The sequence below is a fragment of the Serratia sp. Ae19-1 genome, from assembly GCF_059801225.1.
Genome location: NZ_JBCHWD010000004.1, coordinates 172,725 through 230,041, shown reverse-complemented (window position 1 = coordinate 230,041; position 57,317 = coordinate 172,725). Strand labels below are relative to the sequence as shown.

Sequence of the window (57,317 nt, the reverse complement as noted above, 5' to 3'; positions counted from 1 at the left end):
ATGCGGATTCCAGGGGGATTGATCATTCGGCCCCATGCCAAAATAGTGGGATTTGAGGGCGGAGAAATGGTGCTGCTGCGCGGCGGCATCCATCACGGGCACCTGCCGTTGCGGGCCATAGGGGATCCATTTATCGACAGATTGCGAGTAGTTACCCAGCGGGAATAGCGATTTGGTCGGATCGATAGGGATTGTCGCTACGGCGTCTTGAGGTGGCTCTCTGACCGGCGCACTATGGCAGGCCGACAACAACAGAAGCATCATCAATACAAAGGGTTTTATTCCATTAGGCATTTTTTATCATCTCCGTGACAGGTGAAAATTTCTTCTTCATCCTGACCAGAAGTGATTGCAAATGATACTCAATAACACTATCGATTGACGCCCGGTTGAGGAACAAAACGCAAAAGCAAGCCCGCCCGCTTGCTCCTGCGCCCTCACATTCTCACCACGCCAACAGACGTTCCAGCGCCGCCGCCGGCCCTTTACGGCCGATAAGCGCCGCCCGATGCCAGATAGAGCCGCTGTCGCTCACCCACTGCTCGCTTACCCACTGGCGCCGGGCCAGGCTGCGCAGCGCCTGGATGCTGTCGAGGGTGTTATACACCAGCCAGGCGCCGAACAATACGCCGGCCAAGGCGATCCACAGATTAACCGTTGCCGCCAGCTGCGTGATCAACAACAGCAACAGTGCCATCTGCAGTAAGGTTTTAGCGGTGAAAGCGCACAGAAAGAAGGTCCGCATCCGGTTTTCCAGCGCAAAACAGGGGTTGGTTAACACCTGGCGGGTTTCCTGTACCGGAATGCCTTGCACATAGACCATCCATTGCGAAGCCCGCCGGGGATTCATCGCCACGCCCTTTTCCGCCAGCTGGTGTAACCGCATCGAAACAGCCACCGGCCAGACGAGCGCGAGCAGCAGGCAATAGAAGAACGCCGCACTGACGCCGCACACGCCCAATCCGATCGCGGCCAGCACCGCCAGCAGAGCCTTGCCGGAGTAAAACCAAAACGGCACCACTTGGTAATTCATAAAGTTCCCTTTTAAGTCCATTAACCAGTCCGATAGATTACTCCCTTATCAAGGCGTTAAACGCGAGGGAACAAAAAATTTTTGCTGTTGCGCAGAACGCGATCGGCCCCTCTATCCTGCGCCGCCAAACCTGCTACCCTGCGCCTTTTGATTTTTGACAGGAGTCTTCCATGCGCCAACGCATCATTGTCTGCCCGCTGATTGAAAACGATAACGCCTTCCTGCTGTGTAAAATGGCCGCCCACAAAGGCGTATTTCCCGGCCAATGGGCGCTGTCCGGCGGCGGCGTCGAACCAGGTGAGCAGATAGAACAGGCGCTGCGGCGCGAAGTGAGCGAAGAGCTGGGCACCGCGCTGATCCTCGAGCGCATCACGCCTTGGACCTTCCGCGACGACGTGCGCATCAAAACCTACGCCGACGGCAGCCAGGAACAGATCTATATGATTTATCTGATCTTCGACTGCCAGGCCGCCAACCGCGACGTGACGATCAACGATGAGTTCGACGACTACGCCTGGGTGCCGCGCGAACGCCTGGGGGAGTACGATCTGAATGAGGCCACCCGTTTTACCCTGCAGCAACGCGGGCTGTTATAGTTTTCGTTGACGGTTTGTATAAGTACCGCCCTATTTTCTTCACATTTGCCGGTCAGACTCTTGTGATATTTTTTAATCACTTAGGGTCATTATTGCCGCCGTTATGCTCTTATTTAACCTTTCTCTCCGCTTTCCCGCCCGGCGCTTCGGCGCCGCTGTCCTGTTCAGCCTGCTGTCCGTTCTGACCACCGCGCACGCCGCCGCGCCGCTGGCGCTGCATGCCAAATCGGTGCTGGTCGTCAATCAGCGCACCGGGAAAACGCTGTATCAGAAACAGCCTAACCGCGTCCTCCCCATTGCTTCGCTCACTAAACTGATGACTGCGATGGTCACCCTGGACAGCAAGCGCCCGCTGGGCAACAGGATGAGAGTCACCCCTGCCGATCGCGATCTGCTGAAAAAAACCCATTCGCGGTTGACCATCGGCTCGGTGCTCAGCCGCCGCGACATGCTGCACATCGCCCTGATGTCTTCGGAAAACCGCGCCGCTGCGGCGTTGAGCCGCAACTATCCCGGTGGACGCAGAGCCTTTGTGGCGAAAATGAACCAGAAAGCGCGCGCCATCGGCATGAAACGTGCCCGCTTCTACGACCCGACCGGGCTGACGCCGCGCAATGTCGCGACCGCCCGCGATCTGCTGCAGATGGTCAACCACGCCTATCGCTATCAGACCATCCGCCGTTTCAGCACCGACAGGCAGCGCGTCGTCTTTCCCGGCCGCGGCCAACTGGTCTATCGCAGTTCCAACGGTCTGATCAACAACGCCGCCTGGAAGATTCAGCTGCAGAAAACCGGGTTTACCAACGAGGCGGGCCACTGTCTGGTGATGCGCACCACCATCAAGGGGCAGCCGATTGTGATGATCCTGCTCGGCGCACGCTCGCCTTACGGCCATTACAGCGACGCCATTCGCCTGAAGGCCTGGCTGGAGAGATAACACCATGGCGCTTTACCGCTTTGCGCATATACAAATTCGTTTTGGATCAATGGAATATCCTATCACCAATCAGTATTAAGCCCCGCGTCGTCCGCATGGTATTTGTCAGGCATATCTGATGAGGAAAGGAGCGGGAAAATGGCTTATGCCTTGAGCATATTGGAAAAGAGTCCGATCGCCGACGGGGAAAGCGCCGCGCAGGCGCTGGCGCGCACGCTGCATCTGGCGCAGCAGGCGGAACGCTGGGGATATCGCCGCTTCTGGCTGGCGGAGCACCACAACACGCCGCAGCTCGCCTGCCCGTCGCCGGAAGTGCTGATCGGCTACCTGCTCGGCCAGACGTCGCGCATCCGCATCGGTTCCGGCGGCGTGATGCTGCAGCACTACAGCGCTTACAAGGTGGCCGAAAATTTCAATCTGCTGGCGGCGCTGGCGCCGGGGCGCGTCGATCTCGGGGTGGGCAAAGCGCCCGGCGGGCTGCCGCTCGCCACTCAGGCGCTGCAGGCCGCCCATGACCGGCAAAACAAACCGGCCTTCCCGCAGCAGCTGTCGCAGCTGACCGCCTACCTGAACGACGACGCGGAACCGGGGCTGAGCGCCACGCCGTTGCCGCCGCATGCCGCCCAGCGCTTTCTGCTCGGCGCCAGCAAAGAGAGCGCAACGCTGGCGGCTGAAGCCGGCTGGGCTTTCGTGTTCGCCGCGCATCTAAACGGCAATCCGCAGGACATCCGCGAAGCGCTGGCGCACTACACCGCCCTGAGCGGCGGCCGCAAGGCGTTGCTCGCCGTGGCGGCGATCGCGGCGCACAGCGCGGAACAGGCCGCGGCGCTGGCGGCGGATATTCAGCAATACCGCGTCCACGTTGCCGGTGAGCAGAGCGTGACCGTCGGCAGCCTGGCGCAGGCGGAGAGCTTCGTGCAGCAGGCCGGCGCCGCCGACTACCGCATCGAGCCGCGAGAAAGCCATATCCTGCTCGGCACGGCGCAGCAGGTCCATCAGCAACTGGCCCAGCTGCAGCAGCGCTACGGCGTGGAGGAGTTCATCATCGACACGCCGATCGGCGAGCCGGCCGCCCGATTAGCCTCCCTGCAGCTGTTGGCGGAAGAGAGCCTGACGCCGGCCTAGTTGATCGCCGCCCCCGCCCGCATGGCTTCGGACAGATCCTGCGCCAGCGGCGCCAGCTGCGCCGGCGTGACATTGGCCAGACTGACGCGGAGCGCAGGATCGCTCTTCAGGCGGAAAGGTTCCCCACCCTGCACCAGCCACCCCCGCTGCGCCATCAGCTGCGCGGCGGCGGTTTCCGACCGCACCGGCAACCACAGATGCAGCCCTTCGCCCACCGCCAGCGCCGTGTGATTTAACGCGTTGAGCCGCCGGACCAGTTCATCCCGCCTGGCCTGATATGCCTGCTGCGCCCGCCGCAATTGCCCTTCCTGCAGCGCCTGTCCCCACAGTCTGGCGGCAATCTGCTGCAAGATATGGCTAACCCAGCGTTCGCTGATGTACTGATCGGCGCGCATTGCCTGCAGCAACGTCGGGTTGCCGCAGGCCAACGCCATGCGCAGATCCGGGCTGAGAAACTTGCTGAGCGACAGCACGTACAGACCGCGATCGTCGTCGAACGGCAGATGCAGCGGCTGGTGCGACAGCGGCCCCCAGAAATCGTCGACGATCGCCAAACACTGCGGGTTGTCGCTCAGAAAACGCCGCCACTGCTGGGCGCGCTGCGCCGAGAGCGAAGCGCCGGTCGGATTGTGGGCGCGCGGCGTCAGGATCACCGCGCCCGCGGTGCCGCTTTCCGGCAGCCGACAGCCCTGATCGTCCACCGCCAACGGCAGCGGCCGCAGGCGCAGGTGACGCAGCAGCGTCAATAGCGGCGGCCAGCAGGGATCTTCTACCCACACCGCCGCTCCCGGTTGGACATGACAGCGCAGCGCCTTTTCCATCGCGTCCAGCGCGCCGGAAAATACCGCCGGCTCCCCCAGCTCGACGCCCTGACGGCTCAGCCATTCGCGCCCCAGACCGGTCAATACCGGCAGATCGCCGCTGATGTCATAGCCGCTTTGCTGCGGGAACACCTCCGTCGCGCCCAGCGCCAGCGCCGGCAACAGCGCGGCGTCCAGGTTGCCGCTGGCCAGATCGCACATGCCCGCCGGCACCTGACGTGGCGCATAGGCCGAACTCACCGCCGCCAGCGGCGGCTCCAGCACCAGCGTCCCCGCCCGGCCGCGCGTCGCCACCAGACCGGCGTCGCGCAATCTGGCGTAGGCGCTGGCGACGGTATTCGGATTGACCTCCAGCTCCGCCGCCAGCTGGCGAACCGGCGGCAACAGCTCGCCCGGCCGCAAGACGCCGTCTTTGATGCGTGCGGCGATCTGCTCGGCAATCTGGACAGCGCCGCCGCCTTTTGCATACAATGAAGTCATACATAAATCCTTTTGTACTAGTTCAAACAAGATTAGCAGCTTCTGCGGACAAAAGTAAGGGGTTCCATGGATAAACATTACGTGCTCGACATTCAGTATGCAGGAAAAGCCTTCGCCCGCCTGCAGATGTTCACCCCCTGGGCAGCCGATCAGCTGGAGCAGGCCTGCGCGCTGTTCCCGGCCGCGCAGGGTTATCAGGTGCGGCTCAGCCAGGTCAGCGAGCGCCGCATCGTCTACCAGAGCGGCGCGCAGGGCATCACTGTGCTGGGCGAGTCGCTGGCGCTGACCCCGTTCACTCAGGCTAGCGAGGTTAAACAATGAAAAAAGCCGTTGCCATTCGGCACGTCAATTTTGAAAACCTGGGCATCCTCGGCTCTCTGCTGTCGCTACGCGGCTATCAGATCGACTATTACGATGCCGGCCGCGATGATATTCGTGCTATCAATAATGAAGAAACCGATCTGTTGGTGGTGCTGGGCGGGCCGATCAGCGCCGCCCAGCACTTTTCCGGCGCCCTGCGCTATGACTTTCTCGATCATGAGTTAACGCTGGTCAAACAGCGTCTGGCGCAGCGGCGACCGACTCTCGGAGTGTGTCTCGGCGCGCAGGTGATCGCCCAGGCGCTGGGCGCTGAGGTGATCTCGCTCGGCGTGAAAGAGATCGGCTTCGCCCCGCTGACCGCGGCGACGGAGGATTCAGTACTGGCGCCGCTGGCCGATACGCCGGTGCTGCACTGGCACGGCGATATGTTCATGATCCCGGACGGCGCCCGCTGCCTGGCCGGCACGGCGCTTTGCCCGCATCAGGCCTTCGACTATCAGGGCTTCGCGCTCGGTCTGCAGTTTCACCTGGAAGCCGATCATCGCGATCTCGAACGCTGGCTGATTGGCCATGCCTGCGAGCTGGAACTGGCCGGCATCGCGCCCCAGAGCCTGCGTGAACAGGCGGCGCGCCACGGCGCACAGCTGGAACAGCGCGCACGGCAGGTGTTCGCGCGCTGGCTGGATAATAACGAACTCAGGATGTAACCCATGCAACAGATTTCACCCTTGCGGTCACCGTCCATCGACGCGATCAGCATACAATCTCAGGTGGTTTACGGCAGCGTCGGCAACGGTATCGCCTACCGCGCTCTGCTGAAAAAGGGGCTGGAGGCGTTGCAGGTGCCCAGCGTGTTGTTCGGCTGCCCGCCCTATTACGGCAAACCGCACGGCGGCGTCATCTCCGGCGAATGGTTTGGCGGCTTCCTCGACGATCTGATTGCCCGCGGCGTGATGCAGCGCTGCCGGGCGGTGATCGTCGGCTACCTGGGCGACGTCATGCAGTGCCATATTCTGGCCAACTGGCTGCAGCGGGTGCGCGCCCTCAATCCGCAGATAAAAATCTATATCGATCCGGTGATGGGTGACTACGGTGAAGGGATCTACGTGGATGAACGCATCGTCAACAGCTATCGCTCGCCGTTTCTGCGGCTGGCCGACGGCCTGACGCCGAACGGTTTCGAACTGGAGCAACTGTGCGGCCGGCGACTGAACAGCCGGGAGCAGACGCAACACGCCGCGCAGGCATTGTTGAACGACACCACCGAATGGGTGCTGGTCACCAGCGCGCCTGGCGTAGCGCAGCACGAAGACGAAGTGGGATTGATGCTGGTCACCCGGAATGAAACGCAGTGCTTTACCCATCCGAAGGTCAAATCGGCGGTCAAAGGCACTGGCGATCTGTTTACCGCGTTGCTGGTCAGCCATCTGCTGCACGGCGCCGAACTCGGCGCGGCAGTGGTCGCCGCCGCCGGCGAAGTGTGCGACGTGCTGGCCGAAGCGGCGCAGTTCGGTTGGGAAGAGATCGGCAGCCTGCGGGCGTTAACCTAGCGCGTGAACAGGGGCAGCCTGCTGCCCCGCCTCTCCCGTCTTGACTTTTCACCATGACGATAATTCCGCTGCGCACTTTATTTATTGCCCGTCAATGATGCGCACAGTAATGATAAATTAGTGCACTATATATAAAAGATTAAACAGCTAATGATTAGAATAATTAAAATCCATAACCACACTCAACATATTGATTTGTTGAAATTAAAAAAAACAGAAAATAAAATCGCGAAAAACATTCTGTTTTTTTTGATTTTTTAAACTATTCACCCCCTTTTTTACAACGCCGTGATTTTATTGATTATCTGTCACATAAAAATAAATACTTAATTTATTTTTATGTATGTGTTGATTTTTCAAGCGCCATTGCTATTGTTGAATGTGAGTAAAACGCGGCGGCAAAGCGATTCACCACCTCCTTTTTATACCATCCAGCGTATAAGGATCTGACTATGCCTATTAAAAAATACGTCATTCTTGATAGCGCGCCAAAAGCTGTCGGCAATTCCGATTTTATTTTATTAGGCCTAAAGAATGAAGGTTTTGCCAGAGGATGTCCGATGTTATTTGGCGGTACTGCCGATGCTAAAGACGGCCCGGTCGATGGAAAAAACTTTGCGTTAAATGTAATAAAAAGAGAAACCTGGGAAGAAACCAATCAGAATATCGGCGTGGAACAGGTGGTAAGATATCAGGTTTATCCCAATGACATCAGCGTTTATACCAGCAAAGACTTCGCCTTCACCGGGAAAGTAGCCATTGGCGGTGAGTTCGCCTGGATTAGAAAAGTCAGCAAAGGCAAAATAAAAGCCTATTTTAAAACCAAACCTACAGCCACCAAAGACATGTTCGCCCAGGAACTTTACGCAATGACGTTGGATGTCGATATTGAACCCACCGATGCGGAATTCGAACAGTATTTATCTTCAGATTGCCTGAGCGCTATTTACGCTTACTGCAAAGAAACCTGCAAATAACCCCTAATGAAAGCGATGAGCACGCCATGATAATGGCGTGCTCCCTGGCAATGCCATTCATTTATTGGTGCCGATATTATGCTCACAAAAGATTATACGTCAGATGAGAAACGCATCGTAAAAAACGTTATCGATCGGTATGAAAACAGCGGCGTATTTCTGATTGAGCCTGGCGACCCGACTCTCGTTCAATTTTATGATATCCAACTCAAGCTGGCCGGCGTTACCCCAGCGGCGGCGCCGCAGTTCACCCGCCTCTGGCAGCAGACAAAAAGCGCCAGGCAGGTATCCGGCCGGCTGGGCGAGGCCGACAGCAACGGCGTCCAACCGGTCTACAGCATTGTCAGGCTGGACTCCACTGACGGCAGGCATTACCAAACCGACGCCATCGGTTCTCTGCCGGTCAAGGCGACCAATGTCACCCAGACGCTTGGCCTGTTTAACGGCAGCGCCGATAACGTCGGCAATGTGTCCTATAAAAGCGACTATGTTTACACGTCAGACTGCACCATCGGCGCCAGCGGCGATTACCCACAGAGCCAAACCAGCGGCGATTTTCCGGTCACGGTAATCTACACCTTTGCGCAAACGGTCGGTCAGCAAACCGTTTACGGCGCTGAAATCGTCACGACGCAAAGCTATCCCAAAGAAATACGCAATGACTCCCCCAGAAATCTGTATAACCAGCAGATGATAAAGATCTGCCTGACCCGCGACGACGGCGATTGCGATTATCGCACCAGTTACGATCAGGACGGCACGGTTAAAGTGCCCATCAAGGGCAACATCACTTATTTTGGCAAGATAGACCTCAATAACGGCCAGGCGGTCAATGCCACCAACACCATATATCTGATTCGCACCCGCGCCGGCGGCGATCCCATTACCCCACTCGGCGGTTATAATATCTTCAACTCACCGGCGACCAGAATCAATGGCGATAACATCTCCTGGGATCTCAATTGGCTAAAATTCAATCGCGTAGATTTTGAATCCGGCGAACAGGTTTATTATGTTTTTAAAATCACGCTCAATGTGGAAGGCCGCAGCATCGCCGCATTTATTACCAATGCGCCCAAGGATATCGATCCCGATCGCCGCATGCTCAACACGGTGCAAATCAAGCCGATGCAGATTATTTACGGCTGCCTGGCGGCAGACACATTAATTACCCTGCAGGACGGCACAGAAAAAACCATCGACGCCATCGAACCCAACGACTTTGTGCTATGCGGCAACCATCACCCGAGAAGGGTTGAAAATATCACCACCGGGCAAGAGCAGAATTATATCGAGATAACGGCGCAGGGCGACGACGGACAACTATTTGGCATCACGGCCAGTATGGGGCACCCTTTCGTCACGGCAAACGGCATACTGACAGCCCGTGAATTAACGACGGGCATGCGCCTGAAAACATTACACGGGGAGTGTGAAATCACCGCCGTTTTAAATAAATCCGGTGAACTGCAGGTTTATAACCTGCAATTGAGCGCCGACCTGCCCTTGCAAAAAATACAGTGCAGCGTCAATACCTTTTACGCTAACGGCGTGCTGGTCGGCGACGCACTGGTGCAGCATCTTTATGAGGATGAATATCATCAACGCCCTCAGAATATCCTGCAGGCGCTGCCGGCCGAATGGCATACGGATTTCCACAATATGAACAGCAGAACGGGAAAATAAAATTATGTATGAGGGCCGTCCTGACTTTCAACACATTATGATTTTTGATAATCACCGCTTCGTCGCCGCCTATTTGCAAGACGACGCATATTATTTATACCCGGATGCGCTCAGCATTTTGGCCGCCGATCCCTTGGCCTTTTCGTTGGATATTGTCCGCAGCTACAGCACCGAAAGCCTGTATGGCTGGCTGAATTTCACCACGCAGCTGCAGTTCGCCGGCGAACAGAGCCTGAACGCCTTCAAACAGCAGTACCCGGATTGTGCGGTGAAAGCCCTGCCCGTTTTGCCAGGCAGCCTGGGGTTTGACGTGCCTATCGATTATCACAGCGACCTGTACGGGCAGCATTACGACGCCACCTGGTATACGGCGCAGGATATTCAATTTATCATTTTACTCAATGCGCAGAGCACGCAGCTGATCGAACGTACCCTGCTCGACGACACGCTGGGCTTCAACGCGCGCATGGATGGCTTCGTCGAAGGCGTATCACCGCGCCTGGCCTATATGGCGGAGTGCGATGCGCGCGCCCTTATCCTGGCGCTGGCGGCCGGAGTGGACGGCGCACACCCGACGGATGACGGCGGGATCGCGTTTCCCTACGACGGGTTGACGATTTACCTGAGCCGCAATCTCTCCCGCCTGCCGCTGGAAATCAGTCCGCCGCTGCCGGTGAACGATCCCGCCGGCGATCTGCTGTTCAGCCAGACATTGCTCGACCGGCTATACAATCTGTACGGTGCGCCTTATGCCGGCCCTGCCGCCAGTAACGTCGCGCAAATCCGTCTGACACCGCCACCCAGCAGCGGGCGGACTCGTGTTGACCTGGCCGCGATCGCGCTGGCCCAGCGGCCGCTTTGTTTTATTTTGGATCCGTTCGCCGCCGCGCAGCAGATCGCCAAAGTGTCGCCCGACACCATCATCCACCGCACCACCACTCCGCCGCTGCCGTCGGGAGAGCGAGAGATCAACGTCTTTTACGCTTATCCGCTGGGCTTGCAGGCCGGTGTCTCGATCGATATACAGCTGACCGTGCCGCCCGGCAATCTCTATCCCATCGAGCAAACGCAAACCCAGGCGCTGCAGCCCGACCGCTCCTGGCTCACGTTCAAGTTCCGCAACAGCGCGCTGAACGCGCAGCCCTTTTTTTACCAGTTGCGCGTGAACTATCCGCATGACGGCGTCTATCGCACGCTGCCGGGCGATCGACAGCCAAGCGAAGAAGACCAACTGCTGTTGGACTATACCGCCTTACCCTGCCGATTCCTGACGCTCAATATCGACCCGGGGTTCGCGCAGCAAAGCCGGCTTGGCGGCATTTACCACTCCGCCGACTGGCGTCAGACGCTGGCGTTAACCGCCTCGGCGCCCTATTTCAGCGCGCCAGTCCTGGATGAAAATACCTTTGCCGAGGTGACGGCCTATTCGCTGTCAGGTACCAGTGCCGTCTCTCTGCCTGCGCCGATCGCGCAAAGCGCCACCATCGGCGCCTACAGCTTCCCACAGTTTGGCGCGCAGCAGGCGACGATCACCGTTCAGCTGCCGCCGCAGTCGCTGAGCGCCACGCTGACCTTCCAGCCGCAGGATAGCGAGCGCACCAGCGATCGCACTTTCACGCATTCGCAGCCGAGCTTCGTCTACAAATGGAACGTCACCTCCATTTACGCCGCCGGCTTTCGTTATAAACCCCCCGCAGGCTCCTGGTCGCCCTATGTGACCGGCAACCAAACGATCGATATCAAGGGTGATACACCATGACCGATGAATTGGATCCACAACGTACGTTGCAAAACTTCTTTCTTCTTGACCGCGCGCTGGCGTTTCACGATCAAACGCGCCCCAGCGGCTGTTACACCTACGGCAGCTATACGCCGCAGGTGGTGCAGGAGACGCCGGCCGGCAAGATCAGCTCGTTGCATCTGCTGACCAGCCCCGGCGGCGGCCTGGCGACCTTCATTGCACCGAAGCTGCCGGTCGACAGGGCGGCGATCGAGGACTATATCCGCCGCCATTTCGTCCCAGCGCCGCAAACCATCACCCTGGAGCAGGAAGAGATCCAGCAATCGCTGTGGCTGCACTTCGCACAGCGGCCTGCCGCCGCCGCTTACAGCGTCGAATTCGAGCAGTCCAAAATGGCGCTGACCCATGAAGAGGCGGCCCGGTTGGCCAGCGCCATCCAGGGCACCCAAGATCAGGTCTATTTTCTCACCCGCAGCCGCTTCAGCGTCGGCAGCCGCGTCAGCGCCAGTTTGCAGGCCGATTGGGTGGCGTTTGTCACCCTGGCCTTCAACGAGCAGGCGCGCCAACCTGAAGCGATCGCCAAACTGCTGAACCAGCAGATCGACGCCGGCGTCGTCATTCTGCAAGCGGAGTACGACAACGCCCCTTCGCTGCAGACGCAAGAACGCGTTCGCCAGGCGCTGGTGAATACCGCCTCGCTGCTGATCGCCAACACGCTGCGCAATATCTCCTCGCCGGAGCAGATCCCCAACAAACTGAATTACCAAATCGAATACGACGACACCGTGCCACAGCGCTACCTGTTGGAACAGCAACGAGACATCGCCGGGCTGCTGAGCCAACTGCCGGTCGACGGCATCATCTCCTTTACCGCCACGCCCCTGCCGGAGCCCAGCAGACCGGACAAGCCCATCGAGCCTCAACGCTGCACCGTCAGCCTGGGGTTTGAGCCGAAAGGCTTCAATATCATGGCGATCGAGCTGCGCTGGGCGGATCAGCTGACCCCGATGGCGTGGCCCAATTTTCCGCCGGTGACGCTGGAAACCACAACGGCGGCGAGCGACATCGCGCTCAAGGTGACCTTCGCCGATTACACCAGCTTCGAGAGCAGGCTGGCGTGGCAGGACGCCATCGCGCTGACGCCGCAAGATTTGGGCTTCTACAGCCTGCTGTTCGACGCCGAGCATCTCAAAACCGAATTCAAGACGATCTCCGGCAGCGCCAGCTATATCCCGGCGGGCCAGGGCAAAAAACAGAATTTCACCTTCGCCTTTTCCGCCGCGCAATGGCAAGCCAACTGGTGGATCAACGCCCACGCCGCCGGCCTCAACGGCCGGGTGGACTATCGCTGGCAAGGGAAAACGGCGGCGCTATTCCCCAAAAACTACGATTCCGGCCCGCTACAGGCCACCACCGGCCCGATCAAACTGCAATACACCAAGTGACACCAACAAGAGGACCGCCCTATGTTAACCACCGCTTTGCAGCAATCGATAAAGATCGACGTCACCGAATATTTGGGCGTCAAGGAATACGCATACACCTGCTACGGCGACAGCGAGAGCAAGGATATCTTCTACGTGGTGCCGGAGATCCCGGTGTTTGCCAAACGGGACGCCGACACCCCCAGCTTCATGTTCTACAAATACCGCAGTGAAGATACGCAAGGCGGTTACGCGCAATTCACCGTGCAGCTGCCGCAGCCGAATGCGGAAATGAAAGACCGCATCCGCCTGCAGCTGTATGACGGCCTCGGCAAGCAAAACGGGCCGCTGGATAAAAAATCCCAGCTGATTGTCGCCTACATCAAGGCGAAACAGGCCTATGAAGCCGACCCGGAAAACAACGCCAAGAAGACCGCGATGGACCAGGCGCAGAAGAATACCGGGTTGAGCGACGAACAGCTCAACCGGTTTGTCGCGCTCTACGACAGCAGCAAAGGCGACGATCAGTTCCTCAGAGAGCTGATGCCGGCGGACGCCGCGAAAATCGAACTGATGCAACCGCGCTACACCTCGGCGCAGGCCATGCTGATCCTCGACGGCAACGATAAATTCTATCGCCAGATCCCAACGCCGCTGTCCCCCTCCGGCCTCGGCGACAACAATACCGTGTTCAGCCTGTCGCTGACCGGGGAAGGCGCCACGCTGTTTGAGCAGGTGCTGAAAGGCACCGATAAAAACTCCAGCGTCGGCGTGCGCTTCGACCTCTCCCTGGATGCCTCCATGTCGGCAGCCAAGGTGATCGTCACCTACAACAGCGAACAGGCCAAGTCCGTGGCGCAAACCATCAACCGTCACACCTGGTCGGCCGACGAGAAAAAAATCGAGCAGGAGTTTTACTCCAAAGAGGCGATCAAGGTAGACGTGCAGATCGGGCTGACGGCGGCGGAGATGGGCATGGAACCCGCCGCCTATGATAAATGGAAGGAGAGTCTGCGGAACTGGGGGCAACAGCAGGTCGAACAGATCCTGAGCAGCCAAACCGGCATCGACATGAGTCTCAATTTGCTGAACGACGCCGACGGTTTCGACAAATTCGAGTCCAAAATCTCGCAAACGCAGAGCTTCACCCGCGAGTATGAAGAGAACGCCGTGGTGTCCTCCACCATTTACCCGCAAACGCAGCTGCCGTCGATACGCTCAATCGTCGGCGAAGCCGATTTGGATCAGTACTTCAAAGAGTACGACCTCCACGACCCGTTCTATCAGTACATTCAACCGGAATTCTTCGTCACCGAAGACCTGGCGAAGTATGACATCGCCAATATCGTGGTCACCGCGATATACGATAACGATCTCAAGAGCACGCTGACCTTTACCCCGACAGATTCGGGGCCGAAAAAAACCGACAAGTGGTTTATCAAACCCGAGCTCGGCCGCGCCTACCATTACCATTACACCGTCAACTTCACCGGCATGCAGGCCAGGCCTTACCAGTCTGGCGAGATCCAGGTCAAAGACGACCTGGTGGTCACCATCAACGCGGCGCAAAGCGGCATCGTTTATGCCGATATCTCCACCCTGCTCGATCCGCTGGGCTGGGCGGTCTTCAGCCAGGTGGTCATCAAAACCCAATATGAAGACAAAGAGCACAGTGTGCCGCTCAAGCAATACACTCAGGTGGTCAGCGACAAAAACCCACCGGTGCCGTTTATTTATCCGATCGGCACCAACGTGGACAAGCCGCTCTATTATTCAGCCGACTACTATGCGCTGGACGGCGACAGCCTGACCTATCTGCCGCCGGGGGTGGAAACCAACCCGCAGCTGCCCGGCTATGGCGAAACGCGCGCCAATCAGATCCTGATCGCCAACGCCCTGCCGAAACAGCAGAAATACACCATCATCTTCAAACCGTCGCAAAAAGACATCACGCTGATTACCTTCGAGATGACGGTGAACTACCCGAAATGGGACTTCTCGCAAACGCTGCCTATTGCGTTAACCGAGTTCGATACCAAGTCGCTCACCCAATACCTGACATTCAACATGATGCAGCAAGGCAACGAGGTGGAGATCAGCTACACCGCCACGGTCTATTACGGTGATAACCAGGAGAAAACCGTCAGCAAACCGGTCACCGGTGCCAGCACCATCGTGGTCGTGACCTTCTGACGGCCGATTCCGCCGGGGCAAGCCCGCCTTGCTCCGGTCCCCTCTCCGATGACGTGGGATTGCCGCCATGAACGATCAGGTAATCATGCAGGACATCTGTTTTATTCGGGCGGTTCCGGATAGACCCGTCTATTACTACTGCGCCGCCGCGCCGAGCGTGCAGGTCGCCGAGGGCAATCGGCCCGACGTTCAACTGCAAATTTTCAGAAACCTCAACCAACCGGACGATCTCTACTACGCCACGTTGTCGCTGCAGACTCAGCTGGCCAGTACGCCCGCGGCGGCGCAGCGCGCCGCCAACGCCAGCCCGGACATCCCGCGCGATGCGATCTTATTGCCGCTGCAGGCGATCGCCTGCAGCGCGACGCTGAATATTCCCGGTCTGATCCCCGGGCAGACCAACAAAACCTCGCTGAGCGACCAGCAATACTGTTATCTGTCCGCCAAATTGAACGACGACGATGACATCCTGCTGCTGGCAAGCCTGATGCGCACACCGGCCTCGACGCCGATCGCCGTCAGTTACAAAATCGACTATCTGCAGCAGCTGCCGCCGGCCACCTTCGAACTGGAAGCCAACTGGGACCAGGTGTATCGATATCTGCAGCGCGCTATCGGCTTTAACCTGCTGATTTTTTCCGTCGGCATCGAGCAGACCTCGGCCCAGTTGATCAGCGAAAAAATCGTCACCGTCAAGGTCAGGGATACCGATCCCGACGGCCATCTGGCGCAGGCCGCCGCCGAGCTGACGCAGATCCTCACCAGCCAGTTCTTCACGCCGGTTATCGCCAACGAACCGCAGCAGACCAGCCCCAAAGCCGGTTTCTATCTGCAACAGGTATCGATTGAGAACATCGACCAGCGCCGCCTCAGCGGCAAGATCAGCGAAACCACCGTCGTGCAGCGCTCGCTCTATCCGCAGGCCCTGTTCGCCCGGCTGGTCGCAGGCACGGACTATCAGGCCGACAGCGCGATCGTCAAACGCGACCTGCAGGATGACTTTTTCGCCTACCGCGAGGTACAAGTCAGCCTGCTGTCGGAGACGCTGGATGCCAATATCCTGCTGGTGACGGCACGGTTGCGCTATGGCTTAAACAGCCGCCAGCTGAAATTTACCCGCGACGATCTCGGCCCCAAACGCTTTAAGGAGCCCAGCCTGATCGACCCGAAAACGGGAAAAATGCTGTGGCCGGTCGAGTATGACTTCACCGTGTATTTCAACCAGTCGATAGGCGGCGTGACTTCGGTCAGCTCCGGCAGCCTGCAGACGGAGATGAGCGAGGTCTTTCTCGACATCGAGTCGCTCTATGGCCGTTATGATTTCGCGATCGAAGCGGCGCAGCAGTTCGACTGGCAGCGCTATCAATCCGTGCTGGTCACGCTGCGCTACCGCCACCGGCAACAGCCGAACAGCAGCGTGTCGCGCAGCTTCCAGCTTGACCCTGCCACCCCGCGGGCCCACTACCCGGTCATGCTGCCGGAGCCCGGCGAGTATCAGTTCGAGGTGCACAAAGCTTACAGCGCCGCCGTCAACTCGCCGCATCTCTCCGCCGATCTGCAAGAGCCGACCGGCCAGGACGTGTATCTGTTCTCCACCCTCTATCACCAGCGCGAGCTGACGCTGTCGGCCGACATGGACTGGCGCCAGGTGGAAATGGTCATCGTGTCCGCCAGCTACGCCTGCACGCCGACGGAGACCTTACAGCAGGTGTTTCAATTTACCGAATCCGACGCCGCCCCCCAACGTTTCAGCGCCGATCAGCTCGATCCGGCGCAGCTGACCGTCGATCTGGATATCTGGTTTACCTATCAGCCGGGCGCGGGCGGCGATCGGCCCGAAAACGTGCAGTGTTCGACCGACGCCAACGCGATTGACCTCGCCAACCTCAGTTAATAAGGAAACGCCATGTTATTACTCAGAGCCAAAACCGCCACCATCAACAACATCACCTTCTTCGCCGACGATTCAGACGAAAACCAGTTCTGGTATCTGCCCGGGGACATTCATATCGCGCAGAAGTCGGGCGAGCCGGTATTCTCGCTGATCAAATACACCGGCGACGCCAGCGACCCGCAAGGGGGTTACATCAACTTCGAGGTCAATACGGCGATCGACGAAGCGGTGCTCAACAGCGCCTTCAACGACTACCTGCGTAAACTGAAAGTTGATCCCAAAAACGCCCGCAAGGCCCAGGTGCCGTACGATAAAGGCACGGTGAACTTCTTCGTGCTCGACGCGGGCGCCACCAACGGCGAGCTGATCAGCGCCCCTTGCCCAAGCCTGTTCGGTAACAACAGCGCCATCTTCAGCGCCAAACTGACGCCGTCTCAGGCGGTGATCCTCGAGGCCGCATTCACCCAGGCCAAGGCGCCGGCCGCCGTCGCCTATAACCTCAGTTTCACCGGCATCACGCCGGCGCTGAAGGTCGAGGTCACCGCACAGTTCGAAAGCATCTACAAAGAGTTCGATCTGAAATTCGGCGCCAACATCCCCATCCCGGTGGAGACGCCCGCCAGTTTCTGGCTGGGCTTCGACAGCGTCATTAAAAAACTGCAGCAGGATCAGAAACTGGTGATCAAGGTCACCGAAAGCATGCCGGGCGACGAAGAGGCCAAAGAAAAAGAGTGGGCGCTGCAGTTCGTCAAGGAGGAGATCCTGAAAAGCTTCTTCAGCGCCACGCTCAAACCGAACGATGACAGCAACCCGCAGGCGAAATCCGCCAGTGACGCCATCCTGGACTCGCTGATCGCCAGCGACAAGAAAGAAGGCGAAGAAGCCGGCAAAGGCGGCCTGTTCCCCAGCGCTTCGCTGGAGATCAAGCTGGTGCGCATCGAAGAAACCAAGAGCCTGAACTTCAACTACACCTCGTCGAAAGCGCTTAGCCAGTCTGCGGTGCCGCAAAACTTTATCGGCAGCGATATCCTGCATGCCCAGAAGACCGCGCCTTACTTCATTCAGGTCAATGTCAACGATCCGTTCTTCCAACAGCTCGACCTGAGCGTATTGGGGCCGGACAGCTTCGAAGAGTACGGCATCAAGGCGGCCACGTTCAGCATCCGTTACAACGGCCAGGTTTACACCGGCGCGCCGTTCACCAACGATGACGGCACCTGGACCAAGCGCATCGCCCGCAGCAGCGACAAGAACGAGCTGTTCCAAATCACCAGCGAATTCGCCTTCAAGTCCGCCGCCGCCTCCGGCTGGGAAGGCAGCAGCAGCTACCAACCGCAATCCAGATCGGCCTCGACCCTGCTGAATATGGATCCCGGCTCTGTACTGACGTTCAACGAAATCAGCATTTTCCTCGATCGCACGTTCTCGTGGGACAACTGTAATCAGGTGCTGGTAGAGCTGAGTTATCAGGATGACAAAGGCAGCCGCAAGAGCAAGAAATACCCCTTCACCTACGATAAGCACGATAGCCAAACCTTCAAGTACCGTTGCCTGACGGAGAAACCCTGGACGATCGCTTACAAGCTCATTTACTTCCTGGTCGGGGGCGAAACCGTCGAACGCGAAGGCAGCGAGAACCCGCCGGCCATCGTCATCTCCAATCTGGTTTAGGTGAACGCCATGGCCGAACGCAACGCCGTGTTACCTGCGACATGGAACGCCCTGGTCAGCGCTTTGTGCAAGGAAGCCCCTTACCTTGAAACCACGCTGGCCCCTGACATCGCACGCTTCGGCCAGGCGAAGATGGCGTCCGGTTTTTTATCCGCCGCGTTTACCTCCAGCCTGCTCGGTTATAACGGCAGCCCGCTGGAGTTCACCGTCTCGTCAGCCAGGCCGCGGGCGATTTCCTGCACGTTGGATCCTTTTTTGCCGCGTTATGCGGAACAGCGCGGCACCGAGGCATTTGCGCAGCGCTGTCAGGAGATCGTCGCCGCGCCGCTCGCCGATCCCGCTCGGCGGCTGGCCGCCGTACAGCGCGACGGCCAGCCGCTGCGTTTCGGCTCCTGGCTGGGGCGCAAATACACGCCGGATGGGGTTAAGACCAAGGTGTACTCCGAAATCCCTGCCGGCGCAGCCGATCTGCCCGGCGATTTGCAAGGGCCGCTAACCGCCGAGGCCTGCCGCGCGGCGGGGCTGACGTTACTGATGGTCGGTTATTACCCGGAGCAAGCCGACTCGCCGCAGGAATACTATTACCAGTGGCACAGAGCGCGGATAACGCATGACGATATCCGCACCGTCATGCGCCTTTTCTCCAGCGAAAACGAATTCTGCGCGCTGTTTCCGCTGTTGGATCGCGCGCTGGGGCAAACCTCTGCCCAGCGGGGCTTTCCCGCGACCACCTACGGATTCAGCCTGGCGTATGCGCCGAACGGCCACCTGGAAAACGTCACGCTGTTCACCATGGCGGCCAGCTTCTTTGGCGATAACCGCCGCGTCTACGACGGCGTCAGCGCCTTGTTGGCCTCTGGCGACCAAACGCTGCCGTTGCTGCACCGGGCGGTGGCCGAACGGATCCCGCTGCAGTATAACGTCGTCGGTTTCTCCAGCGACCGGCTCGGCAACGAAAGCATCAGCTGCACTTTCAGCCCGCAAAACACCCATTTCGAGACCGTGCCCACTACCTTGCCCCCGCCTGCGGGCGTCACGCCGTGGCGATTGGCGGATCTGCTCGCGCAGCAATCCGCCAGCGGCGCTTTTCCGGCGCAGGTCAGAACGCCGGACGGCCGTTGGCACCGGGATGAAAACGCGTTTGTCACCGCTCAGGTATTACGCACGCTGGACTACACCGCCCAGACCGCGCCGCATATCGAGAAGGCGCTCGATTTTCTGCTTGAGTGCGAAACGCGGCCCCATCATTTCAGCTTTTGGCCTGCTGCGGCGCACCCCGGCTGGATGGCGGGCCAGCGGATCGATGCTGACATCGACGACACCGCCATCATCACCGAGTTGCTGTACCGATTTGGACGCCGCTCATTAGCGCACGCGCGACAAACGCTGGCGCACATGCAGGCCTACCAGGTACAGCGCGTCGAACGGCGGTTAACGACGACGCAGCACCAATGGGCGGAATGTTATGCCTTTCACAGCTGGATGAAAGACGATGGCGATATCACCCAGCTGGACTGCTGCGTCAATACCAACGCGCTGATTTTGATCCATATGCTCAACGCCAGGCACGGCGGCCTTCCGCCGGCCTACCCGCGCATTATTCGCATGCTCAATCAGGCGATGCGCTGGAGCGGCGGCGATTACGATCGGCTCAATGCGTTAACGCCCTACTATGCCCATCCGCATGAGTGGCTCACCGCCCTGGAGTACGCCCAGCGGCAAGGGGTGCCGCAGCTGTCGCCGGCGATCGAGGCGTTGGCGGTTTGGCGGATGCCGCCGGCCAACGCGGAAACCCCGCTCTATCGCCGCCACGACGGTCATTTTCTTTGGACTTCCGCCTGCCTGAACCAGTTCAGACATCTGGCACGCCTTTCTTACCAAGAGGAACGCTATGAATATCTTTCTCAATGATCTGGTGACGCTGAACAAAGTCATTTTGGACAACGCGCGCGAACAGTTTCCCGACGCCGAATCTCCCCGCCTGCGTTACCGCGCAGCGCCCGCGCCACTGGCCAACGAATTGCAGGCCGATGTCTGCACCGAAATCGTCTCGGGAGAGACGCGCTATCGCATCGCCACCAGCAGCGACGGCAGCCATTGGCACATGATGGTAGATTTCGCGCTCAGCCGCCCGGTCGCACAGGTGCCTTACGTGGTTCTGACCTTCAGCACGTTCGGCAAGGTCGAAGAAATGATTTTCGAACAGGTGTTGCTGGACGCGCCGCCAACCCGCTACCGCGCGCAACTCGATCTGGATCGTCTGGAACAGCGTGACGCGCTGCTGCGCGCGCTGTCGGATTATGACTCGCAAACCACGCTGGTGGTCGCCATCGTCACCGATAACGGGCTGCTCAACACCATCACTTCGCCGAAAGTCTTCTACTTCGCCGAGAACTACTACCCCTATATCTATCAGGGCATCTTGCCGCCGCCGCCGACTCTGCAACTGATCCTGACTCCGCTGGCCTTCGGGCAAGTGTGGTACAACTATTACCAGGACTATGTGCGAAAAAACTATCTTTACTACCTGCCGGATAGCTTCCTGTTGGCAACCAACGCCGCCGAGGACGACAAACCGATGCTGTCGATCTCGTTTACGGCGGCGCCGAACGCGACCTCACTCAACGATGTAGAGGTGACCTTCGACTATTTCCTGTCACCAAAAGTCAATCAAGCGCGCATCAGCGACGCCACCGCCCAGTTCACGCAAATGGAGCCGGGCGGCAAACTGGCGCCGTTCGCCAACGCCGATACTCTGACGCTGCTATTGAGCCTGCCGGACGGCAAGACGGAGGAGAAAAACGCGCTGATCAACCTGCAAAGCGGCATCGTGGATTCATTTACGCTGCCCGCCAGCCAGTTCGGCCTGATCTGGGATGCTCTGTTTGATCGGTCACCGCAAAACCCGCTGCTCAAAGGCTACCTGTCCGTGCAGTTCACCGGCTTTAATCCGGACAATCTGCTGGTGATGCTGGCGCTGGACGCCAAATACCAGAACAGGTTGCCGGATTTCATCAAGCAATCCGCCCCGGCCGACATCAATAAAACCGTTGAGTTTCGCAGCGACAGCGGCGCCTACGATCCCACCGGGCCGCGGCCGATCAAACGCATGCTGGTCAGCATCGACAACCAGACCATTGAGCTGGATAAAGAACACCCTTCGCAATCGGTCAACGTAAAGATTTCCGTATTGGAACTGATCCTTCATCCGGACAAAAAGCTGGTCTACCGCTACGATTTGCAGGTTATTTATGTCGACGGCGGCAAAAAATTCTACAGCGATCTGACATCAAGCTTCGAGATCATTTACGTTCCCTGAAGGGAAAGAGAGTGGCGGCGCGCCAGGCGGGCTGGATACCGCCCGGCGCGCCGGAAGAGAGGGTCAGCGCTTTTTCTTCTTGTTGAAATCCAGCTCGAAAGCGAATACCGCGCTCTGGATTTTGCGCTCCATCGCCAGCCCCAACTTGAGGAAGCGGCATGACAGGCGCGAGAAGCGTACCACCTGGTCGTTGTCGTCAGTTTCCTGATCGTCGTTGACCACCACCAGCTCCATGTTGACCTTGAAGCTGCCGTAGCTGCCCAGATCCAGCTCCGCTTTTTTGAGCTGCAGGCCAGGCTGGAAGAAATCCGGCAGCGGGCCGTCGAAACGCAAACCGACGCCGCCGGCGGAGAGATCGTGGATCCGCAGCTCATAAGGCGTGCCGTCCGGGTACTCGCCGGTGCAGAAGAATTGGCGCCAGTGCGGCGTAGTGATGCGGAATTGGCGGCGGCGCTGGATATAGACCAGCTCCTGCGGCAGCCGGGTCGAACAGGCCTGTACGCCCTGATGTTCGGTCAGCTCCGCCTGGCCGACGGAAAACTCGATCTTGGCGTCGTTGCTTTCAATCACGATGGTGCAGGCGCCGTCGATGGCGCTTTCCGCTTCCTCACCGCTAAACACGATATTGTCCGGCCCGACGCTCAATAACAGACTTTGAAACCGGTGCTGCTGATTTTCTACGCGCAGCGGCGTGCGTTGTTTGCAAATTTCACGCAGAATCGCCAGAACTTCAAAACGCTCCCGTTTGATAAACAGTCCGTTATCGCTGTGCTCCACACGTCTCTCCTGACTTTTTTTCTAATGACGTCTTACGTATTCCTTACGGTTATCATCTCTGGGAATATTCCTAAAGTCAAATTTGCCAGCGTTGCCAGGCCTGCGGCAACAGGCGCGCGAAACGTTTCGCCCATGCCTGTTGCCCCGGTTCATCGGCGATCAGATCCTGGCGAATTTCGATGCCGACATAAGGTAAGCCGCGGCGCTCCGCATGCACCGGCAAGGTGTAATCGGTGGCGTCCGTCATCGCATAGGGTTGGTTTATGCCCACCTGCAGATCCCCTTCTTCGCGCAGCAGTTCGGCCAGCAGATGCGCGAATTCCGGGTAGCGGTTAAACAGCAGCCCTACCTGCCAGGGGCGCGACTCGCCCTTGAACACCGGCGTGAAGCTGTGCATGGCGATGACCGCCGTCGGCAGTTCGCGCAGCCGGCGCTGCCCCAGATGATCGTCGATGGCGCGGTGATACGGCAGAAACACCTCGCGCTCACGCGCCAGCGCGTGCTCGGCGTCGATGCCGATGTTGCCGGGGATCGGCGTCAGTTCAGACAAATGCGGGATCGAGCTGGCGATGCCGGGCGCCCGGTTGCAGTCGATCACCAAACGTGAGTAACGCTGATGAATCAGCGTAGCGTCCAGCTGGCGGCTCAGGTGGCGCGACACGCTCAGCGCGCCGATATCCCAGCCGATATGGCGCTCGATCTCCCCCGGCGGCAAACCGAGATCGCCGAGAGATTGCGGTATCGCCTTGCCGGCGTGATCGCACAGCAGTAAAAAAGGCGCGCCGCCGCGCGGGGTTTCAATGGCGACGGCGGGCGGTTCATCGGCGGACAATAGCGACGGGATAAACGAGTGAGGCATGCAGGGCTCCGGCGGTAGAAAGCAAAACGTTTATCGTAGCGCTATCCCGTCGCCGGCCCCAAGGTCGTGCTTAGATCAAAAAGGCATGAGTCAGACGCCGATCATGCCGTCTCGGCTTCCTGCGGCTGATGCACCGCAATGTAACGTTGATAACGCGACGGCTTGAGCCGCGAGGTATCCACCAGCACCAGCCCGTCGATGCAGTTGTTGAAGGCCGGATCGGTGCCAAAGTCGATAAACTGCACCCCGCCAGGCTCGCACAGTTCGGTGTACTGTTTGTACAGCGTCGGGATCGAACAGCCGATGTTGCTGAGCAGGCTCTTCAGCCGCACCAGATCTTCCTGGTAGTTATCCCCGGCAAACTGCGCCAGCACCTGCGGCAGCGAGGCCGGATAAGGGCGACGCGACTGGGCGAAGGCGTGATCCGGCGAGAAATAGAGCCGATAAAAGGCGATCAGCAGATCGCGCGCCGCCAGCGGCATGCCGCCGGAGATAGACACCGGCCCGAACAGATAGCGGTACTGCGGGTATTTCGACAGATAGGCGCCGATGCCCAGCCACAAATAGTCCAGCCCGCGCTTGCCCCAATAGGCCGGCTGGATGAAGCTGCGCCCCAGTTCAATGCCCTGCGCCAGGATCGGTTCCATATCTCGGTCGTAATGGAACAGGCTGTTGCTGTAGATGCTTTCCAGTCCCTTGCGCGCGATTTGTTCGGCGGTGGGGATAAAGCGATAGGCGCCGACGATCTCCAGCTCTTCCTCATCCCACAGCACCAGGTGGTAGTAATCGTCATCGTAGCTGTCCAGATCGCGACGGCGGCCGGAACCTTCCCCCACCGCGCGGAAAGCGATCTCACGCAGACGCCCCAGCTCCCGCAGGATCGGCGTGCGCGCTTCATCATGGCGGCGATAGAGGTAGATGGTTTTACCGTCTGGCGTCACCCCCAGCCGTTCGCAGTTCGCCAGCGCCTTTTTCAGCTCCAGACGATCTTCCGGCAGCGCAATCGGCGATTCGCTGGCGAACAACCCCGGCTTGCCCTGGCCCAAACGGTACACATGGCGGCGAAAGCGCTCCGCCAGATCCTTGGCGCTGGTGTGGCCGTCGTGCCAGTTGGCGAACGGCACGCGGCCGCCGATGCGGATCCGGATGCGCCCGCCGCGCTGCTGGAACATTTCGCGCACCAGCAGCAGCGTCGACAGCGGCCGGTAGACCAGCGAAGTAAAGTAGAACAGGTTGCTGTTGCGCGCACTGATATGAATCGGCACGATCGGCGCGCGCGCCTTGGCGGCCAGACGCAGAAAACCGGTATGCCAGTGGCCGTCGCGGATGCCTTTCGGGCTCATGCGCGACACTTCACCGGCCGGGAACAGGATCAGCGCGCCCTGATTGTCCAACTGCTGCTGCATGCCTTCAATCTGTTTGCGGCTGGTTTTATAGGCGACGTTATCCACCGGCACGAACAGGTTGCGCAGCGGTTCGATATAGGTCAGCAGCTGGCTGGCCACCACCTTCACATCCGGGCGCACCGCCGCAACGGCGCGCAGCAGCACCAGGCCGTCGAGCGAGCCGATCGGATGGTTGGCCACGAGCACCACCGGCCCCTGGCTCGGGATGTTTTCCAGATCGCCGTCCACCAGCTCGCAGCTGAGGTTGAAGTAGTCCACCACCTGCTCGATCAGATCCAATCCTTTCAGGTGGGGATAGTCGGCGGCGAACTGTTTGAATTCTTTTTCGAAGAGTAAGGTTCTTAGCAGGCTGCGCTGCCAGGCAGGGGTATTGCGGTGTGGAAATGCATCTTGCAACAAAGAATCCAGGCTGAACATCGCGTTATCTCCTGACGTAGTCGCTGCAAACTTAAGCCAGAGCCGTGACCCTGACATGTCAGTTACATGACAATAAAATGAATCCATCGACTATCAGGTATAGCAAAGTAATGGCGATTTGGGAGCGAAAGACGCATTTTCGCCCCCGTTTGCCTTCACATTGGCGCCAGCAGCGCTTCGATGCGGCGGTTCACCGCTTCGCGCAGGCGCAGCAGCGGCCCCGCCTGATGCGGATAACGCTTGAAGGTGATGCGCATGCCCAGCTCGCGTTCGATCAGCGCCTCCACCGCCGCCCGATCGCTCAAACTCTCCAACAGCTGCAGCGCGCGCATGTCCTGCAGCCCCTGATGCAGCACCCGCAGGCGCAGCGACTCCACCGGCTGCAGATCGTCGCCCGGATACACCACGAACGGGTCGCCGGAAGGAAACGCGTGGCCGCTGTCGGTCACCGCGTACGGATTGATGCGCTCGCGCGAATGGGCGCTGTTATAGAAGTTGAATCCCCAGTGCAGGAAGCCGGCGATGCGGTACAGATACAGCTGCACGCCCAATATGCGGTTGCGCGCCGAAGGCTGAGCGAAGAAGCGATTGGCGACCTCGGTCTTCTGCACGCAGCAATAATAGGCCCACAGCCCGGGCACCCGGTGTTCGATAAAGGGTTCGATATGGTCGGTCGCCGCCACTGGGGTCTCCACCAGGCCTTGCTGATAGAACGCGAAATCCGACAGCGCGTCGAAGGTGCGGAAACCGCCCAGCAACGGCCGCAGCGCGGCGCTGGCACGCTGGTAGGCCGCCAGGTTGTCCAGCGTCGGCTCATCGGAAATGTGGAACCACACCTGCCGTTCCAGCCCCCGTTCGCGAAACCAGGCGGTCAACGCCGGCAGCAGCGCGTGCAGGAAACGCTGATACGCTTCGCCCTGCGCATCGGTGTGCCAGCCGAACAGCGGCAGCGTCTCGCCCTGATCTTCTACCACTATCTTCGGCGCATGCGCCGCGCCCCATTGGGTAAACAGCGGCGCGATCTCGAAATGCTCGATGCCCTCTTCCTGTGCCAGCGCCACCCACTGCGCCAGACGGCTGAAATCGAAGCCGTACCCCTGCACCGAACGCGTCACTTTCACCAGCTGCACCGTGGTGCGTTCACCGCCGACGGCGGTATCCAGCGGCGGCGTAAACAGCGGCGTCAGCAGCATATTGACGCCGGCCTGCACCGCACAGCGCACAAAGTTGCGCACCGCGCGCCAGTACGCCGGGCTGAACACCGCCAGACGGTAGTAATCCGCCAGACAGTCGGTGTGCAGCCACTCGGTATGCAACAGGGTTTGCGGCGGCAACGCCGCCGGCACCAAGTGCAGCGTCAGTGCGGCTTCGGCCAGTGTCTCGCCGCTTTGCGCATCCAGCAGGCGCAGGGTCAACGGGACATCGCCGGCCAGTGTCATGGCGGCCGGCGGCGTCAGGGTGAGCCATAAGCTGCCGTAATAACCGCAGGCGGCGAAAAAACGCCGTTGCGGCAGCGGCATCAGCGGATCGGGAAATAATCCCGGTTCGGTGGTCAGGTAATTTTCATCGCTCTCGCGATAACAGGGAAATCCGCTCGGCACCGATCGCACCTGACGCACGCTGATATAATCCGCCAGCGGCCCGTCAAGTTGATAACACAGCTCATGGCGGGTCTCGTTACCGGGCGTTTGCAAACAGTATACCGCCTGCCAGGAAAGCACCTCGTTATTCAGCCCGCTCAGCCGATTTTCTACGGAAATGGATGGCATGCTGCGGCGATGAAATACTTTTTCCAGACTATGGGTAAATACCAGAGACAGGCGCATAATAATCAGCCCTCTTTATTTCTCATGAATAATCGGTGTAAAAATCAGGCTAGCGCCTTTTATCGCCACAAACAATAGCCAGTAATAAAAAACGTTCCAGCCCTCTCTTCTGACGGCGGCGGGAAGATTTTTTTGTTTATTTGCATCACAAAAATGAAAGAAGCTGGAGCTTGCACAATAAAAATGTTTTTAATCCCCATTGTGGTGCAAGGGTTATCAGTTATTCCTATGCCTGCGAAGACCGCTAAATGCCGCACTACCGGGGAAAAAACCCGCCATAAGGTTAATGAAATGTGAACGGTTCGACCTTTCACTTAGGCGTAAAAGCCTTTCGATTTTAACAACAATGAAACATACATGCCCCATTTTTGGGCGTTCGGGGGTGTATTGACACATTGAAAGTTAAGGGATAGAAAGAATTTACGTTGCGAAAAACGTTATTCGTCGCTCACCGAGGGGAAAGCAATGTCACCGATAAAAAATACCGGCCGCCTGCTGGCGCACTCCATTCTTGCCAGCGCATTATTATTACCCACCCTGCTCCATGCAGCAGATAAAATAACATTACGCTATGCCGTTTGGGACAGGAATCAATTACCCGCCGAACAGGAGATCGCCAAGCGATTTGAACAGGCCAACCCGGATATAAAAATAGAAATAGAATTAACCCCTTCGGCGCAATATTTCGTTAAATTAGATTCCGCTGCCGCCGGCGGCGTAGCGCCGGATATATTCTGGATTAATATGCCTTATTTTGTGCAGTACGCCAAAAACGGCATTATGGAGCCGCTGGCGCCTTATATTAAGGAGAGCGGCCTTAAGCTGGACGACGTGGTCGCCAGCTCGGTGAAAGCCTACCAGTACGACGGTCAACAGATGGCCATCCCGCGCGACGTCGATTCCATCGCCGTGTGGTACAACAAAAAACTGTTCGATCAGGCCGGCGTCAGCTACCCCACCAGCGACTGGAGCTGGGACGATCTGAAGAGCAAGGCCACCGCCCTGAAAAACGGGTTGAAAGGCGCCGCCTTCCCGCTGGTGATGGACCTCAGCATCGACGGCCAGGACAGCTACATGAACCTGCTGTTCCAAAACGGCAATCACATCGTGCCCAAGGACGGCCAGCCTACCGACATCGCCAACGACAAGTCCATCTGGGTCTATCAGCAGCTGCAGGGCATGATGAAAGACGGCCTGATGCCGAGCGCCCAGCAGATGAGCGAAGTCAAAACCGAGAACATCTTCCAGTCCAACCGCGCCGCGATGGTCTATGCCGGCTCCTGGCTGGCGGCGCCGTTCGCCAATAACCCGCTGATCAACGATCACATCGGCGTGGTGATGATGCCAAAAATTGAACGTCAGTCCGGCGTGGCACACAGCCTGGCCTTCGCCATGTCGGCCAAAAGCGCCCACAAACAGGCCGCCTGGAAATATATCGCCTTCATGAGCAGCGAAGCCTCGCAGGCGGAGCTGGCCAAGGTGGTGATCCCGGCCAACAAGACGGCGGCCAAAGTTTGGGCGCAGCAGATCCAAAAGGTCGACGTCACGCCTTACATCCAGACCCTGGAAGTGACCCAGGCTTATCCCACCGCCGGCACCAATACGCCGAAATGGCAGAACATGTGGATCGCCAGCCTGAAGAAGATCTTTATGGGCGCGGACGCCAAACAGGAAATGGACAAATCGGTCAAGAAGATCGCGCGCGTCATGGAGCAGTAATCGCCCCGCCGCGGCGCGCTGCCCCGAGCGCGCGCTGCGGTGGAACCCTGCTGAAAGTCATAGGTGAGGAATGGCAACATGTCGCTGGCAGAAACGGCTACGGTCACCCCGAAACCATCCCGGCGCACCGCCCGCCCCGCGCTCAATCGGCTCGAACGTGCCGAACGCTTCTGGGGCTGGGTGATGATCCTGCCGCTGCTGATGGGGGTGACGGTGTTTTACCTGATCCCCTTTTTGCAAAACATCTTTTACAGCTTTACCGATCTCAACCAATTCATGCGCTGGAGCAGCATCAGCGTCGATAACTATCTCAACCTGTTCGAAGACGACGACTTTTACACCGCCGCCGCCAACACCCTGTTTTACGTGGTGGTCTGCGTGCCGATCAGCCTGAGTCTGTCGCTGCTGCTGGCGATTGGCCTCAACCAGAATATCCGCGGCAAAGGCCTGCTGCGCACCCTGCTGTTCCTGCCGGCGGTCACCATGCCCGCAGCGGTGGCCATGGTGTGGCAATGGCTGTTCAACAAGGATTTCGGCCTGATCAACCAGGCGCTGAGCCTGTTGCACATCGCGCCGGTCGCCTGGCTGTCCGATCCGGACGTGGTGCGCATCAGCGTGTCCATCATCATCATCTGGTCGTCGCTGGCACTGAAGATCATCATTTTGCTGGCCGGGCTGCAAAGCATTCCGCGCCAGCTGTACGAAGCGGCGGATCTCGACGGTATCGGCACCCTGCGCCGCTTCTTCTGCATCACGCTGCCGATGATGGTGCCGACGCTGTTCTTCGTGTCGGTGATGAGCTTTATCGAGATCCTGCAAATCTTTGACGTGGTGTTCCTGATGTTCGACCGCGCACTGGTGGAGAACGACGTGATGACCGTCACCAACCTGTTCTACAAGTACGCGTTTTACCTGCAGGAAAAAGGTTACGCCTCCGCCATCACCGTGGTGCTGTTCGCCGTCACGCTGGTGATCACCCTGATTCAAATGGCGATCGGCAAGCGCCTGAAAGTCAGCTGAGGAGCTGCACATGAACGCAAGCAAGAAAACGCTGGTGTACCTGTTTATGGGGCTGGCGGCGCTGGCCTCGGTGGTGCCTTTTATCTGGATGCTGGTGACCTCGCTGAAAACCCAGGCCGAGAGCATTCAGATCCCGCTGACGCTACTGCCGGCGCATCCCAGCCTGCAGGCCTACGGTCGGGTGATGCACGAAATCCCGTTCGCCGGCTTTTATCTCAACTCGCTGCTGGCGACCTTCTTCACCGTCACCTTGCAGATGGCGATCGCCACCATGGCTGCCTACGGCTTCTCACGCCTGCATTTTCGCGGCCGGGATGCGGTGTTTCTGGTGTGCGTATCGGTCCTGATGGTGCCTGGTCAGGCGTTTCTGATCCCGCAATTCCTGGTGGTGCAGAAGCTGGGGTTGGTCAACAGCATCACCGGGTTGGTGCTGCCGGGCATTTTCAGCGTTTACGCCACCTTTCTGCTGCGCCAGTTCTTTCTGGCGGTGCCGAAGGAAATGGAAGAAGCGGCCTTGATCGACGGTTACAGCTACTTCGCCATCTTCTGGCGCATCATGCTGCCGCTGATCCGGCCGGGCATTATCGCCTGCATCATCATCAACGGCCTGTGGAGCTGGAACAACCTGATGTGGCCGCTGATCGTCAATACCACCACCGAGAAGCTGACGCTGCCGGTTGGGCTGGCCTCGCTCTCCAGCCGCGCCGGGGTGGAATATCCGTTGCTGATGGCCGGGGCGCTGATGGCGGTGATCCCGATGCTGATGCTGTTCATTATTTTCCAACGCTATTTCATCCAGGGCATCGCCAGCGCCGGGGTGAAAGGCTAACGCGCAGACAAGGTAAACGACATGGCCGGAATTCAGTTAAACAGCGTTAAAAAAGTCTACCCCAACGGTTTCCACGCGCTGCACGGCGTTGATTTGGACATCGAGGACGGGGAATTTATGGTGTTCGTCGGCCCGTCAGGCTGCGCCAAATCCACCCTGCTACGGATGATCGCCGGGCTGGAGAGCGTCAGCGAGGGGCAGATCCTGATCCACGATCGCTGCGTCAACGACAGCATGCCGAAGGATCGCGGCATCGCCATGGTGTTCCAGAACTATGCGCTGTATCCGCACATGACGGTGTACAAGAACATGGCGTTCGGCCTGATCGGCAAAGAAAGCAAGGCCGAGATCGACCGCCGGGTGCGCGACGCGGCGGAAAAACTGGAGATCACCAACCTGCTGCAGCGCAAGCCGGGCCAGCTCTCCGGCGGCCAGTGTCAGCGGGTGGCAGTCGGCCGCGCCATCGTGCGTAAACCCAAGGTGTTTCTGTTTGACGAGCCGCTGTCCAACCTCGACGCCAAGCTGCGGGTGTCGATGCGCGTGCAGCTGATCGAACTGCACAATCAACTGAAGCAGGAAGGCGCCGCTGCCACCATGGTGTACGTCACCCACGATCAGGTCGAAGCGATGACCATGGGCGACCGCATTTGCGTGATGAACCGCGGCGCCATCATGCAGGTGGATAAACCGATCAACCTGTATCACCACCCCGCCAACCGTTTCGTCGCCGAGTTTATCGGCAGCCCGTCGATGAACCTGCACGATCTGGCGATTGTGCGCGACGGCCAAACGGTGCGGCTGCGCATCGGCCTGCAGCATCAGCTCGATCTGCCGTCCGCGCTGCAACGGCAATTGGCGGACTACCCGCATGCGCGGGTGTGCCTCGGCATCCGGCCGGAGTATCTACGGCTGTGCACGCCCGGCAGCGCCAACTGTTTCCCGGCGCAGATCGTCACTATCGAGCGCATGGGCAACGAAGAGCTGTTGCACTGCGAACTGGCCGACCTGCGCTTCGTGTTGCGCATGGCGTCGCTGCCGGATTGGGAACCGCGCCTCGGCGAAAACATTCATCTGGCATTCGATCTGACGCGCGCGCATTTGTTCGACGAGCTCAGCGGCCAAAACCTCAAATAACAACAGCGGAGTATCCAGCAATGTCGTCAACACAACCCAACAGCTTTGCCCAGCGCCCGGTGCGGGTGCTGGTGGTCGGCGCCGGGGCGCGCGGTGAGATCTACTCGCGCTATGCACTGGCGCATCCCGATTTGATGCAGGTGGTGGCGGTAGCGGAACCGCGCGACGCCTACCGCGAGCAGTTCGTGGCGCAGCATGCCATCGCGCCGGAAAACGTCTTCACCGACTGGCGCCAGGCCGCCGACGCCGGCAAGCTGGCCGATGCGGTGCTGATCTGCACCCAGGATCAGATGCATCTGGAGCCGGCGCTGGCCTTCGCCCGCCAGGGCTACGCCATGCTGCTGGAAAAACCGCTGTCGCCGGACGCCGACGAGTGCCGCGCCATCGTCGCCGAGGTGGTGCGCCAAAAGCTGATCTTCTCGGTCGGCCACGTGCTGCGCTATACCCGCTATACCCAGAAGCTCAAGCAGCTGCTGCGCGACGGCGCGATCGGCGATATCGTCAGCCTGCAGCACTTGGAACCGGTCGGCTACTGGCACCAGGCGCACTCCTTCGTGCGCGGCAACTGGCGCAACGATCAACAGGCCGCTTTTATGCTGCTGCAGAAATCCTGCCACGATATCGACTGGATCCGCTACGTGATGGAGCAACCCTGTGAGCAAGTCAGCTCCTTCGGCAACCTGCGCCATTTCCGCCGGGAAAACCAACCGGCCGGCGCGGCGGACAACTGCCTGGATTGCGCGGTAGAGGCGTCCTGCCCCTATTCCGCCAAGCGGATCTATCTGGGCGACGACCACAAGGCCACACCCGGTTTTCTGCGGGTGCTGACGCCGGAACCCGACCAGACGACGCTGCGGGCGGCACTGCGCGACGGCCCTTACGGCCGCTGCGTCTACCGCTGCGACAATAATGTGGTCGACCATCAGGTGGTCAACATGCAGTTCGCCGGCGGCCGCACCGCGTCGTTCACCATGACGGCCTTTACCCGCCACGAAGATCGCCATACCCGCATCTTCGGTAGCCGTGGCTGCCTGGAGGGCGACGGCCGCCATATTCGCATCACCTCGTTCCTCGACGACGGCGAAACGCATTACGACACCGACGCCGGCCAGGATCTGCACGCCATGGCCGGGCACGGCGGCGGTGACTACTACCTGATGCAGCACTTTATCGCGGCCATTCGCGCCAACGATCCGAGCCAGGTGCTGGCCGGCCCGACGGAAGCGCTGGAGAGCCATCTGATGGTGTTCGCCGCCGAACGCGCGCGCCGCGAAGCGGCGGTGATCGCCCTGAACGGAGCCTGAAGCATGGCGATGAGAGAGATGCATTACGGTTTCGACATCGGCGGCACCAAGATCGAAATGGCCGCCTACGATCGCCGGCTCAATCAGGTGATGATCCAACGGGTGCGCACCCCAACCGGCGATTACGGCGAGTTCGTGGCCTGTATCGCCGGGCTGGTTGACCAGGCGGATCGCGAGCTGCATACACGCGGCAGCATCGGCATCGGTTTACCGGGGATCACCGATCCCGTCAGCCGCCGCCAGTTAGCGGTCAACGTGCCCTGTCTGACCGGCCATTGCCTGGCGGATGACCTGACGCAGGCGTTGGCGCGACCTATCGCCATCGAGAACGACTGCCGCTGCTTCGCGCTGTCGGAAGCCAGCACGCCGCAAACCGCGCACCTGCCGTTGGTGTTCGGCGCCATCATCGGCACCGGCGCCGGCGGCGGCCTGGTGGTGAACCGGCAACTGCACAAAGGGCGTAACGGCGTGGCGGGCGAATGGGGCCATATGCCGATATCGGCCCAGCTGGCGCAACGTTACGATCTGCCGCTGTTCAGCTGCAACTGCGGGCTGACCGGCTGCTTTGAACGCTACGTCTCCGGCAGCGGGCTGCTGGCGCTGAGCCGCCATTTTGCCCATCCGGCCGCCGACGTGCCGTCGCTGGTCGCCAGCTACCGCACCGGTGATCCGCTCGCGCAGCGGCTTATGGCCCTCTACGTCGATATTCTGGCCAGCGCGCTGGCCGGCTTACAGCTGCTGTTGGACGTCGATGCCTTCGTGCTTGGCGGCGGGCTGTCGAACGTCGGTGAGCTGTACCGGCTGCTGCCGCCGGCGATGCGGCGCTGGCTGCTGCCGGGCGTGGAACCCGCGGCGGTGTTCCCGCCGGTGCACGGTGACAGCAGCGGCGTGCGCGGCGCGGCGCTTTTGCACGCTGCAGCATAAAAAAACAGTGAAAGCCCGGCGGCTGCCGAACGATCGCTGCGGCTTTCGCCATCGGCGGAGCGAATGAATAACCGCCGAGAATTGTCGACTGAAAAATAACGAATTTGCCGTTTTCACTTTGCGTTAACCCCGCTTTCGGTTAGTGCTCAATCGAAAGCAAAATAAAATATAACCAACTGATAGATATAGATATTTTAAAATTAATCGATTGCATTTCAGTGTTTCGTTTGCTGTAATTCGCCACGAACAACTGAAAGCGCTCCGGTCAGCATCGCTGCGGCTTATTAAGCCGCGGACGGGCACGGCTACAGGTAAATCAGGAGTCTGCGTTAATGATCAATACCGCAAAACGCCGGGAATTAATTATCGACCAGCTGTGCCGCGAGGGCTCGGTGCGTGTGGAGCAGCTCAGCCAGCAGTTTTCGGTGTCCAGCGTCACCATCCGCAGCGATCTGCGTCAGCTGGAACAGCACGGCTGTGCGGTGCGCGCCTACGGCGGCGCCATGTTGAACAAACAGTTCGCCTTCGACCGCCCGCTGCAGGACAAGGGCCGCATCAACCGCGACGTGAAACACGCCATCGCCTGCGCGGCGGCGGCGCTGATCGAAGACGGCGACGCCGTCATCCTCGACTCCGGCTCCACCACCAGCCAGATGGCGCCGCAGCTGGCGGGGAAAAAGGATCTGGTGGTGATGACCAACGCGCTGAATATCGCCTTCGAACTGGCCAACAACGAGCAGATCGATCTGATGGTGGTCGGCGGCAGCGTACGCCGCAAAGCCTGGTCGTTGTACGGCCCCGCCGCTGAACAGCAGCTGCGCCAGTACCGCTTCGACAAACTGTTTCTCGGCGTCGACGGTTTCGATCTGGCGGGCGGCATCACTACGCCGGATCCGGGCGAAGCGCAACTCAACCGGGTGATGTGTGAAGTGGCGCGCGAAGTGATCGCCATCGCCGATGCCAGCAAATTCGGCCGCACCAGCTTTTGCATGATCCGCGAAGTCGGCCAGATCCACCGCCTGGTCACCGACAGCCGTATTCCGGCGCACTACCTGCAGGCGCTGCACCATTTAGGGATCGACGTGATTATCGCCGACCGTTAACCGAGGCTTTTAAGGAGTTGTCATCATGAATGCGTATTTCTCTTACGAGGCGGATTGGCTGAAGCAGCGCAACGCCTGGCACACCGCCGCAGAGATTTGGCAGCAGCCGGACCTGTGGGCGGCGCTGCACCGGCAGCTGCAGGATCAACAGGCGCAGTGGCAGCCGTTCCTCGCGCCGCTGTTGGCCAATCCTCGGCTGCAAATCGTGCTGTGCGGCGCCGGCAGTTCGGCGTTCGCCGGCCGGGCTCTGGCGCCCTGGCTGCGCGAACGCACCGGCCGCGACGTAGTGGCCTACGGCACCACCGATATCGTCGCCAACCCGCTGCAGTTCCTCGACCCTGAACGGCCGACGCTGCTGGTGTCCTTCGCCCGCTCGGGCAACAGCCCGGAAAGCGTGGCGACGGTGGAACTGGCCGATCAGCTGCTGCCGGAAAGCTATCACCTGATGCTGGTGTGCAACCCGGACAGCCGGCTGGCGCAGTATGCACATCGGCGCGATAACGTCTGTTCGCTGGTGATGCCGCAAGGCTCCAACGATCAGAGCTTCGCCATGACCTCCAGCTTCAGCTGCATGATGCTGAGCGCCGCGCTGCTGCTCGGCCCAATGTCGCTTGAGGCCGCCCAGGCGCCGCTGCACGCCATGGTGCAGCGCTGCCGTGAACTGCGCGAAACGCTGCAGCCGCAGGTAAAGGCACTGGCCGCCAGCGGCTTCCGCCGCTACATCACCCTCGGCGGCAGCTGCTTCACCGGCCTGGCCGAAGAGGCCTCGCTCAAGATGCTGGAGCTCACCGCCGGGCGAATCGTGACACGCTACGACTCACCGCTCGGTCTGCGCCACGGCCCTAAATTTATGGTCGACGGCCAGACATTGGTGGTGCTGATGTTCTCGCACGACGACTACGCCCGTCAGTATGACCGCGACCTGTGGAACGAACTGCAGCGCGACGGGCTGGCGATGCAGTTGGTCGGATTGACCGGCGAACGTCAACCGCTGTCCGATGCCCTGCTGAATCTGCACAACGCGGCAGACGATATCTGGCTGCTGTTCCCGTATCTGCTGTTCACCCAGATGCTGGCCTTCGAGAGTTCGCTGGCGTTGGGGCTCACCCCGGACAACCCGTGCCCGACCGGTGAAGTCAACCGGGTGGTGAAAGGCGTGACGATTTACCGTTTTCCCTCCCCTGAGCTGTAAGGAGATCCCATGTATCTGATAGCCAACCGAGAAATGCTGCTCAAGGCGCAGCGCCAGGGTTACGCCGTGCCGGCGTTTAACGTCCACAATCTGGAAACCGTGCAGGTAGTGGCGGAGACCGCTGCCGAACTGCGCTCGCCGGTAATCATGGCCGGCACGCCCGGCACCTTCAGCTATGCCGGCACCGACTACCTGATCGGCATCTGCCAATCGGCCGCGCACCGCTACGATCTGCCGCTGGCGCTGCACCTGGATCATCATGAAGAGCTGGACGACATAGAGCACAAGGTAAAAAGCGGCATTCGCTCGGTGATGATCGACGGCTCCCACTTGCCGTTCGAACAGAACATCGCCAAGGTAGCCGCCGCGGTCGCCCTGTGCCACCGCTACGGCGCCAGCGTGGAGGCGGAGCTGGGCCGGCTGGGCGGGCAGGAAGACGATTTGATCGTCGATACGGCGGACAGCTTCTATACCGATCCGGCCGCCGCGCGCGAGTTTGTTGCCGCCACCGGCATCGACTCACTGGCGGTGGCGATCGGTTCCGCCCACGGCCTGTACCACGGCGAACCCAAGCTGGATTTTGAGCGCCTGGCGCGGATCCGCGAGCAGGTGGACGTGCCGTTGGTGCTGCACGGCGCCTCCGGCATTCCGGAAGCGATGGTCAAGCGAGCGATCTCGCTCGGCGTCTGTAAGGTCAACGTCGCCACCGAATTGAAAATTGCCTTCGCCGATGCGGTAAAAAGCTACTTTTCGCAGCACCCGGACGCCAACGATCCGCGCAAATACATCGTCCCTGGCAAACTGGCGATGAAAGAAGTGGTGGCGGAAAAGATCCGCATCTGCGGCAGCAGCGGCATGCTGTAATCCCGCTATCGCCCCCGGTTCATACGGCCGCAACGCGGGGGCGAACACGCCGCACGCTTCCCGCCTTTCCTGAGAGAACGATCACAGCCTTTTCACCCACTCGCGCCGGAAATCATTAACTGGCCTTCACTATGATCCAAATCATGGTTTTACTCATCCTACCTCCCTATTATCAAATTCATTGGATGCAGGCAGTAGGATTTTTGCCCATTCGTTTTTATTTCGCCAGGCGAAATAGCTTATTTGATAAAAACAAGCACGCTTGTTTTTAATTGGCAGTGTTTTTACTCTGAAAGGAACAGCGTATGAACCATTACTTAGCCGTATTAAGCGCATTGGTCATTCTGCCCTTCGCTCTGCACGCAAAAGCACTCCCCGGAAGTCAGGTCGCCTCCGGCGTCGTACGCTTCACCGGCGCCATCACCACGCCGGCCTGCACCATCAAACATCAGGATGAACAACTCATCTCCAACTGTTTCGGCAAGGTGACGGAAAACCGCAACGGTTATATTTCCTCTTCGTTAAAAGAAATGCCAAAAGAATTAGTTTCCGCTGTCACCAGCGAGATAGTAAATAACGACCCACACTTGAAACGCGTGACCATCAGCTATAAATAACCCCAAAGAGTTAATATTTGATTAAATAATCAACACGTCATGCCCCGCCCCAATGACTTATAAATTTATTTTATAAATTTACTGAACAATGACTACCCGCCTTACCGTGAGCCGACTATTCGGGCAACTCCAGGGTTGCCCATCAGCATGTCCGAAATCCGCCATCGCTTCCTCCGCTTTCATGCAATAATCGCCTCACTAAACCGAGGAGTGATCCAGATGCAGACTTTTTTGATTGATCGTACCGCGACGCCGGTGGGAGAACTGGTGTTGATTGCCGATGAACAGGGGCGCCTGCGGGCGGTTGACTGGACCGATCACGAAGCGCGCCTGATGAAGCTGCTGAATACGCATTACCGCGCCGATCGCTTTACTCTGCGCGCCCAGCGCGATCCAAGCGGGTTGACCGACGCCATGCAGCGCTATTTCGCCGGGGAACTGAGCATTATCGATCGGCTGCCGGTGATGACCGCCGGCACCGAGTTCCAACGCACCGTGTGGCAACAGCTGCGCCAAATTCCCTGCGGCGAGATCCTGACCTACGGCCAGCTGGCGCAGCGCATCGGCCGCCCGACCGCTTCGCGCGCGGTCGGCATGGCCAACGGTTCCAATCCGATCAGCATCGTCGTCCCCTGCCACCGGGTCATCGGCTCTCAGGGCGCGTTGACCGGCTATGCCGGCGGCGTACAGCGCAAACAGTGGCTGCTGCAACACGAAGGTTACCTGCCGCAGGATCTGCTCTCGCGCTAACGCGGCACATAATCCGGCGGCACGCCATCCGCCGGGGCGGCGGGATAGTAGTCCGGCGGCACCGGCGATGAGCTGGCGTCACCGTAACCATAGGCCACCGGCACCTTGTTGCCTTTGGTGTACATGCATTGCGTATACACGGTGTCGTAGCTGTCTTGCAGATCGTCGCTGCTGCGCCAGGCCGAGTTGTTGGCCATCGCGCTGCCGACCAACAACCCACCGCCGGCGCCGACCAACGCGCCGGGGCCGGCATGACCGGATGCAGCGCCGATCAACGCCCCCGCCGCTGCACCAACGGCCGTGCCCGCCACTGCGGTGCCCGCCGCCGAATTGGCCGCCGTTTGCGCGCCGCCGCCGAGGCTGTTTTGCGCATAGCCGCGGCAAATCGCCTCATCGCGATTGAACTGTTCGTAGCTTTTTCCCGTGCCGGGCAATACCGTCACCTCCGGCCCGGAAGGCGCAGAGACGCAGCCGGCCAATAGCCCGGCCAGCGCCACTATCGGGAAAGCAAAAGAGTGTTTCATCACGCACCACCTGGGATCACCGGGATAACGAACCGTCTGGCACCACTTTCATCCAACCGTCGGGACAACGCGGCACCTGCGGGTAATAGCCCGCCGGCCGGCGGCAGTAGTAAGCGTAACTCGGCGGCTTTTCGATATAGGTCTGCGGCGGCGGCGGCGTGACATACACTACCGGCGGCGGCGGATAGTAGAGCGGCGGTGGCCCCCAGGGCACGCCAATCACCACGCGCGGCCCACCATAGTAGTAACCGTGCCGGTAGTAACCGTGGCCGTAATAGCCGTGGGCGAAGGCGGCGGCGCTGGCCGTCATCAACACCCCGGCGGACGCCATCAACAGTATGCGCTTTTTCATCATCCGCTCCCGAACAAGATAGTTCACCTGCCTTTCTGACCTTCAGCTTAACGCCGATGTGGCGCGGCTTTGCGGTGGGGATTCAGATGAATGCGACAAGCTTTCGCCAGCAGATGTGTCAAACGATGATTGATTCACGCCGCTAAAATTCGCCGATGCGCGCAGCAGAACCGCCCCACGACGATCGCCACGCCTCGCGCCGCCGAAAAGGCAACCGCACGTTGCGCATAAGTGCCAAATAAATCTAGCGACGTCAGCGTGATACAGAATAATCGGCGGCATGTGTGCGCAAAATTCGCACACAATACCCCTATTCATGCTAATGCCACCCTTATCAGCTGCAGCAAAAGATGTTAAAATTGACTCATATCAATTATTGAATGAGCGTAATCTATGATCCCGGAAAAACGCGTGATTCGTCGTATCCAGTCTGGTGGTTGTGCGATCCATTGCCAGGACTGCAGCATCAGCCAGCTGTGCATTCCTTTCACCCTTAATGCCCACGAGCTGGACCAGCTCGACAACATTATCGAGAGAAAGAAGCCCATCCAGAAAGGCCAGACTTTGTTCAAGGCCGGCGACGAGCTGAAATCGCTGTACGCGATCCGTTCCGGGACCATCAAAAGCTATACCATCACCGAGCAAGGCGATGAGCAGATCACCGGTTTCCATCTGGCGGGCGACCTGGTCGGCTTCGACGCCATCGGCGGTCTGAAGCACCCGAGTTTCGCTCAGGCGCTGGAAACCTCGATGGTGTGCGAGATCCCGTTCGAGACCCTCGACGATCTGTCCGGCAAAATGCCTAACCTGCGTCAGCAGATCATGCGGCTGATGAGCGGCGAGATCAAAGGCGACCAGGACATGATCCTGCTGCTGTCGAAGAAAAACGCCGAAGAGCGCCTGGCGGCGTTCGTTTATAACCTGTCGCGCCGCTTCGCGGAGCGCGGCTTCTCACCGCGCGAGTTCCGTTTGACCATGACCCGCGGCGACATCGGCAACTACCTTGGCCTGACGGTGGAAACCATCAGCCGCCTGCTGGGCCGCTTCCAGAAAAGCGAAATCCTCAGCGTGAAAGGCAAATACATCACCATCGAAAACGCCGACGCGCTGTCGGTGCTGGCCGGCACGCCGCGCATCAACGTGACCGTCAACGCCTGATCCCCCTGCCGGATCAACATTTCACCGAAATTGTTGATCCGGCACGCTTCTGTTGTTGTTCTGTTTTTCAATGTTGGGTTACTCTGTAAATTAACAGACTGTTGATTTCAGCTGTAAGGAGGCCCTATGGCGAAGTATCAGAATCTTCTGGTGGCTATTGACCCCAATCAGGACGATCAGCCGGCATTGCGTCGCGCCGTGTACCTGGTGAAACGGAATGGTGGGCGCATCAAAGCCTTCCTGCCCATTTATGACTTCTCTTACGAAATGACGACCCTGCTCTCCCCGGACGAAAGAACGGCGATGCGGCAAGGTGTGATCAGCCAACGCGCCGCCTGGATCAACGAGCAGTGCCGTTTCTATCTCAACGACGGCGTGCCGATCGAAATCAAAGTGGTCTGGCATAACCGCCCCTTCGAAGCCATCATTCAGGAAGTGCTTTCCGGCCAACATGACCTGTTGCTGAAAATGGCGCACCAGCACGACCGGCTGGAGTCGGTGATCTTCACCCCCACCGATTGGCATCTGCTGCGCAAATGCCCTTGCCCGGTATGGATGGTGAAAGACCAGCCCTGGCCGGAAGGCGGTAAAGCACTGGTGGCGGTCAACCTGGCCAGCGAAGAGCCCTATCACGATCCGCTCAATATCAAACTGGTGCAAGAAACCGTCGAACTGGCGGAAAACGTCAATCAGACCGAGGTTCATCTGGTTGGCGCTTACCCCGTTACCCCGATCAACATCGCCATCGAGTTGCCCGATTTCGATCCCAGCGTCTACAACGATGCCATTCGCGGCCAGCATCTGATCGCCATGAAGGCGCTGCGGCAGAAATTCTGCATCAAGGAAGAGTTCACCCACGTGGAGAAAGGCCTGCCGGAAGAGGTCATCCCCGATCTGGCCGAGCACCTGCAGGCCGGCGTGGTGGTTCTGGGCACCCTGGGCCGCACCGGCATTTCGGCCGCCTTTATCGGCAACACGGCGGAACATGTGATCGACCATCTGAAATGCGATCTGCTGGTGATTAAACCGGAAAACTTCACCTGCCCGATCGAGGCGGATGAAGACGATGAACACGACGACGAAGATTAAGCTTCGCGCATAAAAAATGGGCCGCTAAGCGGCCCATTTTTTTGTTGCCCAATTACTTCTGCAGCGCCCGTAGAATCGCTTCCACGCTGTCTTTGGCGTCGCCGAACAGCATTTGGGTGTTCTCCTTGAAGAACAGCGGGTTCTGCACGCCGGCATAGCCGGTGTTCATCGAGCGTTTAAACGCGATCACGTTCTGCGCTTTCCACACTTCCAATACCGGCATACCGGCGATCGGGCTGCGCGGATCTTCCAGCGCCGCCGGGTTCACCGTGTCGTTGGCGCCGATCACCAGCACGGTATCGGTATCCGGGAAATCGTCGTTGATCTCATCCATCTCCAACACCACGTCGTACGGCACTTTGGCTTCCGCCAGCAGCACGTTCATGTGGCCCGGCAAACGCCCCGCGACCGGGTGAATGCCGAAACGCACCTTCACGCCGCGCGCGCGCAGTTTCTCGGTGATTTCCGCCACCGGATATTGCGCCTGCGCCACCGCCATGCCGTAGCCTGGGGTGATGATCACCGACGTGGAGTTCTTCAACTGCTCGGCCACCTCTTCCGCCGTGGTTTCGCGGTATTCGCCCATCTCTTCGGCATCGCCGGTAGACGAACCGTCGCTGCCGAAACCACCGGCGATCACGCTGATAAACGAGCGGTTCATCGCCTTACACATGATGTAAGACAGGATGGCCCCCGAAGAACCCACCAGTGCGCCGGTGACGATCAGCAGATCGTTGCTCAGCATGAAGCCCGCCGCGGCGGCGGCCCACCCCGAGTAGGAGTTGAGCATCGAGACCACCACCGGCATGTCGGCACCACCGATCGACGCCACCAGATGCCAACCGAACGCCAGCGCGATCGCCGTCATCAGCAGCAGCGTCACTACCTGCCAGCCCACGCTGTCGGTACGCACAAATGTCACCAGCAACAGGAGCGAGATCACCAGCGCCGCCAGGTTCAGTTTGTGGCGATTCGGCAGCATCAGCGGCTTGGAAGAGATGATGCCGCGCAGCTTGCCGAAAGCGACGATCGAACCGGTAAAGGTCACGGCGCCGATAAAGATGCCGAGAAACACTTCGGTCAGATGGATATTCGCCATCACCGGCTCCATCGGCGCGCCGTGATCCAGGTAGCTGTTGAAGCCGACCAGCACCGCGGCCAGGCCGACGAAGCTGTGCAGCACCGCCACCAGTTCCGGCATTTCGGTCATCTCGACCTTTTTCGCCAGATAGACGCCGATCGAGCCGCCGATGATCATGGCGATGATGATCCAGCCGACGTTGCCGGAATCCGGCCCGAGAATGGTGGCGATCAGCGCAATCGCCATACCGGCGACGCCGAACAGGTTGCCCTGTTTCGACGTTTCGTGGCGCGACAGGCCCGCCAGGCTGAAAATAAACAAAATAGCGGCAACAATGTATGCAGCTGTAACCAATCCTCCAGACATTTGCTACCCCTTAGTTCTTGCGGAACATCTTCAGCATGCGCTGAGTGACGGTGAACCCACCGAAAATATTGATGCTGGCGATCAGCACGGCGATAAAGGAGAGGAAACTCACCCAGCCGCCATGCCCGATCTGCAGCAGCGCACCGACCACGATAATCCCCGAGATCGCGTTGGTGACCGACATCAGCGGGGTATGCAGCGCATGGCTGACGTTCCAGACCACGTAGTAACCGACCACGCAGGCCAGCGCAAACACGGTAAAGTGCGACAGGAACTCTTTCGGCGCCGCGTCCGCCAGCCAGCCGAACAGCAGGATCGCCAGAGCCATCAGGCCGTACTTCAGCCACGGCGAGGTCGGTTTGGCTTCGGGTTTGGCCACCGGTGCGGCGGCAGGCGCCGCTTTCGGCTGGGCGGAGACCTGGATCGGCGGCGCCGGCCAGGTGACTTCACCGCTGCGCACCACGGTAACGCCGCGGATCACCGTATCGTCGAAATCGATGTCGATCTCACCGTTCTTCTCTTTCGACAGCAGCTTCAGCAGGTTGACCAGGTTGGTGCCGTAAAGCTGTGAAGATTGCGTCGGCAGGCGGCTCGGCAGGTCGGTATAGCCGATGATTTTCACGCCGTTGTCGGTCACGGTAATGGTGTCGGCCACCGTCAGTTCGCAGTTGCCGCCGGTTTGCGCCGCCAGATCGACGATCACGCTGCCCGGTTTCATCGACGCCACCATCTCTTTGGTGATCAGCTTCGGCGCCGGTTTGCCCGGGATCAGCGCGGTAGTGACGATGATATCGACCTCCGCGGCCTGCGCGGCGAACAGCGCCATCTCGGCCTTGATGAAGGCTTCGGACATCACTTTGGCGTAACCGTCACCGCTGCCCGCTTCCTCTTCAAAATCCAGCTCGAGGAATTCCGCCCCCATGCTCTGCACCTGCTCTTTCACTTCCGGGCGGGTGTCGAAGGCGCGCACGATGGCGCCGAGGCTGCCCGCGGCACCGATCGCCGCCAGGCCGGCCACGCCGGCGCCGATGATCATCACCTTGGCCGGCGGCACTTTGCCGGCGGCGGTGATCTGACCGGTGAAGAAGCGGCCGAACTCATGCGCCGCTTCGACAATCGCGCGGTAACCGGCGATGTTGGCCATCGAGCTCAGCGCATCCATCGACTGGGCGCGCGAGATGCGCGGTACCGAGTCCATCGCCAGCGCGGTGACGTTGCGCGCCGCCAGCTTGGCCATCAGCTCGGGATTTTGCGCCGGCCAGATAAAGCTGACCAGCGTGCTGCCCTCACGCATCAAGGCGATCTCGTCGTCTTGCGGCGCGTTGACTTTCAGGATCAGATCCGACTGCCACACTTCGCTTTCGTCGACCAGCGCCGCGCCGGCGGCTTCATAGGCGACGTCCTCAAAACTGGCCAGTTTGCCCGCCCCGCGTTCAATCGCGACGGTAAAACCCAGCTTCAGCAGTTGTTCCACCGTTTTCGGCGTGGCTGCGACCCGGGCTTCATTGGCCAACCGCTCTCTTGGTACACCAATACGCATAATGTTCCCTTCTCACCTGTCTTGGATGATGTTTATTATTTTCCTGCCCATAGCACGGCGCCGTCGGCGAGCGTTGCGTTAACTTGCCCGCACTGATTTCAGGCGCCAACTATAACCTACTGAAAATAAGGTCGATGATCCATAATTGCTTACGCATTCAGCCCTGTTTTTACATAAAAACGCCGCGCGCGATATGACAAATCGCAATTTACAGTGAAAAAATCCATACAGAACAGCACATTCTGCGTGACAAGAGGTTTACGCCCGGCGTAACGATTTATGGCCGTGCGCGGCGCAAAAGCATAAAAGTTATCATTTTGTGAATAATTAACATTAATGACACCAAAGCCGTTATTATGGAAACTTATGACGGCGGCGCCATCCGTGCGACCCGCGTCACCTTCGGCGATTTGTCGCACGGGATAACATAAAATGCTGAGACAGTTTTCAGAATTACATGTAATAATCGACGGCTGAATTACACTTAAACAGTTCAGTACGTTATAAACGTTAATGCGCTAGGCGAAAGGATTTTTTATGAAGCTGAAGACCACGATCATCGCGTCAGCCTTGTTATCACTCACCGCGCTGTCTGCTCAAGCTGCGCAAGAGTTAACTCCTGAGAAAGCAGCGGCGCTGAAGCCGTTTGATCGCATCACGATTACCGGCCGCTTCAATGCCATCAATGAAGCCGTCGACGCCGTATCCCGCCGTGCAGACAAACTGGGTGCCGATTCCTTCTATATCCAGGACACCAACAACAGCAACAACGGCGGCAACTGGCGCGTCACCGCAGACCTTTATCATAAAGATGCGCCAGAAGTGAGCAAAACACCAAAATACCGCGTATTTAACGGCGTGAATGAACTGCCTAAAGATGAAGCCTACCTGCTGGAGCCTTACGATACCGTGAGCGTCAGCGGCTTCTACCGCAGCCAGCCGGACATCAACGACGCCATCTCCAAAGAAGCGAAGAAAAAAGGCGCCGCCTCGTTCTTTATCGTGCGCCAGGTTGACGCCAACTCCGGCGGCAACCAGTTCGTCACCGCGTACATCTATAAGGCCGATGCGCCGAAACGCCGTGTGCAGAGCCCGGACGCCATCCCGGCCGACTCTGACGCCGGCCGCGCCGCCCTGGCCGCCGGTGGCGCCGAAGCCGCGAAAGTCGAAATTCCTGGCGTCGCGTCTTCCGGTTCGCCAAGCCGCGACGTGGGCCGTTTCTTCGAAACCCAGTCCTCTACCGGCCAGCGCTATACCGTCACGCTGCCTAACGGCACCAAGATCCAGGAAGTGAACAACGTGACCGCCGCGCAGATGGTGCCGTTCGATTCCGTCACCTTCACCGGCCACTTCAACAGCATGACCGACGTGTCTACCGAAGTGGCGAAACGCGCGGCCGAGAAAGGCGCCAAGTACTACCACGTCACTCGCCAGTGGCAGAACAAGAGCGGCGGCAACCTGACCGTCAGCGCCGATCTGTTCAAATAAAACCCGCTTTTCGGTTTACCATCGGGCAGCCCTTGAGCTGCCCGTTTTTATTGCCGCTCTTTTCGCCCACCGTTGAATAGTTTTTTGTAAATTCCGCATATTCAATCATTGCATCTCTAATCATCCCTCCGTAGAATTTGCGCCAATTTTTAGGGCTATTGTCTATTCGCGCAGTGGTTGTTAACACATTGTTGCCGCCAAGCAGTTCCCTTCCAGTTGTTTATTCTGCGTTCAGGATCCGTCATTGGAAAAAAAACTCGGTCTTACCGCGCTAACCGCTTTGGTGCTCAGCTCAATGCTGGGCGCCGGCGTGTTCAGTCTGCCGCAAAATATGGCGCAGGTCGCCAGCCCCGCCGCACTGTTGCTGGGTTGGGGGATCACCGGCGTCGGCATTCTGTTTTTGGCCTTCGCCATGCTGCTGCTTACGCGTCTGCGTCCGGATCTGGACGGCGGCATCTTCACCTATGCTAAAGAAGGGTTCGGCGAGCTGATGGGCTTCTGCTCCGCCTGGGGCTACTGGCTGTGCGCCGTGATCGCCAACGTTTCGTATCTGGTGATCGTGTTCGCGGCGCTGAGTATTTTCACCGATCGCGGCGGCGACGTTATTCTCGGTGACGGCAATACCTGGCAGGCGCTGATCGCCGAATCCGCCCTGCTGTGGATCGTGCACGCGCTGGTGCTGCGCGGCGTGCAAACCGCCGCCAGCATCAACCTGGCGGCCACCCTCGCCAAGCTGCTGCCGCTGGGCATGTTCGCCGTTCTGGCGGCGATCGCCTTCAAAATGGACGTGTTTACGCTGGATTTCAAGGGTGTCGCCCTCGGCAAGCCGGTATGGGAACAGGTCAAGGACACCATGCTGATCACCCTGTGGGTGTTTATCGGCGTGGAAGGCGCCGTGGTGGTTTCCGCCCGCGCCCGCAATAAAAAAGACGTGGGCCGCGCCACCATGCTGGCGGTACTGTCGGCGCTGGCGGTGTATCTGATGGTCACGCTGCTGTCGCTGGGCGTGGTGCCGCGCAGCGAACTGGCCGAAATGCGCAACCCGTCGATGGCGGTGCTGATGGTGGAACTGATCGGCCCATGGGGAGACGTGCTCATTGCCGCCGGTCTGATCATTTCCGTTTGCGGCGCCTACCTGAGCTGGACCATCATGGCGGCGGAAGTGCCGCTGCTGGCCGCGCAGCACGGTGCGTTTCCACGCGTATTCGGCAAGCAGAACCGCCATCACGCCCCGTCCTCGTCGCTGTGGCTGACCAACATCGCCGTACAGCTGGCGCTGGTGCTGATCTGGCTGACCGGCAGCAACTACAACTCGCTGTTGACCATCGCTTCGGAAATGATCCTGGTGCCTTATTTCCTGGTCGGCGCGTTTCTGTTTAAGGTGGCGTACCGCCGCCGCGACAAACGCTTGATCTTTGCCGCCACCGGCGCCTGCATCTATGGTTTGTGGCTGCTGTACGCTTCGGGGCTGATGCACCTGCTGATGTCGGTGCTGCTGTATGCGCCGGGTCTGCTGGTGTTCATGTATGCCCGCCGCGGCCACCGCGATATCAATCTGCTGAACCGCCTGGAAAAAGGCAGCATCCTCTTGCTGCTGGTGGCCACGCTGCCTGCCGGCTGGTTTATGCTGCACTAAGATGACCTGCCAATGCGGCTGCCCGTCAGCCGCATTATTGCCTCTTTCCCTTCGACCTCTTTCCTTCGGCCTTTACATCATCAGCCATGCGTCGCGCTTGCGATCTTAAATGCAATTAATTATCATTATCATCTAAACGTTAACGGCAAAGACGCGAGTGCCCCCTGCCGAGAGGCATCGGAGGCGGGTTAGGACAGGCTGAAAATGGAAGGTATTTCATGGCTGAAAAACTGCTGCACGCATTACCTTTGTTTACCACCTGGGAAGCGCTGATCGCCGAGGGCAACACGGCGTTTAATCAGCAACACGATCGCCAGGCGATGGCGAGCTACCAACAGGCGCTCGAGGTCGCTCAGGCCATCATCGCCGAAAAACCCTGGCTGAATGCGGAATATACCGCCAGATTTGAAGCGCCCAATATTTTCGAATCTGCCCTTGCCGCGCTGATCGTCACATTCAACAACATCACCCATCTGCGCCTGCGGCAAAAGCCCCTTCGCGGCGTCGAACTGCACGTGCATCAGGCCCGAGTCGCCGTCGAAGGGCTGCTGGGCGATACCTCGCTGTGCGAACAGATGCAGCAGATCGCCGAACGGCACCTGCTGCGCTTCAGGATTGAAACCCTGCACTTACTGCGCGAACACCGGCTGCCGGAAACCAGCGTCTGTGCGTCTGCCGCCAGCCATTCCGCCACCGTGCATTAAAAACGTCACGCTGACATGAGGAGCGATCGGCAAATGAATGAATTGAATGACGAGATGAAGAAGATGCTGGCTAAGCAGCTGCCTGTGCAGGCGACCAGCAGCCCAAACGGCGTGCCGGATATCGGCCCCAAGCGCTCTTTGCGCCTCTATGATGACCGTACGCTGATTTATAACGAAAATACCGGCGGCCAAACGCTGCAAAACATCAAGGAAGGCTCGAAAATGGCCGTGGTGGTCATCGATCGCGAGGCGCTGGACGGTTACCGCTTCGTTGGCACGCCCGAACTGTGCCAGACGGGCAAGCCGTTTGACGATGCGCTGACGTTTGCAGAAAAAAACGGGATGAAACCGCCGAAATACGCGGTGTTAATTCATATAGACAGTATTTATACCCTGCGCTCCGGCCCCAATGCCGGAACCCGGCTCTAGAAGCCGCCGGGTATCACGCCGCGTGAAACTTCACGCTAATGGTCAGGGCATCGCGGTGTGCCAATGGCCTGACCATGAGCGAGCGGCCGGGCCGATGTGCCCGGTCAGCTTTTAGGAGGAAGGGTAACGGTCATGCGCTCACCCACCAGGGCGATCGCAACGCCTTGCGCACACTCTTTCTGAATCGCCGCCAGCTGTTGCGTTTCCAGCGCATAAGGCAACTGAATGTCAAATACCGCCAGGCCCTGCTGCTGCGCCAGGTCAATCAGGCGAACGATGTTGGTTTCATCGCTGACCTGGGTCGACACCACCTGCAGCGCCAACTCTTTCAACTGCTCTTTGCGCGTTTGTGACGTGGTCACGCGCGATTTCAACACCATGCCGAAGATCGGCATCACACCATAAATAGCATCAACAAAGCGCCAGTGCTTCCTGCACGATGCGGACAGAAAATCCATGTAGTCGAAACAGATTTTCTCACTGCGCGCGATGGATGCAAGGTGATTGCTGTTCATCCCCTCATTCCTCTCATGGCCAGTGTTAACCCGTGGTCTTTCAAGCCGCCGCCGGACGGCAACCTGAAATGCATTGGGGATCTTACATCCAGAAATGGATAATCATGCGAAGCTTTAACGACTTTCCGCCGTATGATGGCATAATTCCCCTATTGTTTGCCAGTCTGTCCAGGAGCTTTAATCAATGGAACACCCCAACTCCGCCCCGGTGCTGATTACCGGCGGCGCGCGGCGCATAGGGCTGGCGCTCGCCAGAGCGTTTCTTCAGCGCGGCGTTCCCGTCATCATCGCCTATCGCAGTGAATATCCGGCGATGACCGAGTTGCAAGCCTTGGGCGCCTGCTGCATTCAGGGCGACTTTTCCACCCATGAAGGCATCTACCGTTTCGCCGACCAGGTGCGGCAGGTCGCGCCCAAGCTGCGCGCGGTGATCCACAACGCCAGCGCCTGGCAAGCCGAATCGCCGGAAGTGCCGCCGGAACAGGTGATGGCGGCGATGCTGCAAATTCACGTCTACACGCCCTATTTGCTCAACCAGCTGCTCGAACCCTGCCTGACCGGCCAGGGCCAGGCCGGTGCCGACATTATCCATCTGACCGACTACGTGGTGGAAAAAGGCAGCGACAAGCACATCGCCTACGCCGCCAGCAAGGCCGCGCTGGACAATATGACCCGCTCGTTCGCCCGCAAGCTGGCGCCGGAGGTCAAGGTCAATGCCATCGCCCCGGCACTGATCATTTTCAATCCGGGCGACGATGAAGCCTACCGCCAACAGGCGCTGGCGAAATCGCTGATGAAGGTGGCGCCGGGCGAGAGCGAAGTGGTCAATCTGGTGAACTACCTGCTGGAAAGCCGCTACGTTACCGGCCGCACTCACGGCGTCGACGGCGGCCGTCCGCTGCGCTAAAGATCCGCATGGCGCATCTTCACGGGCCGCGCTATGCTGAAATCCGCTTTTCTTATTAAAACACGGGCATATGCATAAAATTGTTTTTGTGGAAGACGATCCGGAAGTCGGCAAACTGATTGCCGCCTATCTGGGCAAACACGATATCGAGGTGCTGATCGAACCGCGCGGCGACAGCGCGCAGGCGCGCATCGAGCACGAGCAACCCGATCTGGTGCTGCTGGACATCATGCTGCCCGGCAAAGACGGCATGACGCTGTGCCGCGATCTGCGCCCCACTTTCCCCGGCCCAATCGTGCTGCTCACCTCGCTCGACAGCGACATGAACCATATCCTGTCGCTGGAGATGGGCGCCAACGACTACATCCTGAAAACCACGCCGCCGGCGGTATTGCTGGCGCGCCTGCGTTTGCACCTGCGCCAACACAGCCAGCAGCCGAAAGAAGAGTCGGTTCAGCCGCTCACGCAACACAACGCGCTGCATTTCGGATTGCTGTGCATCGATCCGGTCAACCGCCAGGTCTCGCTCGGGGAAGAAACCGTCACTCTATCCACCTCGGACTTCGATTTGCTGTGGGAGCTGGCGACCCATGCCGGGCAGATCATGGATCGCGAGGCGCTGCTGAAAAACCTGCGCGGCGTGAGCTACGACGGCATGGACCGCAGCATCGACGTGGCGATCTCCCGCCTGCGCCGCAAACTGTACGACAACGCGCTGGAGCCGTTCCGCATCAAAACGGTGCGCAACAAGGGTTATCTGTTCGCCCCTAACGCCTGGGCATCGGTGCAACAATGAGAAAACTTTTCGTCCAGTTCTTCCTGTTGCTGTTCGTCTGTTTTCTGGTGATGGCGATGCTGGTCGGCCTGGTGTACAAAGTGACCGCCGAGCGCGCCGGCCGCCAGTCGATGGACGATCTGATGAAAAGCTCGCTGTACCTGATGCGCAGCGAGCTGCGCGAAATCCCGCTGAAGGACTGGAACAAAACCATCGCCACGCTGGATCTCAACCTGTCGTTCAAACTGCATATCGAACCGCTCGGCAAACAGGAGCTGAGCGAAGATCTGAAAAAACGGCTGCGGCTGGGGGAGATCATCGCCCTCGACGATCAATACACCTTCATGCAGCGCATCCCGCGCAGCCACTATGTCCTGGTCGTCGGCCCGATTCCTTATCTGTTCTACCTGCATCAGATGCGCCTGCTGGATCTGGTATTGCTGGTGTTTATCGGCATGTCGCTGGCGCTGCCGGTGTTCCTGTGGATGCGGCCGCACTGGCAAGATCTGCTCAAGCTGGAAAACGCCGCCCAACGCCTCGGCGCCGGGCATCTGGATGAGCGCACCCATTTCGACCCCACTTCCAGCCTGAGCCGGCTCGGGGTTGCATTCAACCAGATGGCGGACAACGTCAACACCCTGATCGCCAGCAAGAAACAGTTGATCGACGGCATCGCTCATGAGCTGCGCACGCCGCTGGTGCGCCTGCGCTACCGGCTCGAGATGAGCGATAACCTGTCCGAAAGCGAACAGCAGGCGCTGAACCGCGATATCGGCCAGTTGGAATCACTTATAGATGAACTGCTGACCTATGCTCGTCTGGACCGCCCGCAAGTTGCGTTAAACATCGAGCCCATCAATCTGCCAAAGTGGCTCGAGGACAAGGTCGATGATATCCGTCTTATTCATCAGGAACGCGACATCCAGCTCGATATTCCGCACGTCGGCGACTTCGGCGGCGTCGATCTGCGCCTGATGGAACGCGTGCTCGACAACCTGGTCAACAATGCGCTGCGCTATTCCGAGCAACGCCTGCGCGTTGGCCTGTGGTTTGACGGCGATCTCGCCTGTTTGCAAGTCGAAGACGACGGGCCGGGCATTCCGCCGGAAGAGCGCGAACGGGTGTTCGAGCCTTTCGTCCGCCTCGATCCCAGCCGCGATCGCGCCACCGGCGGCTGCGGGCTGGGGTTGGCCATCGTCCATTCCATCGCTGTCGCCTACCAGGGACAGGTGTTCGTTGAAGGCAGTTCGCTCGGCGGCGCCAGCTTCCGCTTCTGCTGGCCGGTGAAGCCGACATTCAGTTTAAAAGCCGATCTGGCGTAATACCGCCGGACCATTATCAATTGGGAGCCGAATAATAATGACATCTGCACATTCCAACACGTCTGCTTACGATCAACTGCGCGCGCTTTTTAGCCGGCTGTCGCGTTTCGGCCACCTGTCCGCCATCGCCGGTTGGGACATGCAAACCATGATGCCGCCGGGCGGCAGCAAGGCACGTTCTGAAGCGTTGGCCGAACTGAGCGTGCTGCAACACCAGATTTTAACCGCGGAAAGCACCGGCGCGCTGTTGGATCGCGCGCAGCAAGAGACGCTGGACGAGCTCGACCGCGCCAATCTGCGCGAGATGCGCCGCCAATATGAGGACGCCGTGTTGCTGCCGGCCTCCCTGGTCGAAGCCAAATCGCTGGCCGGTGCGCGCTGCGAACACGCCTGGCGCGCCCAGCGCCCGGCCAACGACTGGGACGGCTTCGCCGAGAATCTGCGCGAAGTGGTCAAGCTCAGCCGCGAAGAAGCGCAAATCCGCGCGCAGGCGGCCGGCACCAGCCGTTACGACGCCCTGCTCAATCTGTATGAGCCGGGCATGCGCAGCAGCGATCTTGACCGTATCTTCGGCGATTTGAAAACCTGGCTGCCGGATCTGCTGCAGCGCGTGGTGGCCAAACAGGCTAACGAACCCTGCCAGGCGCCGCAAGGCCCGTTCAATGTGGACACCCAACGCCAGCTGAGCCTGAGCGTGATGAAACTGCTCGGCTTCAACTTCGACAATGGCCGCGTCGACGTCAGCGCGCACCCGTTCTGTGGCGGCGTGCCGGAAGATGTGCGCATCACCACGCGTTACAATGACAAAGAGTTTCTGACCGCGCTGCTCGGCATCGTGCACGAGACTGGCCACGCCCGTTACGAACAGAATCTGCCGCGCGATCTGCTCGGCCAGCCGGTCGCTCTGGCCCGTTCCACCGCCATTCACGAATCGCAGAGCCTGCTGTTTGAAATGCAGCTGGCGCGCGGCAATGAGTTCCTGAAAATCTTGCGTCCGTTGGTCACCGCGCAGTTTGGCGAGCAGCCGGCGCTGGAAGAAGCCAACTTCATTCGCCTCAATCAGCGGGTTAAACCGGGCCTGATCCGCGTCGACGCCGACGAGGTGAGCTATCCCGCTCACGTCATCCTGCGCTACGAAATTGAAAAGGCGCTGATCGAAGGCGACATTGAAGTGGAGGACATTCCGGCGCTGTGGAATGAGAAGATGCACGCGTATCTGGGCCTCGACACCATCGGCAACTATCGCAACGGCTGCATGCAGGATATCCATTGGACCGACGGTGCCTTCGGCTACTTCCCGACCTACACGCTCGGCGCGATGTACGCTGCGCAGCTGTTCCACAGCGTGCGCCAGGCGCTGCCATCGCTGAGCGAAGATATCGCCGCCGGCAATCTGCAGCCGCTTTTCCATTGGTTGCAGCATAACATCTGGCGCCACGGCAGCCGTTTCCCGACCGAAACGCTGATCGCCAACGCAACCGGCGAAGCGCTCAACCCGCGCTACTTCCGTCAACATTTGGAAAACCGCTACCTGTAATCCCCCCTGGCGCGGCCCCGGTCGCGCCAGTTTCCCCCTGCTAGACCTGATGGTGTTTCATAGCGCACGACTCTTGCCGACAGCACCTTGGCTACAGAGTGTCGGGTGGCTACCCTCCAAGAGTATGTTGTAACTAAAATAGTAAAAAGCACCAAACCGCTCCGCCTTTCATCCCAGCGCATGACGGGCGATCATCGCCGCCAGTTGCGGCCTCAACGACGCGGGCAGGTCATGCCCCATGCCCGGCATAATATGTAATTCGGCGTTGGCGACTGCGCGGGCGATCGCCACCCCGCCCGCCTTGCGCACCAGCCGATCGCGGTCGCCGTGAATGACCAGCGTCGGCGCGGCGATGCGTCGGCTGTAACGACGCAGATCGCCGCTGCCGAGCAGCGCGGAAAGCTGCCGCTGCATGCCTTCCGGATCCACACCCCGCTTCAACAACCGCTTCACCAGCGCATCCAGCTCCGCCTCCTCCGGCGGATACATCGCGGTGCCAAGCGCGCGTAAAAAGGCTTTCATCCCCTCATGGCGCTGCTGCAGCGTCATATCCGCCGCGGGCCGGCGCACCAATAGCCACAGCAGCGAAGGCGCCGGCGGCGGCAACAACGGCTGGTTGGTGCTGGAGAACAAGATACACAACGAGGCGACGCGCTGCGGGTAGTCGGCGGCCAGCACCTGGGCGATCATTCCCCCCATCGAAGCGCCCAGCACGTGAGCCTGCGGAATACGCAAATGATCGAGCAGATGCGCCGCGTCCGCCGCCATATCCGCCAGGGTATAAGGCACCGGCGTTTGCCAACCGAGCTGGGCGCGCAACATCAGCAGCCACAACGGTTGCGTGCGCTGCCCCTGCGTCTTGCCGGAAAGCCCGACGTCGCGGTTGTCGTAACGGATCACCCGAAATCCCTTGGCCACCAGGGCGCGGCAGAAATCGTCAGGCCACAGCAAAAGCTGCGCGCCGATGCCCATGATGAGCAGCAGCGGCGGATGCGTCTCATCGCCCCAGTCCTCATAGGCCAGCGGCACCTCACCCTGCTCAGTTACGCCACAACGAACCGTTATCTCGTTCATTTTAAATCCCTTTTATCGCATCTGACGGTCATTATAGCAGCAATCCCCCCTGCCGCCGCCGCCCTGTACATTAGGTTACAAGCCGAAACCAATCACTCACGGAAAGCCGCGCGCCGTTTGCCTACTATCATCTCAACGGCCCCGCAGTGGGGTTGATACCCAAAAGTCATATTGAGGATTTTACGATGAAAAAAGTATTAGCTCTGGTTGTTGCCGCTGCAATGGGTCTGTCTTCTGTAGCTTTCGCTGCCGAGGCGGCCACCACCGCACCTGCGGCTACCGCAACCACCGCCACCGCTGCGCCGGCTAAAGCTCAGGTGAAACATCACGGCAAGAAAGCCCCGGTACAGAAAGCTCAGGCGGCCAAAAAGCATCACAAGAAAGCCGGCAAGAAAGCCCCAGCGCAAAAAGCCCAGGCGGCTAAAAAGCACCACAAGAAAGCCAGCCACAAAAAAGCGTAATGACGTGAGGGTCCCCTCACCGCTTCAGGCTTGACGTGTACGACACCCGGTTCGCCGGGTGTTTTTTCATCGGGGGGTTCTCATTGATGCTGCGCCGCTACCTGTTCGAGATCATTCTGACCGCCCTGATCCTTTGTGGACTGATCGCCGTCTTTTTTTATCTGTAGCCTGCCGCGCCGCCGGCGGGAAATTATTGAAAAATCAATTATTGCCCATCCACATGGCTGCTAAATCAGTCTATAGTTAGCATTCAGTGTGTTTATGGATGATCCGTATTTGTCAGGCAAGAGATCTATGCGCATATCCGTTTTACTGTTGCTGTGTTCACTCCCGTTCGTTGCCTCCCAGGCGGCACGCGCCGACGGCCTGTCCAAGACCGAGCAAACGCGCCTGTTTTTTGGCAAAGATGAACGAATCAAGGTCACGGATACCGCCGCCCAGCCGTGGCAGGCCATCGGCCAGGTCGAAACCGCCAGCGGCAATCTGTGTACCGCCACGCTGATCTCCCCGCATCTGGCGTTGACCGCCGGTCACTGCGTGCTGGCGCCGCCGGGGCAATTGGATAAGGCCGTCGCTCTACGCTTCGTGGCGGGCGATAAATCGTGGCAGTATCAAACCGACAATATCGAGACCCTGGTCGACAGCAAGCTGGGCAAAAAGCTGAAGCCTGACGGTGACGGCTGGATCGTGCCGCCCGCCGCCGCCGCCTATGATTTTGCGCTGATCCGGCTGAAAGACAAAAAGCCGCTGCCGATCGCGCCGCTGCCGCTGTGGCAAGGCGACAGCAAAGCGCTGACCCAGGCGCTGAAACAGGCCAAACGGCTGATAACCCAGGCGGGCTACCCGGAAGATCATCTGGATGATCTCTACAGCCACCAAAACTGCAAGGTGACCGGCTGGGCTCAACAAGGCGTGCTGTCGCACCAGTGCGATACCCTGCCGGGCGACAGCGGTTCGCCGCTGCTGCTGAAAACCGCCGACGGCTGGCAACTTATTGCCATCCAAAGCTCGGCGCCGGCGGCGAAAGATCGCTATCGCGCCGATAACCGCGCCCTGGCGGTACCCGGCATCCGCGAAGCCCTGGACGCCCTGGCGACAGGCAAATAATCCCTACTCGGCGGCGTGTAAAGCGCCGTTTTTCTTGCACGGCAGATAATGCGCCGGCCGTTCGCCGACCGGCGCGCCAGCGCTTAGCCCGAAAGCTGCTCGATAGTTTGCAGAATGCGTTTGTCGGAGATCGGGTAAGGCGTGCCCAGCTGCTGCGCGAACAGGCTGACGCGCAGTTCCTCGATCATCCAGCGCACCGCTTTCACCTCTTCTTCCTGCTGCCGCTTCGGCGGCAGCTTGTTCAGCCACTGCTGCCACGCCTGCTGCACCTGCTCCACCCGCAGCATCTGCGCGCGATCGCGGTGCGGATCGATAGCCAGTTTCTCCAACCGGCGCTCGATCGCCTGCAGGTAACGCAGCGTGTCCGGCAGGCGTTTCCATCCGTTGCCGGTGACGAAGCCGCGGTAAACCAGGCCGCCGAGCTGGGTCTTGATGTCCGACAGCGCCAGCGCCAACGACATGTCCACCCGGCCTTTCAGCCGCTTGTTGATGTTGAAGACCGCCGTCAGGATCTGCTCAACCTGCTTGGCCACCTCAACCACCGTGTCGTTCAGCTCGGCGCGGATCTGCTCTTGCAAACGCGCAAAGCCTTCTTCCTGCCAGACCGGGCCGCCGTGTTCGGCGATCAGCTTGTCGATGCCGCACGAAATGCAGTCGTCGATCAGCTCCAGCACCTTGCCGTACGGGTTGAAATAAAGCCCCAGCTTGGCCTTGTTCGGCAGCTTTTCATGCAGGTACTTAAT

General features: G+C 59.3%; 55 protein-coding genes (2 of these 55 cut by a window edge). 39 read left to right on the top strand and 16 right to left on the bottom strand.

Going from position 1 to position 57,317, the window contains the following annotated elements; all coding sequences use genetic code 11:
* Together AAIE04_RS13815 and AAIE04_RS13810 are read right to left on the bottom strand one after the other, a co-directional pair.
* Positions 1-294: the beginning of an SH3 domain-containing C40 family peptidase gene (locus AAIE04_RS13815; RefSeq protein ID WP_498577139.1), read on the bottom strand. 1,137 nt of this gene lie to the left of the window's left edge; only the first 294 of its 1,431 coding nucleotides appear in the window; its start codon is at positions 292-294; its stop codon lies off the left edge, out of view.
* A 151-nt stretch (positions 295-445) separates the two neighbouring features.
* Positions 446-1,033, bottom strand: a complete 588-nt coding sequence (locus AAIE04_RS13810) for a hypothetical protein (protein WP_498577138.1) — start codon at positions 1,031-1,033, stop codon at positions 446-448.
* 170 nt (positions 1,034-1,203) lie between these two features.
* Between AAIE04_RS13810 and nudI the strand changes: the two genes are divergently transcribed.
* The 3 genes from nudI (at position 1,204) to AAIE04_RS13795 (ending at position 3,691) form a co-directional block, all read left to right on the top strand.
* Positions 1,204-1,629, top strand: a complete 426-nt coding sequence (gene nudI / locus AAIE04_RS13805; RefSeq protein ID WP_063919526.1) for a nucleoside triphosphatase NudI — start codon at positions 1,204-1,206, stop codon at positions 1,627-1,629.
* A 103-nt stretch (positions 1,630-1,732) separates the two neighbouring features.
* Positions 1,733-2,566, top strand: coding sequence for a serine hydrolase family protein (gene pbpG, locus AAIE04_RS13800; protein ID WP_498056162.1), 834 nt, complete (start codon positions 1,733-1,735; stop codon positions 2,564-2,566).
* A 138-nt stretch (positions 2,567-2,704) separates the two neighbouring features.
* The gene (locus tag AAIE04_RS13795; RefSeq protein ID WP_019455455.1) at positions 2,705-3,691 is read left to right on the top strand and encodes an MsnO8 family LLM class oxidoreductase; all 987 of its coding nucleotides are present in this window, start codon (positions 2,705-2,707) and stop codon (positions 3,689-3,691) included.
* On the opposite strand, the gene AAIE04_RS13790 is transcribed toward AAIE04_RS13795, so the two are convergent.
* Positions 3,688-4,992: an aminotransferase class I/II-fold pyridoxal phosphate-dependent enzyme gene (locus tag AAIE04_RS13790; RefSeq protein ID WP_063919529.1), complete on the bottom strand. Its 1,305-nt coding sequence runs from the start codon at positions 4,990-4,992 to the stop codon at positions 3,688-3,690. The two genes, AAIE04_RS13795 and AAIE04_RS13790, sit on opposite strands and share 4 nt — an antisense overlap.
* 66 nt (positions 4,993-5,058) lie before the next feature.
* Between AAIE04_RS13790 and AAIE04_RS13785 the strand changes: the two genes are divergently transcribed.
* From AAIE04_RS13785 to AAIE04_RS13730, 12 genes are all read left to right on the top strand, one after another.
* Positions 5,059-5,313: a hypothetical protein gene (locus tag AAIE04_RS13785; protein ID WP_063919530.1), complete on the top strand. Its 255-nt coding sequence runs from the start codon at positions 5,059-5,061 to the stop codon at positions 5,311-5,313.
* Positions 5,310-6,020 (top strand): glutamine amidotransferase, encoded by a 711-nt coding sequence (locus tag AAIE04_RS13780; protein ID WP_063919531.1) that lies wholly within the window; start codon positions 5,310-5,312, stop codon positions 6,018-6,020. The genes AAIE04_RS13785 and AAIE04_RS13780 overlap by 4 nt, the downstream gene beginning before the upstream one ends.
* Positions 6,021-6,023: 3 nt before the next feature.
* On the top strand, positions 6,024-6,863 hold the full coding sequence (gene pdxY, locus AAIE04_RS13775; protein ID WP_432525160.1) for a pyridoxal kinase: 840 nt from the start codon (positions 6,024-6,026) through the stop codon (positions 6,861-6,863).
* A gap of 452 nt (positions 6,864-7,315) precedes the next feature.
* Positions 7,316-7,840 (top strand): hypothetical protein, encoded by a 525-nt coding sequence (locus AAIE04_RS13770; RefSeq protein ID WP_498577137.1) that lies wholly within the window; start codon positions 7,316-7,318, stop codon positions 7,838-7,840.
* Positions 7,841-7,918: 78 nt separating this feature from the next.
* Positions 7,919-9,526: a Hint domain-containing protein gene (locus tag AAIE04_RS13765; RefSeq protein ID WP_063919534.1), complete on the top strand. Its 1,608-nt coding sequence runs from the start codon at positions 7,919-7,921 to the stop codon at positions 9,524-9,526.
* A gap of 37 nt (positions 9,527-9,563) precedes the next feature.
* Complete coding sequence (locus AAIE04_RS13760; protein WP_498577136.1) at positions 9,564-11,285, top strand: hypothetical protein; 1,722 nt, start codon at positions 9,564-9,566, stop codon at positions 11,283-11,285.
* Entirely contained in the window at positions 11,282-12,712 is a 1,431-nt protein-coding gene (locus tag AAIE04_RS13755) for a hypothetical protein (protein ID WP_498577135.1), read from the top strand. The genes AAIE04_RS13760 and AAIE04_RS13755 overlap by 4 nt, the downstream gene beginning before the upstream one ends.
* 21 nt (positions 12,713-12,733) lie before the next feature.
* On the top strand, positions 12,734-14,884 hold the full coding sequence (locus AAIE04_RS13750) for a hypothetical protein (protein WP_498577134.1): 2,151 nt from the start codon (positions 12,734-12,736) through the stop codon (positions 14,882-14,884).
* A 67-nt stretch (positions 14,885-14,951) separates the two neighbouring features.
* Positions 14,952-16,778, top strand: a complete 1,827-nt coding sequence (locus tag AAIE04_RS13745) for a hypothetical protein (protein WP_498577133.1) — start codon at positions 14,952-14,954, stop codon at positions 16,776-16,778.
* A 12-nt stretch (positions 16,779-16,790) separates the two neighbouring features.
* Positions 16,791-18,449 carry a hypothetical protein gene (locus tag AAIE04_RS13740; RefSeq protein WP_019452612.1) on the top strand — a complete coding sequence of 553 codons (1,659 nt, stop codon included), beginning with the start codon at positions 16,791-16,793 and terminating at the stop codon, positions 18,447-18,449.
* Between the two features lie 9 nt (positions 18,450-18,458).
* The gene (locus AAIE04_RS13735) at positions 18,459-20,360 is read left to right on the top strand and encodes a hypothetical protein (RefSeq protein ID WP_498577132.1); all 1,902 of its coding nucleotides are present in this window, start codon (positions 18,459-18,461) and stop codon (positions 20,358-20,360) included.
* A complete protein-coding gene (locus tag AAIE04_RS13730) occupies positions 20,341-21,768 on the top strand; it encodes a hypothetical protein (RefSeq protein WP_498577131.1) in 1,428 nt (475 codons plus the stop codon). The genes AAIE04_RS13735 and AAIE04_RS13730 overlap by 20 nt, the downstream gene beginning before the upstream one ends.
* A gap of 63 nt (positions 21,769-21,831) precedes the next feature.
* Here the strand turns inward: AAIE04_RS13730 and AAIE04_RS13725 are convergent, their stop codons facing one another.
* The 4 genes from AAIE04_RS13725 to AAIE04_RS13710 form a co-directional block, all read right to left on the bottom strand.
* On the bottom strand, positions 21,832-22,545 hold the full coding sequence (locus AAIE04_RS13725) for a flagellar brake protein (protein ID WP_019452615.1): 714 nt from the start codon (positions 22,543-22,545) through the stop codon (positions 21,832-21,834).
* Positions 22,546-22,621: 76 nt separating this feature from the next.
* Positions 22,622-23,404 carry an N-formylglutamate amidohydrolase gene (locus AAIE04_RS13720; protein ID WP_498577130.1) on the bottom strand — a complete coding sequence of 261 codons (783 nt, stop codon included), beginning with the start codon at positions 23,402-23,404 and terminating at the stop codon, positions 22,622-22,624.
* A 101-nt stretch (positions 23,405-23,505) separates the two neighbouring features.
* Positions 23,506-25,227 carry a bifunctional ornithine lipid synthase OlsF gene (gene olsF, locus AAIE04_RS13715; protein ID WP_019452617.1) on the bottom strand — a complete coding sequence of 574 codons (1,722 nt, stop codon included), beginning with the start codon at positions 25,225-25,227 and terminating at the stop codon, positions 23,506-23,508.
* Between the two features lie 155 nt (positions 25,228-25,382).
* Complete coding sequence (locus AAIE04_RS13710) at positions 25,383-27,053, bottom strand: DUF4091 domain-containing protein (protein ID WP_498577129.1); 1,671 nt, start codon at positions 27,051-27,053, stop codon at positions 25,383-25,385.
* A 465-nt stretch (positions 27,054-27,518) separates the two neighbouring features.
* On the opposite strand from AAIE04_RS13710, the gene AAIE04_RS13705 reads away from it, so the two are divergent.
* The 11 genes from AAIE04_RS13705 (at position 27,519) to ogt (ending at position 38,509) form a co-directional block, all read left to right on the top strand.
* Positions 27,519-28,772 (top strand): ABC transporter substrate-binding protein, encoded by a 1,254-nt coding sequence (locus tag AAIE04_RS13705; RefSeq protein ID WP_197667981.1) that lies wholly within the window; start codon positions 27,519-27,521, stop codon positions 28,770-28,772.
* Positions 28,773-28,850: 78 nt separating this feature from the next.
* Positions 28,851-29,792 carry a carbohydrate ABC transporter permease gene (locus AAIE04_RS13700; RefSeq protein WP_498056176.1) on the top strand — a complete coding sequence of 314 codons (942 nt, stop codon included), beginning with the start codon at positions 28,851-28,853 and terminating at the stop codon, positions 29,790-29,792.
* A gap of 10 nt (positions 29,793-29,802) precedes the next feature.
* Positions 29,803-30,621, top strand: coding sequence for a carbohydrate ABC transporter permease (locus tag AAIE04_RS13695; protein ID WP_019452621.1), 819 nt, complete (start codon positions 29,803-29,805; stop codon positions 30,619-30,621).
* Positions 30,622-30,642: 21 nt separating this feature from the next.
* Entirely contained in the window at positions 30,643-31,755 is a 1,113-nt protein-coding gene (locus AAIE04_RS13690) for an ABC transporter ATP-binding protein (RefSeq protein ID WP_498577128.1), read from the top strand.
* A 20-nt stretch (positions 31,756-31,775) separates the two neighbouring features.
* The gene (locus AAIE04_RS13685) at positions 31,776-33,059 is read left to right on the top strand and encodes a Gfo/Idh/MocA family protein (protein WP_498577127.1); all 1,284 of its coding nucleotides are present in this window, start codon (positions 31,776-31,778) and stop codon (positions 33,057-33,059) included.
* 18 nt (positions 33,060-33,077) lie between these two features.
* Positions 33,078-33,983 (top strand): ROK family protein, encoded by a 906-nt coding sequence (locus AAIE04_RS13680; RefSeq protein ID WP_498577264.1) that lies wholly within the window; start codon positions 33,078-33,080, stop codon positions 33,981-33,983.
* Between the two features lie 332 nt (positions 33,984-34,315).
* Positions 34,316-35,086 (top strand): transcriptional repressor AgaR, encoded by a 771-nt coding sequence (gene agaR / locus AAIE04_RS13675; protein WP_019452625.1) that lies wholly within the window; start codon positions 34,316-34,318, stop codon positions 35,084-35,086.
* 25 nt (positions 35,087-35,111) lie between these two features.
* Complete coding sequence (locus tag AAIE04_RS13670) at positions 35,112-36,278, top strand: SIS domain-containing protein (protein WP_498577126.1); 1,167 nt, start codon at positions 35,112-35,114, stop codon at positions 36,276-36,278.
* Between the two features lie 9 nt (positions 36,279-36,287).
* Positions 36,288-37,142 carry a tagatose bisphosphate family class II aldolase gene (locus AAIE04_RS13665; RefSeq protein WP_063919547.1) on the top strand — a complete coding sequence of 285 codons (855 nt, stop codon included), beginning with the start codon at positions 36,288-36,290 and terminating at the stop codon, positions 37,140-37,142.
* A 305-nt stretch (positions 37,143-37,447) separates the two neighbouring features.
* Complete coding sequence (locus tag AAIE04_RS13660) at positions 37,448-37,759, top strand: YmdA family protein (RefSeq protein ID WP_019452628.1); 312 nt, start codon at positions 37,448-37,450, stop codon at positions 37,757-37,759.
* Between the two features lie 219 nt (positions 37,760-37,978).
* Entirely contained in the window at positions 37,979-38,509 is a 531-nt protein-coding gene (gene ogt, locus AAIE04_RS13655) for a methylated-DNA--[protein]-cysteine S-methyltransferase (RefSeq protein WP_063919548.1), read from the top strand.
* Here the strand turns inward: ogt and AAIE04_RS13650 are convergent.
* The gene (locus AAIE04_RS13650) at positions 38,506-39,033 is read right to left on the bottom strand and encodes a glycine zipper family protein (protein ID WP_498577125.1); all 528 of its coding nucleotides are present in this window, start codon (positions 39,031-39,033) and stop codon (positions 38,506-38,508) included. The two genes, ogt and AAIE04_RS13650, sit on opposite strands and share 4 nt — an antisense overlap.
* 16 nt (positions 39,034-39,049) lie before the next feature.
* Complete coding sequence (locus tag AAIE04_RS13645; RefSeq protein ID WP_498577124.1) at positions 39,050-39,385, bottom strand: hypothetical protein; 336 nt, start codon at positions 39,383-39,385, stop codon at positions 39,050-39,052.
* A gap of 393 nt (positions 39,386-39,778) precedes the next feature.
* On the opposite strand from AAIE04_RS13645, the gene fnr reads away from it, so the two are divergent.
* Both fnr and uspE read left to right on the top strand, forming a co-directional pair.
* A complete protein-coding gene (gene fnr / locus AAIE04_RS13640; protein ID WP_004938278.1) occupies positions 39,779-40,543 on the top strand; it encodes a fumarate/nitrate reduction transcriptional regulator Fnr in 765 nt (254 codons plus the stop codon).
* A gap of 126 nt (positions 40,544-40,669) precedes the next feature.
* Complete coding sequence (uspE, locus tag AAIE04_RS13635) at positions 40,670-41,632, top strand: universal stress protein UspE (protein WP_432525153.1); 963 nt, start codon at positions 40,670-40,672, stop codon at positions 41,630-41,632.
* 52 nt (positions 41,633-41,684) lie between these two features.
* Here uspE and pntB read toward each other — a convergent pair whose 3' ends face one another.
* From pntB to AAIE04_RS13620, 3 genes are all read right to left on the bottom strand, one after another.
* Positions 41,685-43,079 (bottom strand): Re/Si-specific NAD(P)(+) transhydrogenase subunit beta, encoded by a 1,395-nt coding sequence (pntB, locus tag AAIE04_RS13630; protein ID WP_498577123.1) that lies wholly within the window; start codon positions 43,077-43,079, stop codon positions 41,685-41,687.
* 10 nt (positions 43,080-43,089) lie between these two features.
* Positions 43,090-44,619 carry a Re/Si-specific NAD(P)(+) transhydrogenase subunit alpha gene (gene pntA / locus AAIE04_RS13625; RefSeq protein WP_141968606.1) on the bottom strand — a complete coding sequence of 510 codons (1,530 nt, stop codon included), beginning with the start codon at positions 44,617-44,619 and terminating at the stop codon, positions 43,090-43,092.
* 149 nt (positions 44,620-44,768) lie between these two features.
* Positions 44,769-45,038 (bottom strand): hypothetical protein, encoded by a 270-nt coding sequence (locus tag AAIE04_RS13620; RefSeq protein WP_498577122.1) that lies wholly within the window; start codon positions 45,036-45,038, stop codon positions 44,769-44,771.
* Between the two features lie 118 nt (positions 45,039-45,156).
* On the opposite strand from AAIE04_RS13620, the gene ydgH reads away from it, so the two are divergent.
* On the top strand, positions 45,157-46,107 hold the full coding sequence (gene ydgH / locus AAIE04_RS13615) for a DUF1471 family protein YdgH (protein WP_019452635.1): 951 nt from the start codon (positions 45,157-45,159) through the stop codon (positions 46,105-46,107).
* Here the strand turns inward: ydgH and AAIE04_RS13610 are convergent.
* Complete coding sequence (locus AAIE04_RS13610) at positions 46,100-46,294, bottom strand: hypothetical protein (RefSeq protein ID WP_139285520.1); 195 nt, start codon at positions 46,292-46,294, stop codon at positions 46,100-46,102. The two genes, ydgH and AAIE04_RS13610, sit on opposite strands and share 8 nt — an antisense overlap.
* A gap of 57 nt (positions 46,295-46,351) precedes the next feature.
* Between AAIE04_RS13610 and AAIE04_RS13605 the strand changes: the two genes are divergently transcribed.
* From AAIE04_RS13605 to AAIE04_RS13595, 3 genes are all read left to right on the top strand, one after another.
* Entirely contained in the window at positions 46,352-47,743 is a 1,392-nt protein-coding gene (locus AAIE04_RS13605) for an amino acid permease (protein WP_063919549.1), read from the top strand.
* 218 nt (positions 47,744-47,961) lie between these two features.
* Positions 47,962-48,447: a DUF2753 family protein gene (locus AAIE04_RS13600; RefSeq protein WP_498056178.1), complete on the top strand. Its 486-nt coding sequence runs from the start codon at positions 47,962-47,964 to the stop codon at positions 48,445-48,447.
* Positions 48,448-48,480: 33 nt separating this feature from the next.
* Positions 48,481-48,876, top strand: a complete 396-nt coding sequence (locus tag AAIE04_RS13595; RefSeq protein WP_019452639.1) for a pyridoxamine 5'-phosphate oxidase family protein — start codon at positions 48,481-48,483, stop codon at positions 48,874-48,876.
* A gap of 104 nt (positions 48,877-48,980) precedes the next feature.
* Here the strand turns inward: AAIE04_RS13595 and AAIE04_RS13590 are convergent, their stop codons facing one another.
* Positions 48,981-49,391 carry a hypothetical protein gene (locus AAIE04_RS13590; RefSeq protein WP_074054123.1) on the bottom strand — a complete coding sequence of 137 codons (411 nt, stop codon included), beginning with the start codon at positions 49,389-49,391 and terminating at the stop codon, positions 48,981-48,983.
* Positions 49,392-49,575: 184 nt separating this feature from the next.
* On the opposite strand from AAIE04_RS13590, the gene folM reads away from it, so the two are divergent.
* From folM to AAIE04_RS13570, 4 genes are all read left to right on the top strand, one after another.
* Positions 49,576-50,298, top strand: a complete 723-nt coding sequence (gene folM / locus AAIE04_RS13585; protein WP_019452641.1) for a dihydromonapterin reductase — start codon at positions 49,576-49,578, stop codon at positions 50,296-50,298.
* Between the two features lie 70 nt (positions 50,299-50,368).
* Complete coding sequence (gene rstA, locus AAIE04_RS13580; protein WP_498577121.1) at positions 50,369-51,094, top strand: two-component system response regulator RstA; 726 nt, start codon at positions 50,369-50,371, stop codon at positions 51,092-51,094.
* Positions 51,091-52,395: a two-component system sensor histidine kinase RstB gene (gene rstB, locus AAIE04_RS13575; RefSeq protein ID WP_498577120.1), complete on the top strand. Its 1,305-nt coding sequence runs from the start codon at positions 51,091-51,093 to the stop codon at positions 52,393-52,395. Before rstA ends, rstB begins: the two co-directional genes overlap by 4 nt.
* 37 nt (positions 52,396-52,432) lie before the next feature.
* Complete coding sequence (locus tag AAIE04_RS13570; RefSeq protein WP_063919553.1) at positions 52,433-53,932, top strand: carboxypeptidase M32; 1,500 nt, start codon at positions 52,433-52,435, stop codon at positions 53,930-53,932.
* Positions 53,933-54,100: 168 nt separating this feature from the next.
* Here AAIE04_RS13570 and AAIE04_RS13565 read toward each other — a convergent pair whose 3' ends face one another.
* The gene (locus AAIE04_RS13565; RefSeq protein ID WP_043128968.1) at positions 54,101-55,006 is read right to left on the bottom strand and encodes an alpha/beta fold hydrolase; all 906 of its coding nucleotides are present in this window, start codon (positions 55,004-55,006) and stop codon (positions 54,101-54,103) included.
* A gap of 185 nt (positions 55,007-55,191) precedes the next feature.
* On the opposite strand from AAIE04_RS13565, the gene asr reads away from it, so the two are divergent.
* From asr to AAIE04_RS13550, 3 genes are all read left to right on the top strand, one after another.
* The gene (asr, locus tag AAIE04_RS13560) at positions 55,192-55,467 is read left to right on the top strand and encodes an acid resistance repetitive basic protein Asr (protein WP_025302975.1); all 276 of its coding nucleotides are present in this window, start codon (positions 55,192-55,194) and stop codon (positions 55,465-55,467) included.
* 86 nt (positions 55,468-55,553) lie between these two features.
* Positions 55,554-55,634, top strand: a complete 81-nt coding sequence (gene ydgU / locus AAIE04_RS13555; protein ID WP_456301727.1) for a small membrane protein YdgU — start codon at positions 55,554-55,556, stop codon at positions 55,632-55,634.
* 127 nt (positions 55,635-55,761) lie between these two features.
* The gene (locus AAIE04_RS13550; RefSeq protein WP_498577119.1) at positions 55,762-56,574 is read left to right on the top strand and encodes a trypsin-like serine peptidase; all 813 of its coding nucleotides are present in this window, start codon (positions 55,762-55,764) and stop codon (positions 56,572-56,574) included.
* Positions 56,575-56,657: 83 nt separating this feature from the next.
* Here AAIE04_RS13550 and hrpA read toward each other — a convergent pair whose 3' ends face one another.
* Positions 56,658-57,317 carry the end of an ATP-dependent RNA helicase HrpA gene (hrpA, locus tag AAIE04_RS13545; protein ID WP_498577118.1) on the bottom strand. Its footprint extends 3,228 nt past the window's final position, so the window shows 660 of its 3,888 coding nt (coding positions 3,229-3,888); the start codon falls outside the window, past its right edge; it ends in the stop codon at positions 56,658-56,660.

Coding starts and splice junctions, on each gene's coding strand:
- pdxY (WP_432525160.1), top strand. CDS start 6,024: ATGCAACAGATTTCACCCTTGCGGTCACCGTCCATCGACGCGATCAGC.
- rstB (WP_498577120.1), top strand. CDS start 51,091: ATGAGAAAACTTTTCGTCCAGTTCTTCCTGTTGCTGTTCGTCTGTTTT.
- pbpG (WP_498056162.1), top strand. CDS start 1,733: ATGCTCTTATTTAACCTTTCTCTCCGCTTTCCCGCCCGGCGCTTCGGC.
- AAIE04_RS13600 (WP_498056178.1), top strand. CDS start 47,962: ATGGCTGAAAAACTGCTGCACGCATTACCTTTGTTTACCACCTGGGAA.
- AAIE04_RS13565 (WP_043128968.1), bottom strand. CDS start 55,006: ATGAACGAGATAACGGTTCGTTGTGGCGTAACTGAGCAGGGTGAGGTG.
- AAIE04_RS13570 (WP_063919553.1), top strand. CDS start 52,433: ATGACATCTGCACATTCCAACACGTCTGCTTACGATCAACTGCGCGCG.
- AAIE04_RS13765 (WP_063919534.1), top strand. CDS start 7,919: ATGCTCACAAAAGATTATACGTCAGATGAGAAACGCATCGTAAAAAAC.
- agaR (WP_019452625.1), top strand. CDS start 34,316: ATGATCAATACCGCAAAACGCCGGGAATTAATTATCGACCAGCTGTGC.
- AAIE04_RS13740 (WP_019452612.1), top strand. CDS start 16,791: ATGTTATTACTCAGAGCCAAAACCGCCACCATCAACAACATCACCTTC.
- asr (WP_025302975.1), top strand. CDS start 55,192: ATGAAAAAAGTATTAGCTCTGGTTGTTGCCGCTGCAATGGGTCTGTCT.
- pntB (WP_498577123.1), bottom strand. CDS start 43,079: ATGTCTGGAGGATTGGTTACAGCTGCATACATTGTTGCCGCTATTTTG.
- AAIE04_RS13785 (WP_063919530.1), top strand. CDS start 5,059: ATGGATAAACATTACGTGCTCGACATTCAGTATGCAGGAAAAGCCTTC.
- AAIE04_RS13750 (WP_498577134.1), top strand. CDS start 12,734: ATGTTAACCACCGCTTTGCAGCAATCGATAAAGATCGACGTCACCGAA.
- ydgH (WP_019452635.1), top strand. CDS start 45,157: ATGAAGCTGAAGACCACGATCATCGCGTCAGCCTTGTTATCACTCACC.
- AAIE04_RS13550 (WP_498577119.1), top strand. CDS start 55,762: ATGCGCATATCCGTTTTACTGTTGCTGTGTTCACTCCCGTTCGTTGCC.
- AAIE04_RS13650 (WP_498577125.1), bottom strand. CDS start 39,033: ATGAAACACTCTTTTGCTTTCCCGATAGTGGCGCTGGCCGGGCTATTG.
- olsF (WP_019452617.1), bottom strand. CDS start 25,227: ATGTTCAGCCTGGATTCTTTGTTGCAAGATGCATTTCCACACCGCAAT.
- AAIE04_RS13690 (WP_498577128.1), top strand. CDS start 30,643: ATGGCCGGAATTCAGTTAAACAGCGTTAAAAAAGTCTACCCCAACGGT.
- AAIE04_RS13720 (WP_498577130.1), bottom strand. CDS start 23,404: ATGCCTCACTCGTTTATCCCGTCGCTATTGTCCGCCGATGAACCGCCC.
- AAIE04_RS13700 (WP_498056176.1), top strand. CDS start 28,851: ATGTCGCTGGCAGAAACGGCTACGGTCACCCCGAAACCATCCCGGCGC.
- AAIE04_RS13710 (WP_498577129.1), bottom strand. CDS start 27,053: ATGCGCCTGTCTCTGGTATTTACCCATAGTCTGGAAAAAGTATTTCAT.
- AAIE04_RS13685 (WP_498577127.1), top strand. CDS start 31,776: ATGTCGTCAACACAACCCAACAGCTTTGCCCAGCGCCCGGTGCGGGTG.
- AAIE04_RS13795 (WP_019455455.1), top strand. CDS start 2,705: ATGGCTTATGCCTTGAGCATATTGGAAAAGAGTCCGATCGCCGACGGG.
- AAIE04_RS13660 (WP_019452628.1), top strand. CDS start 37,448: ATGAACCATTACTTAGCCGTATTAAGCGCATTGGTCATTCTGCCCTTC.
- AAIE04_RS13695 (WP_019452621.1), top strand. CDS start 29,803: ATGAACGCAAGCAAGAAAACGCTGGTGTACCTGTTTATGGGGCTGGCG.
- AAIE04_RS13645 (WP_498577124.1), bottom strand. CDS start 39,385: ATGAAAAAGCGCATACTGTTGATGGCGTCCGCCGGGGTGTTGATGACG.
- AAIE04_RS13670 (WP_498577126.1), top strand. CDS start 35,112: ATGAATGCGTATTTCTCTTACGAGGCGGATTGGCTGAAGCAGCGCAAC.
- pntA (WP_141968606.1), bottom strand. CDS start 44,619: ATGCGTATTGGTGTACCAAGAGAGCGGTTGGCCAATGAAGCCCGGGTC.
- AAIE04_RS13755 (WP_498577135.1), top strand. CDS start 11,282: ATGACCGATGAATTGGATCCACAACGTACGTTGCAAAACTTCTTTCTT.
- nudI (WP_063919526.1), top strand. CDS start 1,204: ATGCGCCAACGCATCATTGTCTGCCCGCTGATTGAAAACGATAACGCC.
- AAIE04_RS13590 (WP_074054123.1), bottom strand. CDS start 49,391: ATGAACAGCAATCACCTTGCATCCATCGCGCGCAGTGAGAAAATCTGT.
- AAIE04_RS13810 (WP_498577138.1), bottom strand. CDS start 1,033: ATGAATTACCAAGTGGTGCCGTTTTGGTTTTACTCCGGCAAGGCTCTG.
- rstA (WP_498577121.1), top strand. CDS start 50,369: ATGCATAAAATTGTTTTTGTGGAAGACGATCCGGAAGTCGGCAAACTG.
- fnr (WP_004938278.1), top strand. CDS start 39,779: ATGATCCCGGAAAAACGCGTGATTCGTCGTATCCAGTCTGGTGGTTGT.
- AAIE04_RS13730 (WP_498577131.1), top strand. CDS start 20,341: ATGAATATCTTTCTCAATGATCTGGTGACGCTGAACAAAGTCATTTTG.
- ogt (WP_063919548.1), top strand. CDS start 37,979: ATGCAGACTTTTTTGATTGATCGTACCGCGACGCCGGTGGGAGAACTG.
- AAIE04_RS13780 (WP_063919531.1), top strand. CDS start 5,310: ATGAAAAAAGCCGTTGCCATTCGGCACGTCAATTTTGAAAACCTGGGC.
- AAIE04_RS13760 (WP_498577136.1), top strand. CDS start 9,564: ATGATTTTTGATAATCACCGCTTCGTCGCCGCCTATTTGCAAGACGAC.
- AAIE04_RS13735 (WP_498577132.1), top strand. CDS start 18,459: ATGGCCGAACGCAACGCCGTGTTACCTGCGACATGGAACGCCCTGGTC.
- AAIE04_RS13680 (WP_498577264.1), top strand. CDS start 33,078: ATGCATTACGGTTTCGACATCGGCGGCACCAAGATCGAAATGGCCGCC.
- AAIE04_RS13745 (WP_498577133.1), top strand. CDS start 14,952: ATGAACGATCAGGTAATCATGCAGGACATCTGTTTTATTCGGGCGGTT.
- ydgU (WP_456301727.1), top strand. CDS start 55,554: ATGCTGCGCCGCTACCTGTTCGAGATCATTCTGACCGCCCTGATCCTT.
- AAIE04_RS13595 (WP_019452639.1), top strand. CDS start 48,481: ATGAATGAATTGAATGACGAGATGAAGAAGATGCTGGCTAAGCAGCTG.
- folM (WP_019452641.1), top strand. CDS start 49,576: ATGGAACACCCCAACTCCGCCCCGGTGCTGATTACCGGCGGCGCGCGG.
- AAIE04_RS13665 (WP_063919547.1), top strand. CDS start 36,288: ATGTATCTGATAGCCAACCGAGAAATGCTGCTCAAGGCGCAGCGCCAG.
- uspE (WP_432525153.1), top strand. CDS start 40,670: ATGGCGAAGTATCAGAATCTTCTGGTGGCTATTGACCCCAATCAGGAC.
- AAIE04_RS13705 (WP_197667981.1), top strand. CDS start 27,519: ATGTCACCGATAAAAAATACCGGCCGCCTGCTGGCGCACTCCATTCTT.
- AAIE04_RS13770 (WP_498577137.1), top strand. CDS start 7,316: ATGCCTATTAAAAAATACGTCATTCTTGATAGCGCGCCAAAAGCTGTC.
- AAIE04_RS13790 (WP_063919529.1), bottom strand. CDS start 4,992: ATGACTTCATTGTATGCAAAAGGCGGCGGCGCTGTCCAGATTGCCGAG.